This window comes from Pseudomonas sp. B19125, from assembly GCF_044218855.1.
GTDB classification, from domain to species: Bacteria; Pseudomonadota; Gammaproteobacteria; order Pseudomonadales; family Pseudomonadaceae; genus Aquipseudomonas; species Aquipseudomonas edaphica.
The window spans coordinates 5,886,638-5,942,411 of record NZ_CP162589.1; the positions used below are offsets into that span (position 1 = coordinate 5,886,638).

The following is a 55,774-nucleotide window of genomic DNA, read 5'->3' on the forward strand; positions in this document are numbered from 1 at the left end:
TTTCAGACAGCAGACGGATACCTTCGTCGGCGATCTGCATGCGCTTGCGACCTTCGAACGGGAACGGACGCGTCACGACAGCAACGGTCAGAATCCCCATTTCCTTGGCCACTTCGGCAATGATCGGAGCAGCACCGGTACCGGTACCGCCGCCCATGCCGGTGGTGATGAACACCATGTTGGTGCCTTGCAGCACTTCCGCAATACGCTCGCGGTCTTCCAGCGCGGCTTGACGGCCGACTTCCGGGTTGGCGCCAGCGCCGAGGCCCTTGGTCACGGCTGTGCCCAATTGCAGGATGGTCCGCGCGCCGATGCTTTTCAGCGCCTGGGCATCAGTGTTGGCGCAGATGAATTCAACGCCTTCAATGTTGCTCTTGACCATGTGATTGACAGCGTTGCCGCCGCCACCGCCAACACCGATTACTTTGATAACCGGGCTTGCGGGGATGTTGTCTACGAGTTCGAACATGTTCCCTCTCCTTTCGTTTTCTCTAGTTTTTTCGCCTACTACTTACTGCGGTGTTGCGGTAAATCTTTAGAAATTGCCTTTTACCCAAGCCTGCAACCGCTCGAACAACGGCGCTTTGGCTTCATCGTCGCCGCCACGGTAGCTGTCACGGATGCTCGGGCCCGACAGGGAAATGCCGTCGGTCTGCTTTTGCAGCCCGTACAACAGCAAGCCCACGCCGGTGGAATAAATCGGGTTGCGCACTACGTCGCCCAGGCCTTTGACGCCATGGGGCACGCCCAGGCGCACTGGCATATGGAAGATTTCCTCGGCCAGTTCGACCGCGCCTTCCATCTTCGAGGTGCCACCGGTCAGCACGATGCCGGCCGGGATCAAATCTTCGTAGCCGCTGCGGCGCAGCTCAGCCTGGATCAGGGTGAACAGCTCGTCGTAGCGTGGTTCGACCACTTCGGCCAGGGCCTGGCGCGACAGTTCGCGCGGTGGACGGTCGCCCACGCTCGGCACCTTGATGGTTTCACCGGCACCGGCCAGTTTGGCCAGGGCGCAGGCGTAGCGGATCTTGATTTCTTCGGCGTACTGGGTCGGTGTACGCAGCGCCATGGCGATGTCGTTGGTGACCTGGTCGCCCGCAATCGGGATCACGGCGGTGTGACGGATCGCACCTTCGGTGAAGATCGCGATGTCGGTGGTGCCACCGCCGATGTCGACCAGGCACACGCCCAGCTCTTTTTCGTCGTCGGTGAGTACTGAGTAGGCCGAGGCCAACTGCTCAAGAATGATGTCGTCGATTTCCAGGCCGCAGCGGCGCACGCATTTTTCAATGTTCTGTGCGGCGTTGACGGCACAGGTCACCACGTGAACCTTGGCTTCCAGGCGCACGCCCGACATGCCCAGCGGCTCACGCACGCCTTCCTGGTTATCGATCACGTAGTCCTGCGGCAAGGTGTGCAGCACGCGCTGGTCAGCCGGGATCGCCACGGCCTGGGCGGCGTCGAGTACGCGTTCAAGGTCGGCCGAGCTGACTTCACGATCACGGATCGCCACGATGCCGTGGGAGTTCAGGCTACGGATATGGTTGCCGGCCACGCCGACGAACGCCGAGTGAATCCGGCAACCGGCCATCAGCTGCGCTTCTTCAATGGCGCGCTGGATCGACTGCACGGTGGACTCGATGTTCACCACCACGCCCTTCTTCAGGCCCCGGGACGGATGCGTGCCGATACCGACGATTTCGATCACACCGTCTTCCCCGACCTCGCCGACCAGCGCCACCACCTTGGAGGTGCCGATATCGAGACCGACGATCATTTTTCCGCTTTGCACGTTTGCCATGGGTCCTGCCTCTTCTTAATTCTTCGCGACAGCGGGTTTGGCTGTCGTCGGCGCAGCTGGTTCACGCCAGCCGACGGCCAGGCCGTTGGCGTAACGCAGGTCGACGCTCGCAATGTTCGTAATCTGTTCTTTCAAGGTCTTGTCGTAGATGGCAATAAAGCGGCGCATCTTTTCCACCAAGCGGTCGCGTCCCAGCAACAACTCGATGCCCGGGCCGGAACTGCCTGCCCCGGTGGTCAAAAACCAGCTGCCCCGCTCACGCAATTCCAGGCGTGCGATGGAGAAACCCAGTGGCCGCAGCATCTGGCTCAGCGCCTGGTACTGCTGCATCACTTGCTGCTGCGCCCGCTGTGGCCCGAACAACTGCGGCAGGTGCTCATAGTTGGCCACCTCACGCGGCGCGAACGCCTGGCCCTGGTTGTTCAACAGTGCGCCATCGCCCCAACGGGCCACGGGCAGTTGTTCTTCCAGGCGGATCGTCACCTGGTCCGGCCATACACGGCGGACTTCGGCGTGAGCGATCCACGGCATCTGTTCCAGTTCTGCGCGCATACCGGCCAGGTCGATGGTAAAGAAGCTCGCCGCCAGGTACGGGCCGATGCGCTGCTGTACCGCTTGCTGGCTGATGTAGCTCAAGTCGCCCTGCACGCTGATCTTGGTGATCGGCCGGTCGGCATACGGCAACAGGCGTTGTGCGCCCTCGTAAGTACCGAAGCCCAACGCCACCAGCAACACCGGCCAGAACAGCGCTTTAAGAAAACCAAAGTTGGCTTTCGGCAGGCGCGCCGACATCGGCTCTTTAGCCACCATTCGGCTGGCACCTCGAGGCACCGGCTTGCGGCTGGGCACTGGAGGTTGCTGATGACGAAGCGATGCGCCGTTCATGGGGTTAGCCTCTTGGCTCAATGCTTGCGGCCAGGATCGCCAGCACTAACTGCTGGAAGTCCAGACCGGCAGCACGGGCTGCCATAGGTACCAGGCTGTGATCGGTCATGCCGGGAGCGGTGTTGACTTCAAGGAACCAGAAATTCCCTTGGTCATCCTGCATCACGTCTGCCCGCGCCCAACCGGCGATACCCAGTGCCTCACAGGCTTTCGCCGTGAGGTCCATCAATTCCTGTTCCTTGGTTGCGTCGAGGCCACACGGGATCCGGTACTGAGTATCGGAAGCCACGTACTTGGCGTCGTAGTCGTAAAAGGTGTGGGGCGTGCCCAATGCGATAGGTGGCAATACCTGGCCACGCAGGGTGGCGATGGTGTACTCGGGACCCTGGATCCACTGTTCCACCAACACTTGCGAATCATAGGTACTTGCCGCTTTCCATGCGTCGATCAATTCGGCGGCCGAGTTCACTTTGGCCATGCCGATACTTGAGCCTTCATGGGCAGGTTTGACGATCAAAGGCAGGCCCAGTTCCTTGGCTGCAGAAATACAATCGTCTTCGCTGCACAGCACGCTGTGACGTGGGGTTGGAATACCCAGGCTGTGCCACACCTGCTTGGTGCGCAACTTGTCCATGGCCAGTGCCGAAGCGAGGATTCCGCTGCCGGTGTAAGGGATGCCAGCGCACTCGAGCAAGCCTTGCATGCTGCCGTCTTCACCGCCACGGCCGTGCAGAATGATGAAGGCACGGTCGATCTTCTCGGCCTGCAAGCGGGCAAGGAAATCATCGCCCACATCGATACCGAATGCGTTTACGCCGGCGCTTTGCAGCGCTTCCAGTACGGCATTGCCGGACTTGAGCGAGACTTCGCGCTCAGCGCTCTTGCCGCCGAACAATACCGCTACGCGGCCGAAGTCGGCAGGCGTGATGGTCGAGAACAGGGTGTCGTAATGCGTGATCATTTCGACTTCCCCTTTGCAGCCGCAAACAGCGGGCTGGCGAGCAGCTTGGGCGCAAGGCCACCGATATCACCGGCGCCCTGGCACAGCAGGATGTCACCGGCACGCAGCAGCGGCTTGACGATCGGCGCCAGGTCCACACCGCGCTCGATGTAGATCGGGTCCAACTGGCCACGCTGTCGGATGCTGTTGCACAGCTTGCGGCTGTCGGCGCCCGGAATCGGCTCTTCACCGGCCGGGTAGACTTCCATCAGCAGCAGCACGTTGGCATCGGCCAATACATTCACAAAGTCGTCGTACAGGTCGCGGGTGCGGCTGTAGCGATGCGGCTGGTAAACCATCACCAGACGGCGCTCCGGCCAGCCACCGCGCACGGCTTTAATAACGGCTGCAACTTCAGTTGGGTGGTGACCGTAGTCGTCCACCAGCATCACGTCGCCGCCTTCTACCGGCAGTTGACCGTAGACCTGGAAGCGCCGGCCGACACCGGCAAAACGCGACAGGCCTTCGACGATGGCTTCATCGCTGACGCCTTCATCGGAAGCAATGCAAATGGTCGCCAGCGAGTTCAATACGTTGTGGTTGCCCGGCATGTTCACCGATACGTCCAACGGCTCGCGGTCAGGGCGCAGCACGGTGAAGAAGGTTTGCATGCCTTCCTGGCGCACATTGATCGCGCGCACGTCGGCGTCTTCGCTGAAGCCGTAGGTCACGGTTGGGCGTTTGACCGATGGCAGGATCTCACGCACCACCGGATCGTCCAGGCACACCACGGCCAAACCGTAGAACGGCAGGTTGTGCAGGAACTCGACGAAGGTTTTCTTCAACTTGTTGAAGTCACCGTCGTAGGTGGCCATGTGGTCTTCGTCGATGTTGGTCACCACAGCGACCAGCGGCTGCAGGTGCAGGAAGCTCGCATCACTTTCATCGGCTTCGGCGATCAGGTAACGGCTGGTGCCGAGCTGGGCATTGGTGCCGGCTGCATTCAGGCGGCCACCAATCACGAAGGTCGGGTCCAGGCCACCGGCGGCGAACACCGAGGCGATCAGGCTGGTGGTGGTGGTTTTGCCGTGTGTACCGGCCACGGCGATACCGTGGCGATAGCGCATCAGCTCGGCCAGCATCTCGGCGCGTGGCACCACTGGAATACGGCGCTCAAGGGCGGTGGCCACTTCCGGGTTGGAGGTGTTCACGGCGCTGGACACTACCAGCACGTCAGCCTCGGCGGCGTTCTCGGCGCGGTGGCCGATAAAGATCTGTGCGCCGAAGGTTTTCAGGCGATCGGTCACCGGCGACTCTTTCAAGTCCGAGCCGGATACCTGATAACCCAGGTTCAGCAGTACTTCGGCAATCCCGCACATGCCCACGCCGCCGATGCCGACGAAGTGGATACGACGGATGCGGCGCATTTCGGGCTGCGGCATGGCTTTCTGATTCTCAACCATGGGCCACCTCCAGGCAGATATCGACCACGGTGCGGGTTGCGTCAGGTTTAGCCAGGCGGCTTGCGGTGCTCGCCATGCTGTTGAGTCGTTCCGGTTGCATCAAAACCTCGGTCAGGCGTGCGGCCAAATCGGCGGCGCCAGTCGTTCTTTGCGGCAGCAGGAAGGCAGCGCCCTCCCCGGCCAAATATTCGGCGTTGCGGGTCTGGTGATCGTCGATGGCGTGGGGCAAAGGCACCAGCAAGGACGGCAGACCGGCGGCGGCCAGTTCACTGACGGTCAGCGCACCAGCGCGACAGACCACCAGGTCGGCCCAGCCATAGGCATGGGCCATGTCTTTGATGAAAGGCTGTACGTTCGCCTCGACACCGGCCTCGCGATAGCGGGCAGCGGTGATTTCATCGTGGTTTTTACCGGCCTGGTGGAACACTTCGGGACGCAGGTCCACGGGCAGCAGCGCCAAGGCTTCGGGCAGCAATTTGTTCAACGGCTCCGCGCCCAGGCTTCCGCCCAGGATCAGCAAGTGTGGCTTACGGCCCTCCAGCGCCTGACGGGCAATGGCCATGAACAGTTCGGTGCGCACCGGGTTGCCGGTGGTACGCAACTTGTCCGAGGCGCCAAAGGTCTTCGGGAACGCCTCGCACACTCGGCTGGCCAACGGCACCAACAGGCGGTTGGCAGTGCCGGCAACGGCGTTCTGTTCGTGCACGATCACCGGTACGCCGGCGAGCTTGGCGGCAACACCACCAGGGCCAGTCACATAACCACCAAACCCCAGCACGCACACCGGCTTCAACTCACGAATCACTTTGCGCGCCTGCCACACCGCCTTGAGCAACACGAACGGCGCCTTGAGCAGGGACAACTTGCCCTTGCCACGCAAGCCAGTGACGTTGATCAAGTGCAGCGGCAAGCCGACATTCGGGACCAATTCGTTTTCGATGCCACGTGGCGTACCGAGCCAATGCACGGTGTAGCCACGGTTCTGGAATTCGCGCGCGCAAGCCAGGGCCGGGAACACATGGCCCCCGGTGCCGCCTGCCATGATCAGCACGTTAGCGCCCATGGTCCGGCTCCTCGGCAAAATCGCTCTCGCTGAATTCCATCTCTTCGCTGCCCAGGTGGGTGCGACTCTCCCACTCGATGCGCAGCAGCAAGCCCAGGCACACGCAGCAGATAACCAACGAGCTGCCGCCGTAGCTGAGAAACGGCAGGGTCAAACCCTTGGTCGGCAAGCGACCGATGTTTACCCCGATGTTGATCAGCACCTGACCAATCCACAAAAACGCCAAGCCGTAGGCGACATAAGCTGCGAAAAACTGCTTGGCTTTCTCGGCCCAAAGACCGATGTAAAGCGCCCGTACGCAGACGAACATGAACAGTGCAACGGTGCACAGGGAACCCACGGCACCGAGTTCTTCGGCCAGCACGGAGAACACGAAGTCGGTATGCGCTTCCGGCAGGTAAAACTGCTTCTGCACGCTATTGCCCAGCCCAACACCCAGCCATCCGCCGCGACCAAAGGCGATCAGCGCCTGGGTCAACTGGTAGCCGGAGCCGAACTGATCGGACCAGGGGTCGGTAAAGGTAATCAGGCGCGCCATACGGTACGGTTGTGCTTCCACCAGCAGGTAAACCGCGACCACCGCCAGCACCACCATCATGGCGAACCGGAACAAGCCCACACCGCCGAGAAACAGCATCGCCGCCGCCGCGCCCATCATTACGACGGTGGCACCGAAGTCGGGCTCCATCAGCAACAGGCCAGCCATGGGCAGCAGCACGATGAACGGCTTGAAGAAGCCCATCCAGCTTTCGCGTACTTCTTTCTGGCGACGGACCAGGTAACCGGCGAGGTAGATCACCACGAACACCTTGGCGATTTCCGACGGCTGCACGTTAAACGCGCCGAAGCCGATCCAGCGCATCGAACCGTTCACCTCACGGCCGATGCCGGGCAGGATCACCATGATCAACAAACCAAACGCGCCGATCAGCATCAGCCAACCCAGGCGCTGCCAGGTAGCGATGGGGATCATCATGGTGACGATGCAGGCGCCGAGACCGATCACCAGGTACACCAGGTGACGGATCATCATGTACAGGGTGTTGCCCGACTGCACTGCGGCCACTTCCGAGGACGCCGAAGTGATCATGACCAACCCCAGACCCAGCAGCGCCAGGCAGCCGGCGAGCATTGGGAAGTCGAGGTCGATACCGCGACCGGTGATGATCGGCGATGGGTACGGCTTGATGATATTTCTGAAATTCATGCCAAGGCCTCCACGGCGCGAGCGAACAGCTGGCCGCGCTCTTCGTAGTTCTTGAACATGTCGAAACTGGCGCACGCCGGCGACAGCAACACCGCATCCCCCGGCTGGGCCAGGGCCTTGCATTGGGCAATCGCATCGTCCAGCGAGGTGGCGCGTACCTGCGGTACCGCGTCGCCCAACGCGGCGGCGATCAAGTCCGCGTCACGGCCGATCAGCACCACGGCGCGGCAATGTGCAGCCACCGGGCCTTTAAGGTCTTTGAAGTCGGCACCCTTGCCGTCGCCACCGGCGATCAGCACAAGCTTGCCGTCGATATCAGCGCCGAGCCCTTCGATGGCAGCCAGTGCGGCACCCACGTTGGTGGCCTTGGAATCGTTGTAGTAGCTCACGCCATTGAGGTCGCGTACCCACTGGCAGCGATGCTCGAGGCCGCCGAAGGTGCGCAGGCTCGACAGCATCGCATCAAATGGCAGGCCGACGGCGTGACCCAACGCCAGGGCCGCCAATGCATTGGATTGGTTGTGCGCGCCACGGATTTTCAATTCACGTACCGGCATCAGGTTCTGGAATTCGAAAGCCAGGTATTTCTCGCCGTTCTCTTCGCGAATGCCGAAGGCTTTGAAATCCGGTTTGCCCAGGCCAAAGGTCCAGCAGGGCATGCCTTCGCCCATCAGCGGACGGCTCAGGGCATCTTGGCGGTTGACCACAAATTGCCTGGCACCACGGAAAATCCGGTGCTTGGCCAGGTGGTACGCCGGCAGGCCGCTGTAGCGGTCCATGTGGTCTTCACTCACGTTCAACACGGTGGCGACTTCAGCCCCCAGATCGTGGGTGGTTTCGAGCTGGAAGCTCGACAGTTCCATCACGTACAACTCGATGTCGTCGCTGAGCAGGTCCAGCGCTGGCGTGCCGAGGTTACCGCCCACGGCCACGCGCTTGCCGGCCGCAGCCGCCATCTCGCCGACCAGGGTGGTCACGGTGCTTTTCGCGTTGGAGCCGCTGATGGCCACGATCGGTGCCTTCGCATAGCGCGCAAACAGGTCGATGTCGCCGGACAGCTTCACGCCACGCGCCGCTGCCGCTTGCAGGGCCGGTGTCGCCAGGGCCAGGCCGGGGCTCACGTAGAGCTCATCGGCGCGGCACAGAAACTCGACATCCAGCTCGCCACAACGCACTTCCACGTGCGGGTAGTCACGGCGCAGCGTGACCAGCTCCGGTGGATTTTCCCGCGTGTCGGCCACGGCAAACGACGTGCCCCGGTTCGCGAGGAAGCGAACCAGGGACATGCCGCTCTTGCCGAGGCCGACAACGATGCGGAAGTGGTCTGAAGCGATCAGGGACACTCGTTTCTACCTCAGTTTCAGGGTGGCAAGGCCGACCAGTACCAGAATCACGGTGATGATCCAGAAACGGACAATCACACGCGGCTCGGGCCAGCCCTTGAGTTCAAAGTGGTGATGAATCGGCGCCATGCGGAACACGCGGCGCCCGGTCAATTTGAAGGAGGCCACCTGGATGACCACCGACAGGGTTTCCATCACGAACACACCGCCCATGATGAACAACACGATTTCCTGGCGGACGATCACCGCGATGGTGCCCAAGGCTGCGCCCAGCGCCAGCGCGCCGACGTCGCCCATGAAGACTTGTGCGGGATAGGTGTTGAACCACAGGAAGCCCAGGCCGGCACCGATCAGCGCGCCGCAGAACACGATCAACTCACCTGCGCCCGGCACATACGGGATCAGCAGGTATTCAGCGAATTTCACGTTACCCGACAGGTAGCAGAAGATACCGAGCGCACCGCCGACCATCACGGTCGGCATGATTGCCAGACCGTCGAGGCCATCAGTCAGGTTCACCGCGTTGCTGGAGCCGACGATCACAAAGTAGGTCAGCACCACAAAGCCAACGCCCAGTGGAATGCTGGCGTCCTTGAGCATCGGAATGATCAAGGTGGTTTCGACGGCGCTTGGCGCGGTCATGTACAGGAAGATCGCAGCGCCAAGGCCAAACACCGACTGCCAGAAGTACTTCCAGCGGCTGGGCAAACCCTTGGAGTTTTTCTCGATCACTTTGCGGTAGTCATCGACCCAGCCGATCGCGCCGAACAACAGGGTCACCAGCAGCACCGTCCACACGTAGCGGTTATGCAGGTCGGCCCACAGCAAGGTGCTGATACCGATGGAAGACAGGATCAGCGCACCGCCCATGGTCGGGGTGCCGGATTTGGACAGGTGCGACTGCGGGCCGTCATTACGAACCGATTGACCAATTTGCAGGTTCTGCAGGGTGCGGATCATCCACGGCCCCAGGAACAGCGACAAAGACAGCGCAGTCAGCACACCCAGGATCCCGCGCAGGGTCAGGTACTGAAAGACCGCGAAGCCTTTGTGGAACTGTTGCAGATACTCAGCCAGCAGCAGCAGCATTAATGTTTCTCCGTACTTGAGCCACACAAGGCCGCGACGACGTTTTCCATCACCGCGCTGCGCGATCCCTTGATCAAAATGGTTGTGTGTTTGTCGTGTTCAGCCGCCACCAGTGCCTGGATCAGCTCGGCCTGGGTAGCGAAATGCCGCGCACCGAGGCCGAAGGCGTCAACGGCGTGGGCCATGTTCGGGCCAACGGCGTAAAGCGCGTCGACTTTACCGCTCGCGTAGGCGCCGACTTCACGGTGGGACTGCTCGGCCCAGTCGCCCAATTCGGCGATATCGCCCAGCACCAGCACCTTGCGCCCGGCGAAGCTTTTAAGCAGGTCAATAGCGGCGCAGACGGAGGACTGGTTGGCGTTGTAGGTGTCATCAATCACACGCATGCCATTGGTCGCCAGTTGTGCCACGGTGCGGCCTTTGACCGGCTGCACCGCGCCCAGGCCGGTAGCGATACCGAACAGCGATACGCCCAGGGCGGAGGCGGCAGCGGCGGCGGCCAAGGCATTGGCGACGTTATGGTTGCCCAGCAGGTTCAGTTGCACGTGCTCGCTGCCTTGCGGTGTGTGCAAGGTGAAGGACGGGCAACCACGGGCGTCGACGGTGATGTCGGCTGCGTGGAAATCAGCCGCCGCGTTGAGCACGGCAAACGTCAGCACCTTGCGACCGGCGGCGCGCACACGCCAGGTCTCGAAGGCCTTGTCGTCAAGGTTCAATACTGCGGTGCCCGAGGCATCAAGGCCTTCGAGGATTTCGCCCTTGGCTTCGACGATTTTTTCCGGGCCACCGAACTCGCCCACGTGGGCGGTGCCCGCATTGTTGATAATTGCCACGTGAGGCTTGGTCAGCGCCACGGTGTAAGCAATTTCGCCGACGCGCGAAGCGCCCAGCTCGATTACCGCCGCCGTGTGTTCCGGGGCCAGTTCGAGCAGGGTCAATGGAGCGCCGAAATCATTGTTCAGGTTGCCACGGGTGGCGAGCACCGGCCCGCGTGTGCGCAGCACGCCGGCAAGCAGTTCCTTGACCGTGGTTTTGCCGCTGGAGCCAGTGATGGCGGCAACGGGCTTATCAAATGCGGCGCGGTTCAGCGCGCCCAACAGCCCGAGGGCCAGGCGGGTATCGGCGACCAGCAATTGCGGCAGCGTCGAGTCCGTGACTTCACGCTGCACCAAGGCACCCACGGCACCTTTGGCGGCTACTTCGTTCAGGTAGTCGTGCCCATCGAAACGCGGGCCGGCCAGTGCAATAAACAGCTGCCCCGGCTTGATGTTGCGACTGTCGATACTGACGCCGTCGAAGCTGCAATCGCTCGACACTACGCGGGCCGACAAGGCCTGGGTCAGTTCGCTGAACTTCATCGCTTTAAGCATGGGCGACCTCCCAGGCAGTCAGGGCGTGATCAGCCTCGACCAGATCGGAGAAGGCATGGCGTTCGCCGTTGATTTCCTGGTAGTCCTCGTGACCTTTACCAGCCAGTACCACCACGTCCTCAGCACTGGCGCTGGCGATCAGCTGGGCAATGGCGGCGCCGCGACCGGCAACGAAGGTGGCCTTGGTGGCGTCTTTAAAGCCGACACGGATGTCGTCGAAAATCTGGTTCGGGTCTTCGCTGCGTGGGTTGTCGTCGGTCACGAGCACGCCATCGGCCAGGCGCTCGACGATTTCAGCCATCAGCGGGCGCTTGCCGCGATCACGGTCACCGCCGCAGCCGAACAGGCAGAGCAATTTGCCCTTGGCGTGTGGGCGCAGGGCTTCGAGGACTTTTTCCAGCGCGTCCGGAGTGTGGGCGTAATCGACCACCACCAGTGGCTGAGAGCCGCCACCCAAACGCTGCATACGGCCGGCCGGGCCTTCGAGTTTGGGCAGCACGCGCAGGATTTCGTCCAGGGCGTAATCCAGGCCAAGCAATGCGCCAACAGCCGCGAGCACGTTGCTCAGGTTGAAACGCCCAAGCAAGGTGCTGCGCAAGTGGTGTTCGCCCTGGGGCGTGACCAGCGTGGCGAGCACGCCTTCGTCATTAAATTGGGCTTCACGGCAATACAGATACGCGCTGGAATCTTCCAGGCTGTAGGTGATCAGGCGTGCTTCGCTGTCTTCGGCAGCCAGTTGGCGACCGAATGCGTCATCCAGGTTTACCACCCGGCACTTCAGGTCATTCCAGGCGAACAGCTTGGCCTTGGCGGCGGCGTACGCCTCCATGGTGCCGTGGTAGTCGAGGTGGTCGCGAGACAGGTTGGTCATCACCGCCACGTCAAACGCCAAGGCAGTCACACGGCCCTGGTCCAGACCGTGGGATGACACTTCCATGGCAACTGCCTTGGCACCGGCCTTTTTCAGGTCGGCCAGGGTCGCTTGCACGGCGATCGGGTTCGGCGTGGTGTGCAGGCCGCTTTGCAGCGCACCGTAAAAACCCGTGCCCAGGGTGCCGACAATGCCGCAATGCTGGCCCAGCAGGTCGAGTGCCTGCGCAACCAATTGGGTCACGCTGGTCTTGCCGTTGGTGCCAGTCACACCGATCAGGTTCAACTGACGGCTCGGGTCACCATAAAAACGCCCGGCGATGTCCGACAGTTGCGCGGCCAGGCCCTTGACCGGAATCAAGGGCACGTCGGTGATCGGCAGCACGGTGGCGCCTTCCACTTCATAAGCCACGGCGGCCGCGCCTCGTTGCAGGGCATCGGCGATATGTGCACGGCCATCGAGCTTGCCGCCGGGCACCGCCAGGAACAGATCACCGGCGCGTACATTACGGCTGTCCAGGCTCAATTCACGAATCAGCAGATCGCGTCCGGCGTGGGCAAAAATCTTGTTCAGGCTAAGAGACATCAGCCGCGCCCTCCATTGGCTTTGACAGCTGCGGCCGGTGGTCCTGCGTTCGCTTGTTGAGTCGGCGGCAGGTTGTCCGGCGTGATATTCATCAGGCGCAGGGTGCCGGACATCACTTTGCTGAATACCGGAGCCGACACCAGGCCACCGAAGTAGCCGGCCTTGCTCGGTTCATCAATCACTACGACGATGGCGTAGCGCGGATCGCTCATCGGACCGAAGCCGGCGAACAGCGAGCGGTAAGAGTTTTCGGCGTAGCCCTTGGTGCCGACCGAGGTTTTACGTGCAGTACCGGACTTGCCGGCCACGTGATAAGCCGGCACCTGTGCCCGGAACACACCGCGCGGGGCTTCGATCACTTGTTGCAGCATGCCTTGTATGGTCTTGGCGACTTTTTCCGGGATTACCTGAGTGGCTTTCGGCGCTTCGTCGACGTGGATCAAGCTCAGTGGAACCATACGGCCATTATTGGCCAATACAGAGAAAGCATGGGCCAGCTGGATCGCGGTTACCGACAGGCCGTAGCCGTAGGAGAGCGTGGCAGTCTCGGCTTTTTTCCAGTCGCGGTAGTTCGGCAGGTTGCCCACGCGCTCGCCTGGGAAATCCAGGCCGGTGGGTTGGCCCAAGCCGATTTTTTGCGCCAGGTGATAGATGGTTTCGCCGCCGATATCGAAGGCGACCTTACTCATGCCGACGTTACTGGAGTTGATCAGGATACCTGTCAAATCCAACACCGGCCCTTCGCTGCGGGACACGTCACGAATGGTGTATTTGCCCAACTGCAAGGTGCCTGGGTAAACCTCGACCTTGTCGCTCGGCTTCCAGCGCCCGGTTTCCAGTGCGGCACTCATGGAAATGGCTTTCATGGTCGAACCCGGCTCGAACACGTCGATCATGGCGCGGTTACGCATCATCGCCGGTTGCAGGTTGCGACGGTTGTTCGGGTTGTAGGTCGGCTGGTTGACCATGGCGAGGATCTCGCCGGTCTTGACGTCCATGATCACCAGGCTACCGGCCTTGGCGCCGTTCTCGATGATCGCGTTACGCAGCTCGCGGTTGGCCAGGTACTGCAGGCGCAGGTCAATCGACAACGCCAAGGGCTTACCGGCCTTGGCGTTTTTGGTCACCTGGACATCTTTAATCAGTCTGCCGCGTCGATCCTTGATGACCTGCCGTTTGCCGGGCACGCCGGCCAGCCATTCGTCGTAGGCCAGCTCCACACCTTCACGGCCGTGGTCATCAATGTCGGTAAAGCCAACCATATGCGCGGTGGTTTCACCCGCCGGGTAGAAACGACGAAACTCCTCGATGCCATAGACACCGGGGACTTTAAGGTCGAGCACTTGCTGGCCCTGCTCAGGCGTCAGCCCACGCACCAGATAGATGAATTCCTTGTTGGCCTGGGCTTCCAGACGCTCGCTCAAGGCTTTAGGGTCCTGGCCCAGCGCGGCAGCCAGCTCAGGCCATTTGTCCTTGGCGGTTTGCAGCTCCTTGGCATTGGCCCACAGGGTGGTCACCGGCGTACTCACGGCCAGAGGCTCGCCGTTACGGTCGGTGATCAGGCCGCGGTGCGCAGGAATCGGGATATGCCGCAGGCTACGGGCATTACCCTCGCCGATCAGGAAGTCGCGGTCGATCACTTGCAGGTCGATAATCCGCCATGCAATCGCGCCGGCCATCAAAGCCAAGATGCCGAGCATCAGGCGAAAGCGCCACGGGTAAAGTGCACCTTCAAGTTTCATCATGGCGCCACCATCCGCACTTCGGCCGCACCAGGAATGTGCATTTTCAGCTGTTCGGTGGCCAGCACTTCGATACGGCTATGGGCCGTCCAGGTGCTTTGCTCAAGGATCAACCGGCCCCATTCCGCCTGCGCTTTGTCACGCACGCTCAATTCCCCGTACAGGGTGTTAAGCAATTGACGGTTGTAGTGGGCGCTGTAAGACACCGCAATTGCGGACACCAGCACGCCGACAAACAACAGCAACATAAAGAAGCTGCCGCCCGGGAGGGGCTTGGCGAAAAGCTTGCTCACCGCAGCTTCTCCGCGACGCGCATAACGGCGCTACGGGAACGTGGGTTGGCCTTGAGTTCGGCTTCGGAGGCGAACTGCGCTTTGCCATGGATTTTGATTTTCGGCACAAAGGCTTCGAAACGCACCGGCAGGTTGCGCGGCAGGTTATCGGACTCGCCCTTGACCAGACGACGCATGAACAGTTTGACGATGCGGTCTTCCAGGGAGTGGAAGCTGATCACCACCAGGCGACCACCCACTTCCAAGGCATCCAGTGCGGCTTCGAGGCCGGCTTCCAGATCGCCCAGTTCGTTATTGACGTGAATGCGCAAACCCTGGAACGCACGGGTTGCCGGGTTCTTGCCCTTTTCCCACGCAGGGTTTGCGACCTTGAGCACTTCAGCCAGGTCGGCGGTGCGCTCGAACGGCTGGATTTCACGGCGCTCAACCACGGCACGGGCCATGCGGCCGGCGAAGCGTTCTTCGCCGTATTCCTTGAACACGCGGGTAATTTCTTCATGGGGCGCAGTGGCGATGAACTGCGCAGCGCTGATGCCACGAGTCGGGTCCATGCGCATGTCGAGAGGGCCGTCGTTCATGAAACTGAAGCCGCGCTCGGGGTCGTCAAGCTGTGGCGAAGATACGCCCAAGTCGAGCAAAACCCCGGCTACCTTACCTGCCATGCCGCGCTCGGCGACTTCGGCACCCAGCTCGGCAAAGCTGCGCTGCACAACGACAAAGCGGCCGTCTTCGGCCGCTAGCGCTTGCCCGGTGGCAATCGCTTGAGGGTCTTTGTCGAACCCGAGGAGTTTACCGTCGGAGCCGAGCTGGCTGAGTATCAACCGGCTGTGCCCGCCCCTGCCGAAGGTGCCATCCACATAGCAGCCATCCGCGCGTACGGCGAGAGCCTCAACGGCTTCGTCAAGCAGTACGGTGATGTGGTTAAAGCCGCTATCAATAGTCACAGGATCAAATCACGCAGTTCATCAGGCATAGCGCCCGGTTGTTGAATAGCAGCCAGGTCTGCTGCAGAAACAGCATCCCAGGCATCTTCGTCCCACAATTGGAACTTGTTCAGTTGGCCCACCAGCATTGCGCGCTTATCCAGCTTGGCGTACTCGCGCAAGCGCGGCGGCACTAGGAAACGACCACTGCCATCGAGTTCAAGGTCGACGGCATTACCGATCAGCAGACGCTGCAGGCGGCGGTTTTCTTCACGCAATGAAGGCAGAGCGCGCAACTTGGTTTCGATCAACTCCCACTCATCGAGGGGGTAAACACACAAACAAGGGTCAACGGCGTCAATCGTGATGATTAACTGGCCTGAACTTCGCGAAATGAGCTCGTCACGATACCGGCTCGGCATGGCGAGACGGCCTTTTGCATCGAGACTGATAGCGTTAGCTCCGCGAAACACAGATGCGTTTCTCCAAATTTTAGCGTTTTACGTTCAAAAAACCCACTTTGTGCCACTTTCCGCCACTTGCGCACACTATAGGAATGCGCCCACCACACCGTCAAGGCGCGGATTCAAGGAAAAGCCTTACAGAACGGAGATTTAGGAACGTAAAAGGAGGAGAAACGCGAGTTTGGCGATGTTTTTGACTCAGCAACCGCAAATAGCTCATGGAGCTACGGCTTAAAGTTAAAGTAATTTATTAAGAGTAAGATTTTTTTGGTATTACGAAGATGCATCTGCCAATGATTTGGCAGGGAGGGATTCTTGCGTTACTACCGGTTTTCTGCCCGAGATTCGGGCAGAAGGAAAAAAGGTGGAGAGTCGATCTGTAAGCCGGGTTCTGTCTTGAACAGTCATTCGTCTACGATGGCCATCACTGGACATCTTTAGCAACCTACCCGGTCCCAGCGCGGGCCACGCCTTGGGACCCTATTTGGTCTTGCTCCAAGTGGGGTTTACCTAGCCACGAACTGTTGCCAGTCGTGCGGTGCGCTCTTACCGCACCTTTTCACCCTTACCGGCACCGAAGTGCTTAGGCGGTTATTTTCTGTGGCACTTTCCGTAGGCTCACGCCTCCCAGGCATTACCTGGCACTTCGCCCTATGGAGCCCGGACTTTCCTCCCCCCCCTAATTTTCATAGAGGGCAGCGACTGTCCAATCGACTCTCCGCCGCGCAGGTTAACGGCACGACGGCTTGAGGACAAGTATTAAAAGTGCAGCAATGCCATCACGTTCGGACGGGATACCGGCGTAACCCCGGAACTATTCGGCTTTCTGCTTATCCAGCGCGACTTGATACAGCACGTTCTTACGCAAGCCGGTAATTTCAGCCGCCAGGGCTGCCGCACGCTTCAGGGGCATTTCCTTAAGCAGCAGATCCAGGATGCGCATAGCCTCGCTGCCCACCGCGTCTTCATTTTCCGGTGCGGTCCAGCCGGCCACCAGCACCACGCACTCACCGCGCTGCTGGTTGCTGTCGCCCTCAACGAACGCACGCAGCTCTTCCAACGGCAAGCCTTTGAGGGTCTCGAAGGTCTTGGTCAGCTCCCGAGCCAACAGCGCCAGGCGTTCGCCGCCGAACACCAGCTCCATGTCCTGCAAGCACTCGAGAATGCGGTGCGGCGCCTCGTAAAAGATCAACGTACGCGGCTCTTCCTTTAACGCTTGCAGTCGCGCACGGCGCCCAACCGCCTTGGCGGGCAGGAAACCTTCGAAGATAAAACGGTCCGACGGCAACCCGGCGGCCGATAATGCCGCAATCAGCGCGCACGCTCCCGGAACTGGCACTACATTGATACCAGCGGCACGCGCCTGGCGAACCAGGTGATAGCCAGGGTCGGAAATCAACGGAGTACCGGCATCCGAGATCAATGCCACATCGTCACCCGCCAGCAAGCGCGTGATAAAACGGCTGCCTTCTTCGCGCTCGTTATGCTCATGGCACGCGGCTAATGGCGTGCTGATGCCAAAATGCTGCATCAAACGCTGGGAGTGCCGCGTGTCTTCCGCCGCGATCAATTTTACGTCACGCAACACTTTCAGCGCCCGAGCACTGATGTCGTCCAGGTTGCCAATGGGCGTCGCCACGACAAAAAGCGAGCCTGCAGTGGAATTCAAAGGACCTGGAGCAGTCAAAACGCACACCTCGATGGTAAGGAAAAGTCGCATTGTAGCGCGTAGGCGCCCCGATAATATGCCCTCGAGGTCGGCCATCGATGCCGGCTCGCAACATTTACACGACCTAAATCGATGGTTTCACGCCAGTAACATCGCGCCTGGGCCAGTGCTTGGGTACAATTCCACGCTAATTTGATCGGTATCAGGAACACTTACATGATCGCTTGCCTGCGGCTGCTCTCCGCCCTCTGCCTCGCTGCCTTACTGGCCGCGTGCGCCAGCTCGCCCTCGTCCAGCCTTGGCGACCTCCCCCGGACCCCGGATGCCAGTATCGAGCAACTGCTCGAACAGGCCACCAAGGCCAGTACGCCAGAAAAGGCCGCGATGCTGCGCCTGAGTGCGGCAGACCTGGCCTACCACCAGAACAACCCTGGCCGCTCGTCGCAGATTCTTGCGCAGGTGCCCCTGGATGTCCTGAAGCCGGCCGCACAAGTCTTTGCCAGCACCCTGGCCGCGGAACTGGCCATGGCGCGCAACCAACCCAAAGCGGCTCTGGCCGCCCTGAACCACCCCAGCCTGCAAAGCCTGAAGGAGCTGCCGACTGACCAGCAGATCCGTACCGGCACCGTGCATGCTCGCGCCTATGAAGCCGATGGCCAGACTATGGCTGCCGCGCGTGAGCGGGTGGCCATGGCCCCGTTGCTGACGGGTGATGCCGCCAAGAGCAACCACGAAGCCATCTGGGCGCTGGTCGCCGCGCTGCCTGCAGAGCAACTGCAAGCCAGCGGCAACCCGACCCTCGACGGCTGGATCACCCTGGCCCAGGCAATCAAAGGCGCCGGCACCCTGGAACAACAGCAAGCCGCCATTGATACCTGGCGCGCGCAGAACCCAGGCCACCCGGCGGCAGTCAACCTGCCGACCCCGCTGACCAAGCTCAAGGAGCTGGCCAGCCAGCCGTTGACCAAAATCGCGTTGCTGCTGCCGCAGGAAGGCCCTTTGGCGGCGGTCGGCAAGGCGCTGCGCGAAGGCTTCATGGCGGCGCACTTCCAGGCTGAACAAGCCGGGCAGAAGCCGCCGGTGATCGAGTTCTATGACAGCTCGCGCCTGACCTCCCTCGACGACTTCTACGCCAAGGCCCAGGCTGCCGGCGTGCAACTGGTAGTCGGCCCGCTGGAGAAACCACTGGTCAAGCAGCTCGCCTCCCGCGGGCAATTGCCGATCACCACCCTGGGCCTGAACTACAGCGAACTTAACGAAAACCCGCCGCAACTGTTCCAGTTCGGCCTGGCCGCTGAAGACGAAGCCCGCGAAGTCTCGCGTCGCGCCCGTGCCGACGGCCTGCACCGCGCCGCCGCCATGGTGCCGCGTGGCGAATGGGGTGAGCGTGTCTATAAAGCCTTCCGTCAGGACTGGGAAGCCAACGGCGGCACCGTGGTTGGCGTTGAGTACGTCGATCAGCCGGTGGCCCTCGCCCAGCAGATTGCTGACCTGTTCCAGCTGCGTAAAAGCGAAGGCCGCGCCAAGAGCCTGCAAAGCACCGTCGGCACCGACGTCGCCGCGCAACCTTCGCGTCGCCAGGACATCGAGTTCATCTTCCTGGCTGTGACGCCGCAACTGGCCCAGCAGATCAAACCGACACTTAACTTCCAGTACGCCGGTGATGTACCTGTGTATGCGACGTCCCACGTGTTCAGCGCCAGCGGCGACAAAAACCAGTACCTGGACATGACCAACGTGATGTTCTGCGAAACCCCGTGGCTGCTCAACACCACCGACCCGCTGCGCAACCAGGTTGCCGCGCAATGGCCACAGGCCAATGGCAGCCTTGGCCGCCTGTATGCGATGGGCGTGGACGCCTACCGCCTGGCACCGCGCCTGGGCCAACTCAAGGCATTGCCGGACACTCGCGTTGACGGCCTGTCGGGCAACCTGGGTATCGGCGCCTACCAGCGTGTTGACCGCCAGATGCCATGGGCGAAGTTCGTCGGCGGCGAGATTCAACGCCTGCCGGACACCCCGCGCTGATGCTCGAGCGGTCCAGCGCTCAAAGCGGCAAGGACGCCGAACTGCAAGCTCTGAACTATCTGCAACAACAGGGTCTGCGCCTTCTGGCGCAGAACTGGTTATGTAAACGCGGTGAGCTTGATCTGGTCATGCTTGACGGCGATACAGTAGTATTCGTCGAAGTCCGCTACAGAAAACACGCACAATGGGGTGGCGCGCTCGCCAGTATCGATGGGCGCAAGCGTCAGAAGCTGATACTCGCCGCGCAGTTTTTCCTGCAAAAAGAGCATCGCTGGGCTGACAGCCCCTGCCGTTTCGATGTGGTTGCCATGGAAAGCACACCGGCAGGCCCAGCTGATTTGAACTGGCTCAAGAATGCCTTCGACAGCTGATTGCCCGGATATCTTCACCACACACTTTTGCTCTTTGCTTTGCGGGCTGCACATTTCTGTGCCAAACAGCCGCGCTACTTAAGGTCACACAGATGGACATGCAATCCCGAATTCGCCAGCTTTTCCAGGCCAGCATCGACACCAAGCAACAGGCGATGGACGTACTTGCACCGCACATCGAGCAAGCCAGTCAGGTCATGGTCAATGCCTTGCTCAACGAGGGCAAAATGCTTTCGTGCGGCAACGGCGGTTCGGCCGGTGATGCCCAGCACTTTTCCTCCGAGCTGCTCAACCGCTTCGAGCGCGAGCGCCCGAGCCTGCCGGCCATCGCGCTGACCACCGACTCGTCGACGATCACTTCGATCGCCAACGACTACAGCTACAACGAAATCTTCTCCAAGCAGATACGCGCCCTGGGCCAACCCGGCGATGTGTTGCTGGCTATTTCCACCAGCGGCAACTCGGCGAACATTATTCAAGCGATCCAGGCCGCACATGACCGCGAAATGATTGTCGTAGCCTTGACCGGGCGCGACGGCGGCGGCATGGCCTCGCTGTTATTGCCTGAGGACGTGGAGATCCGTGTCCCGGCCAACGTCACTGCACGCATTCAAGAAGTCCACCTGCTGGCGATCCACTGCCTGTGCGATCTGATCGACAGCCAACTGTTCGGGAGTGAAGAATGACCGTTAACCGCCTCAGCCTTTTGGCCATTACGCTGTGCCTCGCCATCAGCGGCTGCAGCACGGCAATCACTGCGACACGTGACACACCCATTCAGGATGACCGGGGCACACGCACTTTTGGCAGCACCATCGACGACTCGCTGATCGAAACCAAGGTCAAGGTCAACGTCGCCAAGGCCGCTACCGACCTGGGCAACGGCGCCTCGCGCATTGTGGTCACCAGCTTCAACGGCGTGGTGCTGCTGGCCGGGCAGACGCCGCGAGCTGACCTCAAGGCCCAGGCCGAACAAGCCGCCTCGACGGTTCAGCGGGTCAAGAAGGTCCACAACGAGCTGCAGGTCATGGACCCGATCACCCTGCTGGCCATCAGCAACGATGCGCTGCTGACCACCAAGATCAAGGCGCAGATGCTCACTGACAGCGGTGTACCCGGCTCGCGCATCAAGATCGTCACCGATAATGGCATCGTCTACATGATGGGCCTGCTGACCCAGGCAGAAGCCACCCGTGCCGCCAACCTGGTACAGGGCGTGTCCGGCGTGCAGAAGATCGTGAAAGTGTTCGAATACATCGACTGATGTAAATCGCCAGCCACAAAAAAGGGCGCCGTGCATTGACTGCACGGCGCCCTTTTTATTGCCCAGGGTTTACTGGTATTGCTGGTACGGGTTGCCCTGGAACTGGTTGTTCTGCTGCGGCGCCTGTTGTTGCTGCTGTTGACCAGGCTGGCCGTATTGCTGGCCGGGGATCGGGCCGAGGTTAACTTCTACACGACGGTTCTGGGCACGGCCATTCACATCGGCGTTGCTGGCAATCGGGTTATCCGGGCCGGCACCGCGGGCGCTCAGGTTGGTCGGGCTGACGCCTTGAGAGGTCAGGTAGTTGGCCACGCTCTGGGCACGACGCTGGGACAGGTCCATGTTCAACTGGCGGCTGCCCGTGCTGTCGGTGTAGCCGACAATCTGGATGGTGTTCTGGTTGAACTGCTTGAGGGAGTTGGCCAGGTTGTTGAGCGGCTGGTAAAAACTGCTGGCGATGGCGTCGGAGTTGGTCGCGAAGGTAATGTTACCCGGCATGATCAACTTGATCTGGTCACCCTGGCGCTGCACTTCAACACCGGTGTTGGCCATGCTTTCGCGCAGTTTCTTTTCCTGCTGGTCGGCGTAGTAGCCATAACCGGCGGCGCCCAGGCCTGCAATAGCACCACCGATCAGTGCGCCCTTGCCACGGTTGTTATGGTCGATGGCAGCACCCGCCAGCGCACCGGCCAGAGCACCCAGGCCGCCGTATTTGGCGGTTTTGCTGATACCCCCTTCGGAACCGTTGCTGGCCTGTCCCTGGCTGCCGCCATAAGGATTAGGTGAAGCGCAGCCGGACAACAGGGCTACGGCGGTAGCGACAACAAGCAGACGACGCGGAGTGAACATGAAGGGAGCTCCTACTTTTGCATTCTGTGGTGCAGAGGACATTGGCAATCGACCTGTGCGGAGTTTGGAACGCGACAAACGGTAAAAATTCCGTGGCCACGTCCCGAGCCAGAACAAAATACTGGCCCCTATCACCGCCAGGGAAACCGTAGCAGACGCAGGCTGAACGCGACCTGCGTTTTTTGCTACTGCGGTGCTTGAGAGAGAACAGCCCCCGCCCAGGAATTATTTCCAGGCGTCCCCTCAAGCCCGCACAAACGGGTTCTCGCGCATCTCATCACCCAAACAGGTGTCCGGCCCATGCCCTGTCACCACGGTCGCGCCCTCATCCAGGGTGTACAACCGCTGCTTGATCGAGCGCACGATAGTCGCCTGGTCGCCACCCCACAGGTCGGTACGCCCCACGCCGCGCTTGAACAAGGTATCGCCGGCGATCAGCAGCTTGGCATCGGCAAACCAGAAGCTCATCGAACCCGGTGTGTGCCCCGGCGTATGCAGCGCCACCCCACAACCACACGCCAACTCCTCGTCGTCCTCCAGCCAGCGGTCCGGCGACGGCACCGGCGTGTAGGGCACACGAAACATCTGGCATTGCATTTCCAGGTTATCCCAAAGAAATTGGTCTTCTTTGTGCAAATGCAGCGTGGCGCCGGTCTTCTCTTTCAACTGGCCGGACGCCAGGAAGTGATCCAAGTGGGCGTGGGTGTGGATAATGCTCACCACCTTGAGGCCCAGCGCATCAAGGCGCGCAAGGATCAGCTCGTGATTGCCGCCCGGGTCGACCACAATGGCTTTTTTGCTGATCGGATCGCCAATGATGGTGCAGTTGCACTGCAAAGGGCCGACGGGGAAGGTTTCGCGGATCAGCACGGGTTTTTCGATATTCATGGGCGTTCCTGCAAGCTCTATGGCACATTCCAGGCGCAGTATGGTGGAGCTTGCTGCGGATTCGAAGGGCATCAGCTGCTAAGCTACTCCAGCGCCATGGAACCCGCACCGCAGCGTCGCATTTGGAGCAAGACGTATGGCCAATCCTCGGATCATCTGCGAACACTGCGATTGCGTGTACGAAAAGGTCACGCTCGCCAAACATCAAAAAGCCCTGTGCACCCGTTGCGCGGGCGTGTTGCAGCGCTACAACGGTTTGTCGGTGCAACAGCGCCTCGCGCTCACCGTTACCGCAGCCGTGTTGTGGACCTTTGCCAATTTCTATCCGGTGATGAGCATCAGCCTCAAAGGCTTGAAAAACAGCGCGACCCTGTGGGACTCGGTGGTCGCGCTGAGCCTGGGGCCGATCACTTTTATTGCGCTGGTCGCGGCGATCTCGATCATCATCGCGCCGGTGTTTCAGTTGCTCTTGCTGATGTGGGTGCTGAGTTTCGCCCTGGCCGGCAAGCGCTCGCCAGCGTTCAAACTGTGCATGCGCTGGCTGGAAGCGCTGAGGCCGTGGAGCATGCTCGAAGTCTGCCTGCTGGGCGCCATGGTTGCGGTGTTCAAGCTGGCCGGCATGCTCGACGTGATCCCCGGCACCGGCCTGTTCGCCCTCGCCGCCCTCGCCTTGCTGCTGATCCGCATCGCCGGGCGTGACGTACGCGACTTGTGGGACGCCGTATGAACTCACCACCGACCGCCCGTGAACTCAACCTGTGCCTGTGCCACACCTGCGGCCAGCCGTGCGACATGCGCGACGAACCCAGCGAGTGCGAGCGCTGCGGCGCGCCGCTGCATCGGCGCAAACTCCACTCGCTGACCCGCACCTGGGCCTACATGCTCACGGCACTGGCGTTTTATATCCCGGCGAATTTATTGCCGGTGATGAACACCACCCTGCTTGGTTCCGGCGCCGACAGCACCATCATGAGCGGCGTGCTGGAGTTCTGGCAGCATGGTGCCTGGGACATTGCCCTGATCATTTTCATTGCCAGCATTGCGGTGCCGGGTATCAAGTTTCTCTCGCTGACCCTGCTGCTGGTCACCGTGCAGCGCAACAGCCTGTGGGCGCGCAAGGAGCGCTCGAAGCTGTTTCGGTTTGTCGAGCTGATCGGCTACTGGTCCATGCTCGATGTGATTGTGGTCGCGCTGGTGGCCGCGCTGGTCAAGTTCCAGGCGCTGGGCACCATCGAGCCGCGCCTGGGCATTTTGTTTTTTGGTCTGGTGGTGGTGTTCACCATGCTCGCGGCGATGAGTTTCGACCCACGCCTGATCTGGGAAAACCCACACAACGAGGAGATCTCGGATGAGTTCACGCAACACTGACACCCCCGCCGGCTCACCGGCGATCAAGACGCGGCGTTTCAGCGTTTCGCTGGTGTGGATCGTGCCGATCGTGGCGGTGCTGGTGGGCATCTCGCTGGTGGTACACAGCGTGCTGCAACAGGGGCCTATCATCATCCTCAACTTCAAGACCGGCAACGGCCTGGTCGCCAATAAAACCGAAGTCAAATACCGCAACGTGGTGATCGGCCAAGTCTCGGATGTGGCCTTGAGCGATGACCAGAAAAGCGTCAACGCCACCATCAAGTTGGCCAAGCAGGCGGAAAGCTTCACCCGTGAAGACTCCAAGTTCTGGGTGGTGCGCCCGCGCATCGGTGCCGGTGGCGTGTCGGGCATCGATACCCTGCTGTCCGGTGACTATATCGGTGCCGATATCGGCCAATCCGATACCCGCGCCAAACAGTTCAAGGGCCTGGAAAACCCGCCACCCATCACCTATGGCGAGCCGGGCAAACGCTTCACGTTGCATACCCAGGGCCTGGGCTCCCTGGATATCGGCTCGCCGGTGTACTACCGCAAGATCCCGGTGGGCCAGGTGGTGGCCTACGAGCTGGATGACGATGGCAAGGGCGTGAAGATCGAGGTCTTTGTGCATGCGCCCAATGATGTGTACGTCACCGAAAACACGCGATTCTGGAATGCCAGCGGCATTGACCTGAGCGTCGGCGCCAATGGTTTCGCGCTGAAAACCGAGTCATTGTCATCGATGTTGGCCGGCGGCATCGCGTTCCAGGCACCGCCCTACAGCCCCAACGACAAACCGGCCAGCGAAGATCACCCCTATGAACTGTTCGACGACCAGCAAAGCGCCCTCGCCCCGCCCAACGGTCAAGGGCAATACATGGCGCTGCGTTTTGATCAGGCATTGCGTGGGCTCAAGGTCGGCGCGCCGGTGGAATTTCTTGGTGTCGAGTTCGGCAAAGTGGTGTCGATCAACCTGGACTTCGATGCCAAAAAACGCAGTTTCCCGATCAACGTCGGCATCGTGATTTACCCGCAATTGCTCGGCGAAGCCAACACCAAGCTGCTCAAGGCCACCAACCATGACCCTAACGATGAAGCAGGCGGCGTGCGCCTGATCGGCACCTTTATCGAAAACGGCCTGCGCGCTCAGGCCCGCAGCGGCAACCTGCTGACCGGCCAGCTGTACATCGCCCTGGATTTTTTCCCGAAAGCCGACAAAGTCACGTTTGACCCGAACCTGCGCCCGGTCAACATTCCGACCATCCCCGGCAATCTGGAACAGTTGCAGGAGAAACTCGAAGGCATCGTCAACAAGGTCAACCAACTGCCGATGGAGCGCATCGCCGGCAACCTCGACGGCAGCCTGGTTGAGCTGCGCAAAAGCCTTGCCCAGTTCAACGCCAAGACCCTGCCTGGCGTGCAGAGCACCCTGGGCGACGTGAGCAAGACCTTGCAGTCGGCCAACTCAACCCTGGCCGAAGACTCGCCGCAGCGTGAACAACTGACCCAGACCCTGGATGAACTGGCGCGCATGTCGCGCTCCTTGCGCGAACTGTCGGACTACCTGGGCCGGCATCCGGAATCGCTGATTCGCGGTCGCCCTGACAACGCCGCGCCAACAGACCTGCAAGGGCCGCCGCGCAAATGACCATTGGAGCCGCCATGACCTTTCCCTTGAAACTTACCCTGGTCGCCGCGCTGGTGCTGCTCGCGGCCTGTCGCAGTGAGCCGATTGCGTTCCACACTCTCACCCCGGTGCACTGGAATAACAGCACTCAGGCACAGGCCAGCGATATCCGCATTGAAAGCATCAGCGTGCCGCCCCAGGTCGACCGCGCACAAATCGTGATTCGCCAGGGCGACAGTGGCGTGGCGATCCTCGAAACCCAATGGTGGGCCGCAACCCTGGCCGATGAGCTGAAAAGCGCGCTGGTGGATCAATTGGCCAACAGTCACGCCCCTCAGCCCCTGTCGTTGCGCGTTGAAGTGCAGCGATTCGACTCGGTGCCGGGCCAATACGCGCTGCTCGATGTGCGCTGGCGCCTGCGGTCCACAAGCGAGGGAGATGCCGCACCGCTGACTTGCCGCACCACCTTGCAGACACCCGCAGGCCCGAGCATTGATGACTTGGTGGTGGCGCATCAGAACAACCTCAAGCGCTTCGCGGCCTTGGTCAGCAAAACCGCCGACACGTCGCTGAAAGCCTGCCCGACTGCGCCGTAGCGAGACAGTCAGACCAGTGTGGGAGCTGGCTTGCCTGCGATAGCATCACCTAAGTTTGACTGATAGACCGAGGTGCCTGCATCGCAGGCAAGCCAGCTCCCACATAAGCCAGCTCCCACACACACCAGCTTCTACAGGAAAGCTGGCCCATTATCAGGCCAGCAGCCCCATCGACTTGGCACGGGCCACCGCTTGAGTCCGGCGCTCTACACCCAGCTTACTGTTGATATGGCTGGCGTGGGTTTTCACCGTGTGCAGGGAGATAAACAACTGATTGCTGATTTCCTGGTTCGAACACCCCTGGGCGATCAGTTGCAGCACCGCCAGTTCGCGGACGCTGAGGGTTTCCTGGCCGGACGGTACTTGGGCGTCAGCTACAACCGGTAACAGCGCCAACAAACTCTGGTTCAGCAAGCCATGAGCCTCCCGGCCAAGCTGCTCACGCATCCAGTCCGGATAACTCTCCAGCAGCCGCTGAAAGGGTTGCAACGCCCCACCGGCGCCCGCCTCAAGGGCGCGGGCCAATACTTGCCGGGCCTGGTCTTGCTGCCCACACTCCAGCAGCAACTGCACCTGCTGGGTCAGGGCCATTAGGGCAATCATTTGCCGCCCACTGTTATGCGCTTGCTGAGCCAGCTCCTCGAGGCGCTGCAACGCGGCGGCCGGCTGATGACGGGTGGCGTCCAGCGCAGCCTGTTGCAGCTCGATATGTTGTGGCAAGTGCGGGTGAAATTCCGGCGCTGCTGCTGCGTGTTCACCGTTGTAGGTTTGCCCCAGCCGGGTCAACCAGGCATCTGCCAAGTCAGTGCGGCCTTGAGCCAGCCACAGCTCGCATTTGATCAGGGTGATCATCGCCAGGTAGTAGATCGGCGGCACATCCCAGATGTGCATCAAGCGCTCAGCTTCGGCAAGCTCGGCAAACGCTGTGGGAAAGTCCCCACGGCGCCCTTCAAAGCTGGCAATTACACAATGCCCGATCAGCACGCTGATATCCCGGCAGGCGCGGGCTTCGTTCAGACCCGCGCGTAAACGGACAAGGCCGGCCTCGGGCTGATAGCGCACCAGCAGCAGATAGCCCTCGTACAGCGACAACCGCGCGCGCACCGCGTACAGCCGCTGCGGCGCCAAGCCATGCAGACGTTGCAGCCCCTGGCGCACTTCGTCCAGGGAACGCAGGATTTCGCCCCGCGCCTGCAACACCCGCGCGCGATCGTAATGGGCCAACGCCTCGAACAGCGGGTTACCGACGCGCTGCGCCAGCTCCAGGGATTCGCGATTCAGGCCACGGGCACGCCACAGGTCGGCATCGACGATTGCCAGGTTTGAGAGGGTCGACAGGCACATCAGGCGCTGGCCGTAACGTTTTTGGGGCAAGCTTTCCAACGCCTCGCTGCAGTAGCGCAGGGTCGACTCACGATCGCCTCGGCCTCGAGCGATAATCCCGCTCAGCGCCAGCCACTGTGCCAGCATCGACTTTTGCGCAGTGGCCGACGGTGCCGGCAGGAAGCGGCTGAGGTAGCCGGACAGTTCTTCGGCCGCATCCAGTTGGCAGGCCAGCCCCAATGCCCAGCTGTAGAGCACGATCAAACGCGGCGTGCTGATCAGCAGGCTGTCGGGCAAGTCCATCTTCCAGCGCAGCAGCATGCCGACGTTCTGTTCGGCCAGCAGTTGCTCCTCCGACAGGTTCTGCACCAGGTTCGCCGCCACATCCAGGTGGCCGGCGCGCAACGCCTGTTCCACCGCTTCATCGATCAAGCCCTGGGTGTTGAACCAGCGGCAGGCACGCAGGTGCAGGCTGGCAATCGGCACGGTGGCACTGCTGGCACGGCGGGTACGCAGCAGGTCGGAAAACAGATGGTGGTAGCGATACCAGTGGCCCTGCTCATCGAGCGGCACCAGAAACACTTGATGGGCCTGCAAATAACCGAGGATGTGCGCGCTGTCGTGGGCTTCGCGCACGGCGTCGCACAGCTCACTGCAAAAACGATCCTGAGGCGCAGTGTCGTAGAGGAAGGCTTGAACTTCTGCTGGCAGGCAATCAATGACTTCTTCGAGCAAGTAGTCGCGGATCAGCCCTTCGCCACCGTGCAAATGTTGCGGCAACGCGGCTTCATTGCCAGCTTCGGAGAGGGCCAGCAGCCAGAAGCGCAGGCCAGCCACCCAGCCCTCGCTGCGACGAATCAGGTTGTCGAGGGCTTCGCCGCGCAACGAGCTGCTGTGCCTATCGAGTACGGCCAGCGATTCGTCGTGGGTCAGGCGCAGGTCTTGTTCGTGCAGCTCCAGCAGGTGGCGCGAGAGTCGCAGCCGCGCCAAGTGCCAGTCCGGGCGCTGGCGGCTGGTGACCAAAACCAGCAGCCCATCGGGTAAATGATTGAGGAAAAATTGCAGGCAGCGATCCAGCACCGGGCCTTGGGCCAGATGGTAGTCATCCAGCACCAGCAGCAAGGGCGCATGTGTGGACAGGTGCAACGTCAGCTCGTCGAGCAAGCCGTCGAGCCATTCTTCAAAGGCAAAGGGTTGGTGACGCTGACGCATTTTCAGCAGGCCCAGGGATTGGGCGCCGAGTTGTGGGAAGTATTGCTGCAAGCCGTCGAGCAAGCGCTCAAGGAAGCGGCCGGGGTCGTTATCCCGTGGGCTCAGGCCCAGCCACAGGCTTTGCCAATGCGCCGGCAGACTCTGACAAAACTCCACCGCCAACGAACTCTTGCCGAACCCGGCCGGGGCGCTCACCAGCAACAGTCGTCCCGCAAGGCCAGCACTCAGGCGTTCGCACAGGCGAGGGCGCAGCACATAGCCGTCAGGCAGCGGTGGCCTGTAGAAACGCGCTTCCAGGGTCGGAATCACCGCGCTCGCAGGCCCTTGGATTCGGGACAGATCAGTCATCGCCGGGCTCTTGTAGAAGGCTGTTGTCGGCATTGCAGATGTCCGCAGACTAGCGGTAAAAGCGGCGGGTTTGTAGATCTTTGCGGCATTTGCCTGAAAAAGAACTGCGACAAAAAATATCCCCACATAAAAAAGCCCCGAACCAGTCGGGGCTTCACACTGAGGGTGCGGCCTCAGTTAAAGCAGCTTAGCGAACCCCATCCTGGCGCAAGGCCGCCGGGGAGAAGTCTGCGGTGGAAGCGGTGAAACCGAAGTCATAGGCCTGCTTCTCTTCGTTCTTCATGCCCAGGGCCAGGTAGCGGCCGGACTGCAGGTCGTAGAGGGTTTCGATGGCGTACCACGGCACTTGCTTGTCGTAGTAGTTCTCGGCATGGGCTTCGGCGACGCGCCACAGTTGGCCACGACCGTCATAGTGGTCGATGACCGCCGCTTGCCAGGTGTCTTCGTCGATGAAGAAATCACGCTTGGCATAGATGTGGCGCTGGCCTTCCTTCAGGGTCGCAACCACGTGCCAGACGCGGCGCAGCTCGTAGCGAGCCAGGTCCTGGTTGATATGGCCGGCCTTGATGATGTCGGCGTACTTGAGCTTCGGATCGTCGATCTTGTAGCTGTTGGAGGCAATGTAGATTTCTTTCTTGCCTTCGAGCTTCCAGTCGTAGCGATCCGGGGCACCGTTGTACATGTCGAGGTTGTCGGAGGTACGCAGGCCATCGGCGGCGGTACCTGGCCCGTCATAGGACACTTGCGGCGCCCGGCGCACACGGCGCTGGCCGGCGTTGTAGACCCACGCCGAACGCGGCTCTTTAACCTGGTCCAGGGTTTCGTGCACCAGCAGTACACCACCGGCCAGACGCGCCGGTGCAGTCACTTGCTGCTTGAAGTAGAACAGCACGTTGCCCGGGTTTTTCGGGTCGTAGTCCTTCATCTTGTCGCGGAACACGAACTGATCGCGGAAGTACACCAGGCTGAACGAGCCATTGGTTTGCGGCGTGGCCTGGGTTACCAGGCGGGTCACGCTGCCACCGCGATAGCGGGTGATGTGGTTCCAGATGACTTCCACGCCGCTCTTGGGAATCGGGAACGGAATCGCAGTTTCGAAGTTTTCCAGGCCGTTGCCGCCGGACACCAGGTTGGTGCTGGTGGCGTTCTTCTTGATCGAGGCAAACACATCGGCCGGCACGGTAGCGCCGCGATGGGTCGGGTAGACCGGCATCTTGAAAGTGTCCGGATAGCGCTTGAACATCGCGTACTGCCCCGGCGCCAGCTTGTCTTTGTACTGCTCGACGTTCTGCGCGGTGATGGTGAACTGCGGCTGTTCGCTGGCATACGGGTTGGCCAGGAAGCCACGGGCATCCACGGCGCCGGCGTTGGTAGGCAGCGGCGACCATTTAGGAATGGTGCCGGCCGCGTTACCGGCCATTTCAGCGCCCATCGGCGTCAGGGTCGTGCCCAACTTGGCGGCTTCATCCGCCGAGACTGCCGCCATGACGTTGCTCGCCAGGATCGACAGCCCAAGCACACCCACGTGCAACAGACTTTTAGTTATTTTCATGTTCTGGTTCTTCCTGAAAACAGACTGCTTAAAGAGGTTGTGCTTAGAAGTTCACGCCGGCGCTCAGCGCGATGAAGTCACGGTCATCCACGGTGGTGAACTTGCCACCAAAGAAGTTGGTGTAGTTGAGGCTGACGGTGTAGGTGTTCTGGTACTCGGCATCCACACCCAGGCTGACGGCCTTGCGACCTTCTTCAAAGTTGCCGCCAGGGCCAGGCGAATAACCTTTGACGTCATGGGACCAGGCGACGTTGGGCTTGAGGTTCACACCGGCAAACACATCCGGGTATTCCCAAATGGCCCGGGCGCGATAACCCCAGGACGTGGCGGTGGTGTAGCCGTCGTTGTTGCAATTGGTGTTCAGGCCGGACGCATTGGGCAGGCCTGCGCCGTTGGCTGTCGAATTGTTAAGCGCATTGCAGAAGCCGCCCGGCAGCGTGCCAGGGCCGAAGACCGGATCACGGCCATAACGTGCCTGGTTTTTGCTCTCCAGGCCGCCCACATGGGTCACGCCGATTTCGCCCACGGTTGTCAGGCGAGAAGCGCCCATGACCTGGTCGAAGAAGTGCGTGAAGGTGGTCTGGAACTGGGTCACTTCCTTACGGTTATAGCCGTGCAGGTCCTGGCCCGGTGTGCCCTTGAGCACCGATGCATTGCCAAAGCCCGGAATCGGCGTGACGCCCGCGTACAGGATATCGGTGGTGCTCAGTTGCACCGGCGCGTTTGGCCGGTAGCTCAATTCACCACTCCAGGCGGTGCCGGTAGGCAGCGTGGTGGAGAAGCTCAAGCCGTAGAGGCGGATATCTTCCGGGTACTCGACGAAGTACTGGGAGCTGCCTGCCACGATCAACGGACGCAAAGCCGCCAGCGGCCCCAGCGGACGGGTGTAGGCCGAGTTTGGCGCACCGGTGGCGCTGAAGATCGGCGCACGGCTGTGGTAGTTCATGAAGTACGCACCGAACTCCGTGTCCAGCGGCTCGAAGTTGTAGTGCATGGCCACGCCGAACTGGCCGCTGTCGCGTGCATCACGGTCACCGCCGCGACGTACCAGCACCCCTTCGTTGTTCACGTCCACGCCCAGGGCGTTAAGGGTGGGCAAGGCCGCGCCAGGGATGGTGGAGCGCTTGTTCAGCACCCGCAGGTTATTGCTGCAACCATCCGAGATGACGTCCGGCTGGGAGAAGAATGTGCCGCAGTTATCGGTGACGGTCTGGTCCCACTCCAGCTGATAAAACGCTTCGGCCGAGAGGTTATCGGTCAGCGTCTGCGAGACGTAGAACATGTTGACCGGAATCAAGCCTTCCTTGATCTCGGCGCCCGGACGACGGAACGCAGACACGTCGATCGGGTTAATGGAGTTGATACCGCCACCAATGAAGGTGCTTTCACCCCAGCTCACCACCTGCTTGCCAAACCGCACGTTACCCGGCTGATCGGCGATGGTGTAGTTGTGGTAGATGAAGGCATCGAGGATCTGCCCACCGGAAGACTTGGCGCCCTCTTTGCGGTTGTTGTTGCTGACGTTCTTGAAGTCCAGGTCTTCGTTTTGCAGCGCGAAGTCATACCAGTACTTGCCACGCACAAAGATGCCGGTGTCGCCATATTTCAACTCAAGGTCATGGATACCCTTGAAGATCTTCGAGAAGGAATCGCCCTTGTCGAAGTTCAAGTGGCCGTCATCGGAGGTCTGCGACAACCCCCTGCCACCGTTGTTGGCACCGATCAGGTCTTTATTGCGACCGGCAGTCGACCAGCTCGCCCCCACCGACAGGGATGAGTCGAAGCTGCCTTCGATTTCACCGATGTTGAAACTGACGCCGAATGCGGGCCCGGCGAGCGTAGAAGCGAGACTGACGGCCAGGGGCAGTCTTGCCCGGCGCCAGAACTGGTTTACTGAGGTCATCGACGCTACTCCATGTGCATTATTGTTATGGCAGTGAGTTCTTTCTTCTGGATGCATGTAACGGCCGGAATACAACGATCCCAATGCCGAACGGCAACCGGGCCCCCATGGCCCGCAGCGCAACATCCGTGAAAAACTCTGAATGGGACTATAGCCAGCAGGGGGTAGCGCTTGATCCCTCTAAAGTGTGATTTGCATCACCAACCTGTCTGCCACAACCCTTTCGCCACGCCGACGAAGGCCGGCGCGGGAAGGATGGCTGAAAATTCTGAAATCACAAGTGAAGCCGCGAGTTAGAGCATTGCCGCGCCCGAACGGGCGCGGCGAAGGGGGTCAGAGCGTGGACAGGAACGTACTGTTGTTAGCCTGCCACTCGATGATGTCAACGCGGATACGTTTTTTGTCGAGTTTGCCGACACTGGTCTTGGGAATTTCAGTAACAACGGCGATCTGGCTTGGAATCGCCCACTTGCTCAAGTGCCCCAACTCCACGAACGGCTTGAGGTGCTCCTTAAGCTCTCGAGCACCTATCACATGGCCATCACGCACCACCAGCAACGCAAACGGGCGCTCGCCCCATTGCGGGTCGGCGATGCCCACCACCGCTACTTCGCGTACCGCCGGGTGACGGCTGACCAGATCTTCGAGGGCCAATGACGAAATCCACTCGCCGCCGGTCTTGATCACGTCCTTGATGCGGTCGCGAATATCGATCACGCCAAACGCGTCCAGGGTGGCCACGTCACCGGTGTGCATCCAGCCGCCTTCCCACAGTTCGGCGCCCTTTTGCGGCTCATTGAAATAACCTTCACTGAGCCACGGCGCACGCAGCACCAGTTCACCCTGGGACTCGCCGTCGGCGGGCAAAAAGTTGCCGTCGCCGTCGATAATTGCCGCTTCCACCAACGGCCCGGGCACGCCGGCCTTGATGCGGTAGGTGGTGCGCTCGTCTTCGGTGCCGGCCATCAACTCTTCGTTGAGATGGGCGCAGGACACCAGCGGCCCGGTTTCGGACATGCCATACGCGGCCGTCAGCTGAATGCCCCGCGCCTTGGACGCTTCATACAACGTGCGGTTGAGCGCGCTGCCGCCGATGACGATTTTCCAGCCGCCAAAATCCACGTTTTGGGCGGCCTTGGCGTTGAGCACCATTTGCAGGATGGTCGGCACACAGTGGGAGAAGGTGACCTTTTCTTTGCGCCACAGCTCCACCAGGTATTCCGGGTCGTAACGGCCGGGGTAGACCTGCTTCAAACCGAGCATGGTTGCCACATACGGCAAGCCCCAGGCGTGAACGTGGAACATCGGTGTGATCGGCATGTACACGTCGTTGGTGCCCAGCAGGCGCACGCTGTCGACACTGCCCATGATGGTCGCCACGCCCATGGTGTGCAGCACCAACTGGCGATGGGTGAAGTACACACCCTTGGGGTTGCCGGTGGTGCCAGTGGTGTAGAAGGTGGTGGCGACGGAATTTTCGTCGAAGTCCTGGAAGTCGTACTTGGGGCTGGCGGCCGCCAGCAGGGTTTCGTATTCGCCGACCAGGTTCGGCAACTCGGCAGTCTTGGCGTCAGCGTCGGTGAGCAGCAAGGTCTTGTCGACGGTGGTCAGGTGCCCGGCAATCGCCTGGTAGAGCCCCACGAACTCGCTGTTGACCAGCACAAAGCGGTCCTCGGCGTGATTCATGGTGTAGAGAATCTGTTCCGGCGACAGGCGCACGTTGATGGTGTGGATCACCGCGCCGATCATCGGGATGGCGAACATGCACTCCAGGTAACGGTGGCTGTCCCAGTCCATCACTGCCACGGTGTCACCGGCCTTGACCCCGGCTTGGGTCAGCACATTGGCCAGGCGCGCGACCCGCTCGATCAGGGTTGGGTAGGTGTAACGCAGCTTGTCGCGGTAGATGATTTCCCGGGTCTTCTCGTAACGCGCCCCGGACATCAACAGGCGTTTGATCAACAACGGGTATTGGTAAGCGCCTTCGGCGGGCGGGATAACACGGGTCTGCAACATACGAATCCCTTATCTGACTGCACGGTCTTGGCTAAGACCTGCACTGTAGAGCGCTAATGTTTCAGCCAAATCAGCCAAAGGAATGATTTGCAGCGGCCAATGAATGCTAGCTTTGCGCCACTACTGGAGCCTTATAGCGATTCCCTGTGGGAGCTGGCTTGCCTGCGATAGCGTCGCCTCGGTGCAACTGATACACCGAGGCGCCTGCATCGCGGGCAAGCCCGGCTCCCACAGTGGCCGTGTGTTACCCGTGTGGCTTTATTTCATGCTGGTAAACGCCAACTTCACACCAATGGCAATCAGCACCGCGCCCATGGTCCGATCAAACCAATGCCCCATCCGCGCAAACCCGGCGCGCACGCGCTGCTGGCTGAACAGCATGGCCACCAGGCAGAACCACAACGCCGTCGCCACTGCCAGGTACACGCCATAACCGGCCTGGATCGCCAGTGGCGTGTGCGGGTTGATCACCACCGTGAACAGCGACAGGAAGAACAGCGTGGCCTTCGGGTTCAAACCATTGGTGACAAACCCTGCGGTAAACGCCCCGCGTGGGGTGCGCTCGCCGACTTCACGGTGCAACTCGCCCTCGGCGGGCGGCTTGGCCGGCTGCGCGCGCAAAGCCTTGAAGCCGATGTACAGCAGGTACGCAGCGGCGGCCCACTTCAGCGCGTTGAACAGCACAATGGACTGCGACACGATCAAGCCGATGCCGAGCAGCGAGTACCCCACGTGCAGGAAAATCGCCGAACCCACGCCCAATGCGGTCCAGGTGCCGGCGCGACGGCCATGGGTAACACTTTCACGCACCACCACGGCGAAATCCGGGCCGGGGCTGGCCACTGCCAACAAGTGAATCAGGGCTACGGTCAAAAACTCGGCGACGTACATGCTCACTCCATTAAGTAACTGATTATTTCATCTGATAGGCTCGGCAGATTACGCCTTCGAACCTCGTCGCAAAAGGTACAGTTGAGAATGAACAATCGCCGCGCCGTCTTCCTTGATCACCCGTCCCTGGACCTGGGCGACCTCGACCTCAGCGAGCTGCGCAACAGCTTCAGTGATTTGCAGCTGTTCACCGACACCACGCCACAGAATGTGCTTGAACGCGTGCAAGGCGCCCAGGTGGTGATCAGTAACAAGATCCCCCTCAACGCGCAAACCCTGGCGGCCTGCCCTGAGCTCAAGCTGATCCTGGTGTCGGCCACCGGCACCAACAACATCGACCTCGACGCCGCCCGCGCGCACGGCATCACCGTGAGTAATTGCCACGGCTACGGCACGCCATCGGTGGCGCAACACACGATCATGCTGCTGCTCAACCTGGCGACGCGTCTGAAGGACTATCAACAGGATGTAGCGGCAGGCAAATGGCAACAGGCCAAGCAGTTCTGCCTGCTGGACTACCCGATTGTCGAGCTGGAAGGCAAAACCCTCGGCCTGCTCGGCCATGGTGAACTGGGCGGCGCGGTGGCACGCCTGGCCGAAGCTTTTGGCATGCGCGTGGTGCTCGGCGCCATTCCCGGGCGCCCTGCCCGCGCCGACCGCGTGCCGCTGGATGAGCTGCTCGCACAGGTCGACGCGCTGACCTTGCACTGCCCGCTCAATGAACATACTCGCGACTTTATCGGCACCCGTGAACTGGCACTGCTCAAGCCGGGCGCGTTTATCGTCAACACCGCGCGTGGTGGTTTGATCAACGAGCAGGCGCTGGCAGATGCCTTGCGCAGCGGCCATTTGGGCGGCGCGGCCACCGACGTGCTGAGCGTGGAACCACCCGTGAATGGCAACCCGTTGCTGGCCGGCGACATTCCCCGCTTGATCGTCACCCCGCACAACGCCTGGGGCAGTCGCGAAGCGCGCCAGCGTATCGTCGGCCAACTGGCCGAAAACGCCCGAGGCTTTTTCAGCGGTGCCCCGCTGCGCGTCGTCAGTTGATAAACTGCGCCCCTTTTCAAGGAGCAGACTATGGATCCGCGCAGTGAAGTACTGCTTCGTCAGGCCGAACTTTTTCAAGGCAACCTGCTGCTGGTAGGTTTGCCCGCTGACGACTTGCTCGGCCGACTGCCCAATGCCCACGGCTGGAGCTGGCATGCCGGCGACCAGGCCGCACTGGATGCGCGCTTTCCCGAGCGCAGCCAGTTCGGCGTGAACGTGCCCGAACGCGGGTTTGATGCGGCAGTGATTTTCCTTCCAAAATCCAAAGACCTCACCGACTACCTGCTCAACGCCGTGGCCGCACGCTTGCCCGGCGCCGAGCTGTTTTTGGTCGGGGAGAAAAAGGGCGGCATCGAAAGTGCCGCCAAGCAGATGATTCCGTACGGCAAGCCGCGCAAGCTCGACAACGCGCGGCATTGCCAGCTGTGGCAAGTCACCGTGGCCAACGCCCCGCAAGCGGTCGAGCTGGAAAGCCTGGCGCAAGTCTTCGAGGTGCCGCTGGCCGAAGGGCCGCTGAAGGTGGTGAGCCTGCCCGGCGTGTTCAGCCATGGTCGCCTGGATCGCGGCACCGAGCTGCTGCTGGAGCATCTGGATAAGTTGCCGAGCGGGCATCTGCTCGACTTTGGTTGCGGCGCCGGCGTGCTCGGGGCTGCGGTCAAGCGCCGTTACCCGCATAACAGCGTGACGATGCTCGATGTGGACGCCTTCGCCGCCGCCAGCAGCCGTCTGACTCTGGCGGCCAACGGTCTGGAAGCCGAGGTGTTGACCGGTGACGGTATCGACGCCGCGCCGATGGGTTTGAACGCGATTTTAAGCAACCCGCCGTTCCATGTCGGTGTACATACGGATTATTTCGCTACGGAAAACCTGCTGCGAAAAGCGGCGAAACACCTGGCAAAAGGTGGCGAACTTCGCTTGGTCGCCAACAGTTTCCTCAAGTATCAACCGCTGATCGAAGAGCACTTGGGCGTGTGTGCGATCAAGGCCGAGGGCAATGGTTTTCGCATTTACCGTGCCAAACGCGGCTGAGGGCGATTTGAAAAAGAACGCTTGCCGAATGGGTTTTGCCTAGGCAGAATCCGCTCCGTCCTAGGGGAGTAGTCTCCCACGAGCGCCATGCTCGTCCGGCATACGTCAACATACTTGGTCAACAGACCATGGCGTATGCGACCCAGGAGTCCGCACAGACGGACCGGGGTTTGACAAGACCTATGACACGCACACCTTACCCGGGGCGGGAAGGCTGTACGTGTCATAGCCGTGTCGGCCCGCCCCTGGAAACCTACCTGATGCTGGATTCATTACTCGTTCCTACCGCAATCGTTGCCTTGGCCGAAATCGGCGACAAGACGCAACTGCTCGCGCTCATCCTTGCCGCACGCTTTCGCAAACCCTGGCCGATCATCGCCGGCATTGTCGCCGCGACCCTGGCCAACCATGCGGCCGCCGGTGCCGTGGGGGCCTGGTTCAGCAGCTTCTTCTCGGATGCGGTGTTGCACTGGATCCTCGCAGCGAGCTTCTGTGCCACCGCGCTGTGGACTTTGGTGCCGGACAAACTCGACGATGACGAAGCCAGTACCACGCGCAAGTTCGGGCCGTTCCTGACCACGCTGATTGCGTTCTTCCTCGCAGAAATCGGTGACAAGACCCAGATCGCCACGGTGATGCTGGCGGCGCAGTACCCAGAGTTGTGGCTGGTGATTATCGGCACCACGCTGGGCATGCTGATTGCCAACGTGCCGGTGGTATTGGCGGGGAATTTTGCGGCGGAAAAACTGCCGCTGACTTTGATTCGTCGACTGGCGGCTACGGCGTTTTTCGTCCTGGCGGTGGTGGCGGTGTACAAGGCCATGCAAAGCAGCGGCTGGATCTAAACTCGATGTAAACCTGTGGGAGCTGGCTTGCCTGCGATGGCATCACCTCGGTACACCTTACAAACCGAGTCGCCTGCATCGCGGGCAAGCCCGGCTCCCACACTGGACCGCGTTAACTCAGGACTTTTTGGCCTGCTGGTACAGCGGCATCACCTTCGGAATCGCCGCCTGCAACGAGGCGATTCGGCTGTCGGAGGCCGGGTGAGTGCTCATGAACTCGGGCGTCCCGCCCTGGGAAGCCTTGGCCATCTTGTTCCACAAGGTGATCGCGGCATTCGGGTTGTAGCCGGCGCGGGCCGAAAGCTCCAGGCCGATCAGGTCGGCTTCATTCTCGTTGCCGCGACTGTTGGGCAACGTCAGGCCGTATTTAACGGCAGCATCACCAATCGCCATACTGTCTTGGCCCAACCCCAACAAGGCTGAGGCGCCCTGCTTGGCCATTTCGATACCGTACGCTTTGGACATGGCCTCACGACTGTGCTCGCGCAAGGCGTGGGCGATTTCATGCCCCATCACCGCCGCCAACTCGTCATCGGTCAATTTGAGGTCGTCGATCAGCGCGCTGTATACGAATATCTTGCCGCCTGGCCCGCAGTTAGCGTTGATCTCGTCGCTTTTGATCAGGTTCACTTCCCATTGCCACTGCGCCGCGTCCGGGCGGAACGCCGGTACTTGCACGATCAAACGCTTGGCAATCGCCTGCACGCGCTTGGCGTTGGCACTCGTCTTGTCGACGACACCTTTGCTGCTCGCCTCGCCCAAGGTCTTTTGATAGGACTGGGCATACATCTGGTCGACTTCCTGACTCGACAACAGGCTGTACATATATTGCTTGCGCTCAACGCCAACGGCACCGCCACTGGTGGTGTTGACCACCTGGCAACCGGCCAGCAGCATCGCTGCACTGAGTACACTTACCACCAATGACTTTTTCATGACGCTCTCCCTGAAATCCTGGCGCGTATCCTAGGCGGTCATGTGTATCTGCGCCAGATACACACGACGTGTAACCACTAACTTTCAGATACATCCCACACACCCACAGCGGCGGCGAACTGCCCGTTTGCGACATCTCGCACTATTTCGCCCGCCAAGCCTTAAGCCTCCAGTGCCCATGGCCGATACAAAAAGGCAGCCCACCTGCCCTGCGCCTGGAGCCTCCATGAAATTCAAGTCGATTCAGTTTTCTGTCGCCGCATTGACCGGGGCCATCGTGCTGAGTGTGGTCGCAGTGCTGGTGCTCTATGCAGTGTTTGCCGGTGCCCGCACCCAGGAGCTGGTGCAGGAGCGCACCCAGGCGCAATTTGAGCAGATCATCGAGCAGCGCCTCACCGCTTTGGCGCAAACCCAGGCCACGCTGGTCCAGCGCGAACTGGAGGCACCACTGGTGACCGCCAAAGGCCTGGCCACCGCCAATGCCCTGCTGGCGATGAAAGACGCCAAGGGCGAACCCGCGCTGCAGGTCGGCCGCGAGCAATTGATCAACCTGCTGCATGAAACCGTGGTGCGCAACCCGAAAATCCTCGGCGCCTACATCGGCTGGGAGCCCAATGCCATCGACCATAACGACGCTGCCTACGTGAACACCGCGATTGTCGGCATGGGCACCGACGGCCGTTTCCTGCCGTGGTGGTACCGCAACGCCGATGGCAGCCTGGGCCTGGATAAGCTCGCTGACGTCAACGATCAGAAGATCCTGTCAACCGGCGTGCGCGCCAGTGAGTACTACCTGTGCTCCAAAGAGAGCAAGAAGCCCTGCGCCATCGACCCGGCGCCTTATAAAGTCGGGAATGCGATGGTGATGCTCGCCTCGTTTATCGAACCGATCATGGTCGACGGCACGTTCCAGGGCATCGTCGGCGCCGACCTGTCGGTGAACTTCATCCAGGACATGCTCACCCGCGCCGACCAGAACCTGTACAACGGCGCCGGCGAACTGGCGCTGATCTCCAGCAACGGTCGCCTGGTGGCCTATACCAAGGACGCCAGCAAGCTTGGCGAAAAAGCCAGCGACCTGCTCGACAGCAACGAGCTGGCCAACCTCGGCCAGTTGAAAGTCGGCGAAGTGCGCTACGACATCGACAAGGAGCACGGGCATATCGAGCTGTTCCTGCCCTTCAACATCGGCCAGGCCGAAGCGCGCTGGACCTTGATGCTGCAACTGCCGCTGAGTGCGGTAATGGCCGACTCGCAGAAGCTGCAAGGCGACCTGCAAGCCCAGCGCAAGACCGACACCTTCGGCATGGCCATGGTCGGCCTGTTGATCGCCGGTATCGGTTTGCTGGTGATCTGGCTGGTGGGCCATGGCATCGCCCGCCCGCTCAAGCAAATGGTGGCCATGCTCAACGATATCGCCCAGGGCGAAGGTGACCTTACCCGCCGCCTCACCAGTGATCGCGCCGATGAGCTGGGCGCGATTGCCAACGGCTTTAATACCTTCCTGATCAAGTTGCAGGGCATGATCACTCAGGTCGTGAGTTCGGTGCAGAAGGTCAGCGACTCGTCAGAACACACCGCCGACATCGCGATTCGCACCAACCAGGGCGTGCATAAACAGATGGTCGAGATCGACCAGGTGGCCACCGCTGTGCACGAAATGACCGCCACTGCGCAAGACGTGGCACGCAACGCCACCCAGGCCGCGCAAGCCGCCAGCCATGCCGACCAGGCCGCAAGCCAAGGCATGCGTATTGTGCGCGACACGTCCACTTCCATCGGCGCGCTGGCTGAAGAAATCGGCAAGGCGGTCGGTGTGGTGCAAACCCTGGCCAAGGACAGCGAAAATATCAACGCGATCCTCACGGCGATTCGCGGGATTGCCGAGCAGACCAACCTGCTGGCGCTCAACGCCGCCATCGAAGCGGCCCGCGCCGGTGAGCAAGGGCGTGGTTTTGCGGTGGTGGCCGATGAGGTGCGCAACCTGGCGCAGAAAACCCAAAAAGCCACTGAAGAAATCCAGACCATGATCCAACAGCTGCAACAAGGCACGCGGGATGTGGTGCGGGTGATGGAAGACAGCCAGAACCGTACCGACGAAAGCGTGCAGCACGCGGCGAAGGCGGCCGAAGCGCTGGAGACCATTACCCAGGCGGTGTCGGTGATCAACGACATGAACACGCAAATCGCCAGCGCGGCCGAAGAGCAGAGCGCCGTGGCCGAGGACATCAATCGCAATGTGATCAATATTGGCCAGGTGGCCAATGAGGTGGCGGGTGGTGCGGATGAGTCCAGCGCAGCGAGTGCGGATTTGACCAAGTTGGCGGAGCAGCAGCGGCGGTTGATCAATCAGTTCAAGGTCTGAGGCCGCTATCGCAGCGATGCGGCGACCCGACAAGCCAGCTCCCACATTTGGATTTGTGAATACACTCAACATGTGGGAGCTGGCTTGCCTGCGATGAGTCCAGCAAAGCCAACCTCAACCTGGGGTCAGACACTCCGGCCCATTCAACTTCGGATCATTGACCATATTGGCCAACACCCGCTCGCGCAACGCGGCAGGCTCGCTGGCCAACAAGCCCTGCAACACGTGCAGCGGCGTCTCAGGATTCAACCACGCCTCTTGCCCTGCCGCCTCCAGAATCAACGGCCGCCGCTGACTCTGCGCGGCCTGGGTCACCACCGCCGTACTCAGCCACACCTGCTCTTGCACCGGATACGCTTCCCAGATCGCCGCAAAAAACAGTGTCGAGCCTTCACCCGGCGTCAGCCAATACGGGCGTTTACGCTGGGTGCCGCGCCATTCGTAGAAACCGTTGGCCGGCAGCAGGCAACGGCGCTGGCGCAAGGCTTCGCGAAACATCGGTTGTTCGGCCAGGGTTTCGGCGCGCGCGTGGGCTGGCGTGCGCGAAAGGTCGGTGAGCCACGGTGGCGTGAGGCCCCAGCGCGCACGGGCCAGGGTGCGCTGGCCTTCGCTCAGGCGCTGGATCAGCACCGAATCATTCGGGGAGATGTTCCACTGGGCCTGCTGGTCGGCCGGGAAGCCCGGCAAGGCAGCAAAGGAAGGGTTCCAGCGAAACAGGGCATAACGTCCACACATGGGGCAACACGACTCTTGGGGTAAACCGACCGACAGCCTAACAGACCAACACGTCGGGGAAGCTGTCGGGTTCATCGCCGGGCATGGGTTGCGCGCCGTTATAGGCCGTAATCAATTCGCGGGCGTAGGCGGCCTGGTCGTTGTCGACTTCCAGGCCCAACAGGCCGAAGATCGGCAACTCGCCGGTCCCACCGAGCAAATGGCGCCCCACCAGGTGCGCCTCGATGCCTTCACTGGCAAGCATCTGTTGCAGCAGCTCGCCCTCCATCAGGTTTTCCGGTTCGTAGATTCGCTGCATGGGGTGTACCTGTTACTCGTTTTCGCTGCGCACGTTCAGCATCCATTCGTCATCATGCACCTGTAGCTCGAAAGTAATGGGCCGGCAGCACACCGGGCAATCCTCTATATATTGCTGATCGCCTCCCGACAGGTCCAGCAACGCCGTGACCACCTCTCCACAATAAGGACATTCGTACGACTCCTCTTCCATCGCGGTCTCCCAGGTGACTTGTGCGTATAATCGCCGGTCTATTTACAGGGCTATTCACGGCAGAGCCAATATTGCGGCCGCACCCTGATATTTCCTTTACTTACCCTAGCCGTTTCTAACAAGAGAGCATGATGGGCGAATTCGATACCATCCGACCTTACAACGACAGCGAAGTCCCGGCCGTGCTGGCGCGCCTGTTCAGTGACAAGGCCTTTCTGGACATCCTGACTCACTTTCGCTTCCCGCGCTTTGCCGGCGCCCTGGGCTGGCTGCTCAAGCCGATGATCGCCCGCAAACTGCGCCGTGAATTTGCCGGCGTCACCACCGTGGCCACGCTGCAGGACAAAGTCGAGTACTACGTCGATCACACCATAGATCGGGCGACCGACGGCGTGACTTATACCGGCGTCGAGCAGCTCAAGTCCGGCACCGCCTATCTGTTTCTGGCCAACCACCGCGATATCGTGATGGACCCGGCCTTCGTCAACTATGCCGTGTACCACGCCGGCCTGCCGACGCCACGCATCGCCATCGGCGACAACCTGCTGCAAAAGCCGTTTGTCAGCGACCTGATGCGCCTGAACAAGAGCTTTATCGTGCACCGCTCGATCACTGGGCGAAAGGAGAAGATGGCGGCGTATAACCTGCTGTCGGCCTATATCAACCATTCGATCCGCAACGACTGCCAGTCGATCTGGATCGCCCAGGCCGAAGGGCGGGCCAAGGACGGGGATGATCGCACCGAGTCGGCGATCCTCAAGATGTTCCACGTCAGCCGCAAGGACGAGCCGTTTGCAGAGGTGATCCAGTCGCTGAACCTGACGCCGGTGTCGATCAGCTATGAATACGACCCATGCGACAGCGCCAAGGCCCGCGAGCTGTACATCCGCGCCACCACCGGCACCTACAGCAAGGCGCCAGGTGAAGACGATGTGAGCATTGCGCTGGGCATTACCGGCTACAAGGGCCGCGTGCACGTGAACTTCGCACCGCCGATCACCGAACGCTTTGAAGACACCAAACTGTTGGCCGTAGAAATGGACCGCCAGATTCTCGGCGGTTATCGCCTGTTCCCGGTGCATTACCTGGCGTATGCGCAGTGGAGCGACGCCGACCCGCAATTGCAGGTGCCGGCGGCAGCCGAGGTGTTCCCGGCCGATGAGCTGGCCAAGGCCAAAGCGGAGTGGGAACGGCGCTTGAATGAATGCCCGGTGGAACACCGGCCGTACTTGGTGACGCAGTATGCGACGCCGGTGAGGAATCAATACCGGGTCAAGGCCGGGATTCCTCTGTAAATACCAAACCAAAATGTGGGAGCGGGCTTGCCCGCGATGGCGGCGTGTCAGAACCGAATCTATCGACTGGCACACTGCTATCGCGGGCAAGCCAGCTCCCACATTGGTCTTTCGGTGGTTTTAGAGGTGGGTGCTGAGCCAGGACACGGCCAGCGCCAGGCCGAGGCAGGCAAACCCGACGCGGTAAGCCAGGCGATGCGACCGTTCGGTACGCACATCCAGAAACAACATCGGTTGGTCGATCGCGCGGTCTTCGCTTTGGGCGGTCAGGTCGGCCAGCGCTCGCTGCTCGCGCAGGCGGGTAATGAACAGCAGCGCTGCACCCGGGCAGGCCACCAATAAAGCCACAGCATTGATCAGCAGTGCGGGCAGCGCCATCGCAAACCTCGGTAGACGAGTGTCTTGGTATCAATTCAGATACAAACCTGAATGATATTGGCCTCCTGCCGCTGAAACGTTCCGTCCCCCATGTACGGTTAATGTATCCAGTAATTTACAGCGTCACCTGAACGTCACCTTAACAAGCCACTCTGTTGCCCTTCGAACGCTTGGGAGCTTGTCATGCTGCACGCACAAAACCAGGATCGGCTGTACCTGATGGCCCAGAACGATGAACAGGAAGCGCTGGTCGGCGGCCTCGCATTCAACGTCCAGGACCGCCACTGGCTGGTGTATTGCGCGCTCGGCGGGCACCAGCATGCCGACCTGCCGGAGCTGGACCTGCTCACTGGCGTGAGTGTGCTGGACTTTTATGTCGAAACGGCTGCATGAAGGCTACAGGCATAAAAAAACCGGGCTCATTGCTGAGCCCGGCGATGGGGGCGTTGCGCGCCCGCCTGACGGTTACTGCGCGTTGAGAAGCGAACCGATGCTCGGGTCTTTGAACAAGCGCGTCAGGGCATCACTCAACACGTCGCTGACCAGCTTGGTGTTGGTTTCCTGGTTCGGCGACATACCGAAGCGCTGGTTCAGGGACGCGCCGTAGCGGCCACTGTAGCGGCGTGTGCCGGCGCTGACGTCGGACTTGAAGGTCGCGCCGATGGAGGCTTCCGTCACATACAGGCCTTCTTTGGGCGACTGGTACTTCAGCTCAGCCAGGGTGATGGTCAACTGCGGCGCGCCCGGCGAGTTGGCCGGGGTGAAGCCCAGCAGGCGCACGGCGGCTTCAGCCTGGGCTTGCAGCTTGGGCAGCACGTCCTGGCCTTGTACCGAAATCAGCGCGGTCTCAGGGTACAGACCACCACGGGAACCCAGGGTTGGCGAAGGACGACCATCTACCACGCGCACCGATACCGGCTGGCCGTGGCCGACAGGCGCCAGTTGCGCCGTGACTTTAGGTTGCGGGCTGAGTTGTTGCGGGCTGTTGGCGCAGCCAACCAGGGTCAAACTGGTCACAGTGATCAAACCGAACAACAGGCGTTGCAACATACTCATTTCTCCAGGACTAGGTGCAAACAGGCCGCCAGTATAACGGCGCATGTGGGCCACTCACCAGCCATCCTGAACGGCAGCTGAAGGCGGGCTGAAATTACAATTTCGCATAATTTCGTCACTCCACTGTCATGGCACACTGGCAACCTTCAAGCATGTAACGTAACAGGTACAAAGCCATGCGCCTTCTTAAATCATTGTTCATGTCCCACCCCCGCCATCGCCACTACGCACGGCTCGATGCCAATGGCCATTGCGTGGCGTTCAAGCAGTGCAGCCTGCCACCCGTGGGCGAGGGCTGGGTGGAAGTCACGGAGACACATCTGGGCTGGATGCACCGCCCACTGCCAATGAACGCCCGAATCAGCCCACGGGTTGCCCACACGCACTCGCGGCACGCACTGGCTTCCTGAACGCCCTAATAAAAGTCACAAAACACGCCCATTTCCCTGGCGTTCTTCGCTACAATCTCCCCCCGATTATAAGGACGTCTCCTGATCGGGCCTCGCAGCATCGTTAATGCCTCGGTATTAACCCCCCAATCGCCCACAGAGAGCCGCCCACACAGATCGAGTGAAGCTGGCGCGCTTGCTGTTTTCTTTGCAAACCACCCCTCTTTACCGAATCTGCCAGAGCTGCCATTGCGCTCGGCCACTTGAGTTGTTTGCCCGTCTTGCCGCGTGTCGGCAGGGGTTTACGGGCCAGGTGCCAGGCTGGGGCAGCCCTTTTTTGAGGTTCACGTCTTCAAAAGAGCGTGAAAAAAACGGGTTTTCACAACTTCACAAGAGTGTGGCGAGCAAATGAATAGTTTGGCGTTTGTACAAGCACCATCAGCGTCTGGAACAGCCCAACCACACAGGACCGAGTACTCCTCAAACACCGGAGCTTGAGCCTGTCCGCTACGGTTTGATTGCACAAATCGCACGCTTTGACCATAAGTCGAATTGCCACAGGCGCCCATGAATGCGTTCATAGGCAGATTAGCCTGGCAGGAAGCGTGTGCTGAAGTTGCAAAGAATTGCGAAACGGACATGGCGATCCTGGCCATGGGTAACCTGGGGCAACACGTGAACCGCCCCGTCACTCCTGGCAGCCATGCCGTCAATTTGGTGCTGCAGATTTTGGAGACGCGTTAAATGGCGCATAACGAAGCAGTCGACGTAGTACTGGTAGGGGCCGGCATCATGAGTGCCACCCTGGCCGTATTGCTCAAAGAGCTCGACCCCGGCCTCAAGCTGGAAGTCGTTGAGCTGATGGATTCGGGTGCCGCGGAGAGTTCCAACCCGTGGAACAACGCCGGCACCGGCCACGCCGGGCTGTGTGAGCTGAACTACACGCCGCAGGCTGGCGACGGCTCCATCGATATCAAGAAAGCCGTGCACATCAACACCCAGTTCGAGGTGTCGAAGCAGTTCTGGGCTTACCTGACCAAAAAGGGCACCTTTGGCTCGTCCAAGTCCTTTATCAGCCCGGTGCCGCACCTGAGCTTCGTGCAAGGCGACAAAGGCGTGTCTTTCCTCAAGAAACGCTTTGAAACCCTCAGCCAGCACCATGCGTTCTCGGACATGCATTACACCGAAGACCGCAATGAGATGGCCGAGTGGATGCCGCTGATGATGCCGGGCCGCCCGCTCGACGAAAAAATCGCGGCCACCCGCGTGATGAACGGCACCGACGTCAATTTCGGCGCCCTGACCAACCAACTGCTGTCGCACCTGACCAGCGCACCGGATGCCCAGGTCAAGTACAGCAAGCGCGTTACCGGCCTCAAGCGCAATGGCGCGGGCTGGACCGTGAGCATCAAGGACGTCAATAGCGGCAACACCCGCGAAGTCGACGCCAAGTTCGTGTTCCTCGGCGCCGGTGGCGCGGCCCTGCCGCTGCTGCAAGCTTCGGGCATCGAAGAAAGCAAAGGCTTCGGCGGCTTCCCGGTCAGTGGCCAGTGGCTGCGTTGCGACAACCCGGAAGTGGTCAAGCACCACCAGGCCAAGGTCTACAGCCAGGCCGCCGTGGGCTCGCCGCCGATGTCCGTGCCGCACCTGGACACCCGCGTGGTCGATGGCCAGAAATCCCTGCTGTTCGGGCCATACGCCGGCTTCACCACCAAGTTCCTCAAGCACGGCTCGTTCCTCGACCTGCCGCTGTCGGTTCGCGCCGGCAATATCGGCCCGATGCTGGCGGTCGCTCGCGACAACATGGACCTGACCAAATACCTGGTCAGCGAAGTGATGCAGTCCATGGAGCAGCGCCTGGAATCACTGCGTCGCTTCTACCCGCAAGCCAAAGCCGAAGACTGGCGCCTGGAAGTGGCCGGACAACGGGTGCAGATCATCAAGAAAGACCCGAAAAAAGGCGGCGTGCTGCAATTTGGCACCGAGCTGGTCGCGGCCAAAGACGGCTCGCTGGCGGCCCTGCTGGGTGCGTCCCCAGGCGCTTCGGTGACGGTTTCGATCATGCTGGAACTGATCGAGCGCTGCTTCCCGGCCAAGGCTGCTGGTGAGTGGGCGGCCAAGCTGCACGAGATCTTCCCGGCGAGGGAAAAAGTGCTGGAGACGGACGCTGAGCTGTATCGCAAGATCAATGCGCAGAACAACATCAGCCTGGAGCTGGTTGCGCAAAGCAACGAGGCTGAAAGCTTCGCTTGAGGTCTTGACGCGGAGCGTCAGTGGAGGCATTCCCACGCGGAGCGTGGGAACGATCAAACGCCCTTCGGGGCGTTTTTTTGTGGCCGGGATAATCAGCCGCGAGCGTTTTCGATCAGCTCGATGTACTCAGGCGCGTTGCGCTGGTCCTTGATCAGCTCGACGAAGGTCTTGCCGTGCTCGTCCTTACCATCCAGGTCCAGGCCAGCTTCCTTGAAAAAGCCCAGGAAGCGCTCGAAGTCGTCGATACGCAGGCCACGGTAGGCCTTGATCAGCTTGTGCAGGGACGGTGAAGTCGCGTCGACTGGCTCAAAATCCAGGAACAACTTGATCTGGTCGTCGCCGATCTCGTCACCAATCACCTGTTTCTTATCTTTACGCATTACCGACTCCAGCCTGCAGACATTTACACGGGATTGGGAGTCTACCTGCCAGACACCACCTTCGAAAACAACCAAACACTCATGTGGGAGCCGGCTTGCCTGCGATAGCGGTGCATCAGTGACAGTTGGGCCAACTGACCCGCCGCCATCGCAGGCAAGCCAGCTCCCACATTGACTGCATTCGGCTTAATTACTTTGCGCGTACGGCCCCTGTGTGCAGATCCGCCCAGATATGCCCATTGGTATAACTGAGGAACTGCACATACACCGTGTCATTGCGCAGCAGGTCGACAATCACTCGATATTGCGCCATTGGGTAAGACAGGGTCAGGGTTTTGCTGGCGTCATCGAACATCGGCTTTTTCAGGCTTTTGCTTTCGGCATCAAAATTGAGCACCACCTGACTGATCGTCGCGCCCTTGTTCAGGGATTTCCCCTTGAGGCGGATCATCAACGGCGAGGTCACCGGAATTGGCTGTTGCGTCGACTGCCGCTGGTTACCCACCACCACCGCATACTCGGTAACTTGCAGCAGTTGCTGCTGGTCGGGCGTTTGCGCACGCAGGGTCAGGTCATCGGGCGGCAGGAACTGGCTGTGCATCGGCGCGGGCGCGGCAGCCAGTGGCAAACTGAGAGTCAACGCCAGGGCGGCGCAGGTGCGTGTCAACAGGCTCATGGGCCGCTCCGTAGAAGAAGGCCGAGCACTGTAGCTCAATCGAACTGGGCGAGCATCCAGCGTTGATACTCGGCCACACCGGAATCGCCTTCGCGGGGCGCCCAGTCGGGTGACTCGCCCTCGCCTATCGGGCGATACGGCCCGGCCTTGCATTCAAACATCACACTGTCAGGCTCCAGAACCACCAGGCCATGAAACACGCCTGGCGGCAGATCGACGCCTGCACACTCACCGCCCGCCTGCAGAATGCGCTTGGCAATCACCTCGCCGGTATCGCTGAACACCAGTAAGCCGAGGCTGCCCTTGAGCACCAACAGGGTTTCCGCCTTGTCGGCACGCAGGTGCCGATGCGGCGGCACATAGGTGTCGGGTTGCAGGCCAACGGCCAGGCGATGGCAGGGTTCTTCCATCTGATGGAAGTTGTGATGGTGCCGGCCGCGAGGGCTGGCGGCGGCTTTCTCGGCCAATTGCGCGAACAGCGTCTGATCAAGAAAGCGCACCATGGTTTACATCCCTTTAACCGCGTAGATGCCATTGGCGTTACGCCAGTAGCCTTTGTAGTCCATGCCGTAGCCGAAGATGTAGCGGTCAATGCACGGCAGGCCGACGTAATCGGCTTTGAGGTCCGGACGGGCTTTGCGGTCGTGGTCTTTGTCGATCAGTACGGCGGTGTGCACTTTGCGCGCGCCGGCATGTTTGCAGAAGTCGATGATCGCGCCCAGGGTGTGACCTTCATCGAGGATGTCGTCGATGATCAGCACGTCGCGGTCGATGAACGACACTTCCGGCTTGGCTTTCCAGAACAGGTCGCCGCCGCTGGTCTCGTTGCGATAACGGGTGGCGTGCAGGTAGGAGGCTTCCAGCGGGAATTGCAGATGAGTCAGCAATTTGCCGGCGAAAATCAGGCCGCCGTTCATCACGCAGAAGACCACCGGGTTGGTGTCGGCCATTTCGCGGCTGATGTGTGCGCCGACCTTGGCGATCGCTTCTTCGACTTGCGCTTCGGTGTACAGGCAGTCAGCCTCGCGCATGATTTGACGGATATGCTCGAGATCAGCGGACATGGCGCTCTCCAAGGGGGTGCTGTGGCAAGAAAAGCGGGCAAAGGTACGCATGTGAGGCGCAACGATCAAGCCTTAATGGACTAACGTACTAGATGTCTATAGGACAACACCCTCGGATAGATTAATCTAGGCCGGTTTTTTTGCCCGCCGCCGGAGCCTTTCCCATGCCCACTCGCGAGATCCGCCACCCGCTGATCCGACACAAACTCGGCCTTATGCGCCGTGCCGACATTAGCACGAAGAATTTCCGTGAGCTTGCTCAGGAAGTCGGAGCGCTGCTGACTTATGAAGCGACCAAGGATTTGCCGCTGGAAACCTACGAGATCCCCGGTTGGGCCGGTCCCGTACAAGTAGAGAAAATCGCCGGTAAGAAAATCACCGTAGTGCCTATCCTGCGCGCCGGTATCGGCATGCTCGAAGGCGTGCTCAGCCTGATCCCGGGCGCCAAAGTCAGCGCCGTGGGCGTGGCTCGTAATGAAGAAACCTTGCAGGCGCACACCTACCTGGAAAAACTCGTCCCGGAAATCAACGAACGCCTGGCAATGATCATCGACCCGATGCTCGCCACCGGCAGCTCCATGGTTGCCACCATCGACCTGCTGAAAAAAGCTGGCTGCAAGGACATCCGCGCCATGGTGCTGGTAGCTGCCCCCGAAGGCATCGCTGCCGTCGAAAAGGCTCACCCGGACGTGCAGATCTACACCGCCTCCATCGACGAGCGCTTGAACGAACACGGCTACATCATCCCAGGCCTGGGCGATGCCGGTGACAAGATCTTCGGCACCAAGCAGAAGGACGCGTGAGCATGCAGGATGAATTCAACGACCCGCTTTGGCGCCAGATCCTGTCTGGCGCACAAATGCTGTTTGTAGCATTTGGCGCGCTGGTGTTGATGCCACTGATCACAGGTCTTGATCCAAACGTCGCACTGTTCACCGCAGGCCTGGGCACGCTGCTGTTCCAGGTGGTGACAGGGCGGCAGGTGCCGGTATTCCTGGCATCGAGCTTTGCGTTTATCACCCCGATAATTCTCGCCAAAGGCCAGTTCGGCCTCGCGGCGACCATGGGCGGGGTGATGGCGGCCGGTTTCGTTTATACCTTTTTGGGCCTGGCCGTTAAGGTCAAAGGCACGGGCTTCATCGACCGCCTGCTGCCGCCTGTGGTGATTGGCCCGGTGATCATTTCCATCGGTCTGGCCATGGCGCCGATTGCCGCCAATATGGCAATGGGCAAAGCCGGCGATGGCAGCGAGCTGATCCATTACCAGACGGCGATGCTGATTTCGATGCCGGCGCTGCTGACCACCTTGATCGTCGCGGTATTCGGCAAAGGCATTTTCCGCCTGGTGCCGATTATCTCCGGCGTGCTGGTCGGCTTTGCCATGTCGTTCTACTTTGGTGTGGTCGACACCGCGAAAATCGCCGCCGCGCCGTGGTTCGCCCTGCCCCACTTCACCGCGCCGGAGTTCAACTGGCAGGCCATCCTGTTTATCGTCCCGGTGGCCCTGGCCCCGGCGATCGAGCATATCGGCGGTGTGATTGCGGTGGGCAGCGTGACCGGTCGCGATTACCTGAAGAAGCCCGGCCTGCACCGCACCCTGCTGGGTGACGGGATTGCCACCACCGCTGCCGGCCTGTTCGGCGGCCCGCCAAACACCACCTACGCTGAAGTGACTGGCGCGGTGATGCTGACCAAGAACTACAACCCGAAAATCATGACCTGGGCGGCCGTGTTTGCCATCAGCCTGGCGTTTATCGGCAAGTTCGGCGCGTTGCTGCAAAGCATCCCGGTACCGGTGATGGGCGGGATTCTGTGCCTGCTGTTCGGCTCGATTGCGGCGGTTGGCATGAACACGTTGATCCGCCACAAGATCGACCTGGGTGAGGCGCGCAATCTGGTGATTGTGTCGGTGACTTTGGTGTTCGGGATTGGCGGCGTGCTGGTCGGCACCGGCACTGGCCCGGATGATTTCGGCCTCAAGGGCATCGCCCTGTGTGCGGTGGTAGCGATTGGTTTGAACCTGCTGCTGCCGGGCAATGATGGCTGGAAGAACAAGAAGCCGGATGAGCCGTTGATCTAACTGGCTCAACGCAAAAAAAATGTGGGAGCTGCCTTGCCAGCTCCCACATTTTTTGCTCTTCAGTGTGGCTTAAAGCTCGCCGAGGCCATCGATCAGCGCCTGGTTCTGCTCCGGCGTACCGATGCTGATCCGCAGGAACTGGGCAATCCGCTCCTGCTTGAAGTGCCGCACGATCACGCCTTGCTCACGCAGCTTTGCGGCCAAACCCGCGGCGTCGTGCCGTGGGTGACGGGCAAAGATGAAGTTGGCCGCTGAAGGCAACACTTCAAAGCCCTTGCCTTGCAACTGCGCGACCACCGTGTTGCGGCTGTCGATCACCCGCTTGCACGTTTTCTCGAAGTACTCACGGTCCTCAAAAGCCGCCGCCGCGCCGACAATCGCCAGGCGATCCAGCGGGTAGGAGTTGAAGCTGTTCTTGACCCGCTCCAGCGCCTCGATCAGGTCCGGGTGGCCCACGGCCAGGCCTACACGCAAACCGGCCAGTGAGCGCGATTTGGACAGGGTCTGGGTCACCAGCAGGTTCGGGTAGCGATCCACCAGGCTGATGGCGGTTTCGCCGCCGAAGTCGATATAGGCTTCATCGACCACCACCACCGAATCCGGGCTGGCCTTGAGGATCTGCTCCACTGCATCCAGCGCCAGCACGCAGCCAGTCGGCGCGTTCGGGTTGGGGAAGATGATCCCGCCGTTGGGCTTGGCGTAGTCGGCCACGCGGATCTGGAATTGCTCGTCCAGCGGCACCGGGGCGGACTTGATGCCATACAGGCCGCAGTACACCGGGTAGAAGCTGTAGCTGATGTCCGGGAACAGCAGCGGCAAGTCGTGCTGGAACAGGCCGTGGAAGATGTGCGCCAGCACTTCGTCGGAACCGTTGCCGAGGAACACCTTGCTGGCGTCGACCGCGTAATACTTGGCCACGGCCTGCTTGAGCAGGTCGCTGTTGGGGTCCGGGTACAGGCGCAAATTGTCGTTCAACTCGGCCTGCATCGCGGCCAGCGCCTTGGGCGAAGGGCCGTAGGGGTTTTCATTGGTGTTGAGCTTGACCAGCTTGGTCAGCTTCGGTTGTTCGCCGGGTACGTAAGGCACGAGGTCCTTGACGAAGGGGCTCCAGAATTTGCTCATGCCTCATTTCCCCTCTTCAAGGATGCGATATTCGGCGCTACGCGCGTGAGCGCTCAGCGATTCACCACGGGCCAGCACCGAGGCAGTCTTGCCCAGTTCGGAGGCGCCTTGTGGCGAGCAGAAGATAATCGACGAGCGCTTCTGGAAGTCATACACCCCCAGCGGCGACGAGAACCGCGCGGTGCCGGACGTCGGCAGCACGTGGTTGGGGCCGGCGCAGTAGTCGCCCAGGGCTTCGCTGGTGTGACGGCCCATGAAGATCGCACCGGCGTGGCGGATCAACGGCAGCCAGGCCTGTGGGTCGGCTACGGACAACTCCAAGTGCTCTGGCGCAATGCGGTTGGCCACTTCGATGGCCTGTTCCATGTCACGCACCAGAATCAGCGCACCACGGCCATTGATCGACTTCTCGATGATCTCGGCGCGCTCCATGGTCGGCAGCAGCTTATTGATACTGGCGGCGACTTTGTCGAGGAACTCGGCGTCCGGGCTGACCAGAATCGCCTGGGCGTCTTCGTCGTGCTCGGCCTGGGAAAACAGGTCCATGGCGATCCAGTCCGGGTCGGTCTGGCCATCACACACCACGAGAATTTCCGAAGGGCCGGCGATCATGTCGATACCGACCTGGCCAAATACGTGGCGCTTGGCGGTGGCGACATAGATGTTGCCGGGGCCAACCACCTTGTCGACCTTCGGCACGCTTTCGGTGCCGTAGGCCAGGGCTGCAACGGCTTGCGCACCACCAATGGTGAACACGCGGTCGACACCGGCGATGCAGGCAGCGGCCAGCACCAGCTCGTTGATTTCACCACGCGGGGTCGGCACCACCATGACCACTTCGGTCACGCCCGCCACTTTGGCCGGAATCGCGTTCATGAGTACCGATGACGGGTACGAGGCCTTGCCGCCGGGCACGTACAGACCGGCGCGGTCCAGCGGCGTGACTTTTTGGCCCAGCACGGTTCCGTCGGCTTCGGTGTAGCTCCAGGAATCCTGTTTCTGTTTTTCGTGGTAGCTGCGCACCCGCGCCGCCGCCACTTCCAGGGCTTCGCGCTGGGGTGCAGTGATGCGTGTCAGCGCCAGCTCCAGGCGTTCACGGGGCAGGATCAGGTCGGCCATGGACTTCACGTCCAGGCCATCGAACTGACGGGTGAAATCCACCAGCGCCGCATCACCGCGCTCGCGCACGGCCTTGATGATGTCGAGCACTCGCTGGTTGACCGAGTCGTCAGACACGCTTTCCCAGCTCAGCAGATGATCCAGATGATGGGCGAAATCCGGGTCGGCAGCGTTGAGTCGGGCAATTGCAGTGGACGTGGTCATAGCGAGGGCCTCAATAGAATTGGCAAAAACTCAGGCGCCCTAAACTAGCAGTCATTTCCGCTTGGGCACCTGAGAATTCTGGCTATGAGGCGGATAGACGGGCGCGGCCTAAGGCCGCGCGGGTGAGTCAACCGCGGTGTCGAGACTCCACTGCCTTGCGCAGGGTGTCGATCAACGCCTGGATACGGGCATGTTGCATCTTCATCGAAGCTTTGTTGACGATCAGGCGGGAGCTGATGTCGGCAATGAAGTCCTGGGGTTCGAGGCCGTTGGCGCGCAGGGTGTTGCCGGTGTCGACCACGTCGATGATCTTGTCAGCCAGGCCGATCAGCGGCGCCAGCTCCATCGAGCCGTAGAGCTTGATAATGTCGACCTGACGGCC

At 60.8% G+C, this 55,774-nt stretch carries 54 protein-coding genes, 1 other RNA gene, 1 pseudogene and 1 riboswitch (2 of these 57 cut by a window edge); of the genes and pseudogenes, 19 read left to right on the forward strand and 37 right to left on the reverse strand.

The window, feature by feature from the left end; translation table 11 throughout:
- From ftsZ to rsmI, 17 genes are all read right to left on the reverse strand, one after another.
- Positions 1-469: the 5' end (the start) of a cell division protein FtsZ gene (gene ftsZ, locus AB4P96_RS26885; protein WP_017138180.1), read on the reverse strand. It extends 737 nt beyond the left edge of the window; only the first 469 of its 1,206 coding nucleotides appear in the window; its start codon is at positions 467-469; its stop codon lies off the left edge, out of view.
- A gap of 66 nt (positions 470-535) precedes the next feature.
- Positions 536-1,801 carry a cell division protein FtsA gene (ftsA, locus tag AB4P96_RS26890; RefSeq protein WP_017138181.1) on the reverse strand — a complete coding sequence of 422 codons (1,266 nt, stop codon included), beginning with the start codon at positions 1,799-1,801 and terminating at the stop codon, positions 536-538.
- A gap of 15 nt (positions 1,802-1,816) precedes the next feature.
- The gene (locus AB4P96_RS26895; protein WP_017138182.1) at positions 1,817-2,686 is read right to left on the reverse strand and encodes a cell division protein FtsQ/DivIB; all 870 of its coding nucleotides are present in this window, start codon (positions 2,684-2,686) and stop codon (positions 1,817-1,819) included.
- Positions 2,687-2,690: 4 nt separating this feature from the next.
- Positions 2,691-3,647: a D-alanine--D-alanine ligase gene (locus AB4P96_RS26900; RefSeq protein ID WP_017138183.1), complete on the reverse strand. Its 957-nt coding sequence runs from the start codon at positions 3,645-3,647 to the stop codon at positions 2,691-2,693.
- Entirely contained in the window at positions 3,644-5,089 is a 1,446-nt protein-coding gene (gene murC, locus AB4P96_RS26905) for a UDP-N-acetylmuramate--L-alanine ligase (RefSeq protein WP_017138184.1), read from the reverse strand. The genes AB4P96_RS26900 and murC overlap by 4 nt, the downstream gene beginning before the upstream one ends.
- The gene (gene murG / locus AB4P96_RS26910; RefSeq protein WP_395600306.1) at positions 5,082-6,152 is read right to left on the reverse strand and encodes an undecaprenyldiphospho-muramoylpentapeptide beta-N-acetylglucosaminyltransferase; all 1,071 of its coding nucleotides are present in this window, start codon (positions 6,150-6,152) and stop codon (positions 5,082-5,084) included. Before murG ends, murC begins: the two co-directional genes overlap by 8 nt.
- On the reverse strand, positions 6,142-7,359 hold the full coding sequence (gene ftsW, locus AB4P96_RS26915; protein ID WP_020372698.1) for a putative lipid II flippase FtsW: 1,218 nt from the start codon (positions 7,357-7,359) through the stop codon (positions 6,142-6,144). Before ftsW ends, murG begins: the two co-directional genes overlap by 11 nt.
- Positions 7,356-8,702: a UDP-N-acetylmuramoyl-L-alanine--D-glutamate ligase gene (gene murD / locus AB4P96_RS26920; protein WP_017138187.1), complete on the reverse strand. Its 1,347-nt coding sequence runs from the start codon at positions 8,700-8,702 to the stop codon at positions 7,356-7,358. The genes ftsW and murD overlap by 4 nt, the downstream gene beginning before the upstream one ends.
- A 6-nt stretch (positions 8,703-8,708) precedes the next feature.
- Positions 8,709-9,791, reverse strand: a complete 1,083-nt coding sequence (gene mraY / locus AB4P96_RS26925) for a phospho-N-acetylmuramoyl-pentapeptide-transferase (protein ID WP_017138188.1) — start codon at positions 9,789-9,791, stop codon at positions 8,709-8,711.
- Positions 9,791-11,161 (reverse strand): UDP-N-acetylmuramoyl-tripeptide--D-alanyl-D-alanine ligase, encoded by a 1,371-nt coding sequence (gene murF, locus AB4P96_RS26930; protein ID WP_017138189.1) that lies wholly within the window; start codon positions 11,159-11,161, stop codon positions 9,791-9,793. Before murF ends, mraY begins: the two co-directional genes overlap by 1 nt.
- Positions 11,154-12,617 (reverse strand): UDP-N-acetylmuramoyl-L-alanyl-D-glutamate--2,6-diaminopimelate ligase, encoded by a 1,464-nt coding sequence (locus AB4P96_RS26935; RefSeq protein ID WP_017138190.1) that lies wholly within the window; start codon positions 12,615-12,617, stop codon positions 11,154-11,156. The genes murF and AB4P96_RS26935 overlap by 8 nt, the downstream gene beginning before the upstream one ends.
- Positions 12,617-14,359, reverse strand: coding sequence for a penicillin-binding protein 2 (locus tag AB4P96_RS26940; RefSeq protein WP_169986985.1), 1,743 nt, complete (start codon positions 14,357-14,359; stop codon positions 12,617-12,619). The genes AB4P96_RS26935 and AB4P96_RS26940 overlap by 1 nt, the downstream gene beginning before the upstream one ends.
- Positions 14,359-14,652: a cell division protein FtsL gene (gene ftsL / locus AB4P96_RS26945; RefSeq protein ID WP_003216203.1), complete on the reverse strand. Its 294-nt coding sequence runs from the start codon at positions 14,650-14,652 to the stop codon at positions 14,359-14,361. The genes AB4P96_RS26940 and ftsL overlap by 1 nt, the downstream gene beginning before the upstream one ends.
- Positions 14,649-15,596, reverse strand: coding sequence for a 16S rRNA (cytosine(1402)-N(4))-methyltransferase RsmH (gene rsmH / locus AB4P96_RS26950; RefSeq protein ID WP_017138192.1), 948 nt, complete (start codon positions 15,594-15,596; stop codon positions 14,649-14,651). Before rsmH ends, ftsL begins: the two co-directional genes overlap by 4 nt.
- Positions 15,593-16,048: a division/cell wall cluster transcriptional repressor MraZ gene (mraZ, locus tag AB4P96_RS26955; RefSeq protein ID WP_003171868.1), complete on the reverse strand. Its 456-nt coding sequence runs from the start codon at positions 16,046-16,048 to the stop codon at positions 15,593-15,595. The genes rsmH and mraZ overlap by 4 nt, the downstream gene beginning before the upstream one ends.
- Positions 16,049-16,403: 355 nt before the next feature.
- An RNA gene (gene rnpB / locus AB4P96_RS26960) (RNase P RNA component class A) lies at positions 16,404-16,757 on the reverse strand.
- Between the two features lie 96 nt (positions 16,758-16,853).
- Positions 16,854-17,759 carry a 16S rRNA (cytidine(1402)-2'-O)-methyltransferase gene (gene rsmI, locus AB4P96_RS26965; protein WP_017138193.1) on the reverse strand — a complete coding sequence of 302 codons (906 nt, stop codon included), beginning with the start codon at positions 17,757-17,759 and terminating at the stop codon, positions 16,854-16,856.
- Between the two features lie 165 nt (positions 17,760-17,924).
- Between rsmI and AB4P96_RS26970 the strand changes: the two genes are divergently transcribed.
- The 4 genes from AB4P96_RS26970 to AB4P96_RS26985 all read left to right on the forward strand — a co-directional run bounded on the left by AB4P96_RS26970 (position 17,925) and on the right by AB4P96_RS26985 (position 21,371).
- The gene (locus AB4P96_RS26970) at positions 17,925-19,736 is read left to right on the forward strand and encodes a penicillin-binding protein activator (RefSeq protein ID WP_017138194.1); all 1,812 of its coding nucleotides are present in this window, start codon (positions 17,925-17,927) and stop codon (positions 19,734-19,736) included.
- Entirely contained in the window at positions 19,736-20,107 is a 372-nt protein-coding gene (locus tag AB4P96_RS26975; RefSeq protein WP_017138195.1) for a YraN family protein, read from the forward strand. Before AB4P96_RS26970 ends, AB4P96_RS26975 begins: the two co-directional genes overlap by 1 nt.
- 92 nt (positions 20,108-20,199) lie before the next feature.
- The gene (locus AB4P96_RS26980) at positions 20,200-20,793 is read left to right on the forward strand and encodes a phosphoheptose isomerase (RefSeq protein WP_007904374.1); all 594 of its coding nucleotides are present in this window, start codon (positions 20,200-20,202) and stop codon (positions 20,791-20,793) included.
- Positions 20,790-21,371: a BON domain-containing protein gene (locus tag AB4P96_RS26985; protein WP_017138196.1), complete on the forward strand. Its 582-nt coding sequence runs from the start codon at positions 20,790-20,792 to the stop codon at positions 21,369-21,371. The genes AB4P96_RS26980 and AB4P96_RS26985 overlap by 4 nt, the downstream gene beginning before the upstream one ends.
- Before the next feature lie 69 nt (positions 21,372-21,440).
- Here the strand turns inward: AB4P96_RS26985 and AB4P96_RS26990 are convergent, their stop codons facing one another.
- Positions 21,441-22,220, reverse strand: a complete 780-nt coding sequence (locus AB4P96_RS26990) for an OmpA family protein (RefSeq protein ID WP_017138197.1) — start codon at positions 22,218-22,220, stop codon at positions 21,441-21,443.
- Positions 22,221-22,463: 243 nt separating this feature from the next.
- Positions 22,464-23,108 (reverse strand): MBL fold metallo-hydrolase, encoded by a 645-nt coding sequence (locus tag AB4P96_RS26995; RefSeq protein WP_017138198.1) that lies wholly within the window; start codon positions 23,106-23,108, stop codon positions 22,464-22,466.
- Between the two features lie 136 nt (positions 23,109-23,244).
- On the opposite strand from AB4P96_RS26995, the gene AB4P96_RS27000 reads away from it, so the two are divergent.
- From AB4P96_RS27000 to AB4P96_RS27015, 4 genes are read left to right on the forward strand one after another with little or no spacing between them, the layout of a single operon-like run.
- The gene (locus AB4P96_RS27000; RefSeq protein ID WP_017138199.1) at positions 23,245-23,835 is read left to right on the forward strand and encodes a paraquat-inducible protein A; all 591 of its coding nucleotides are present in this window, start codon (positions 23,245-23,247) and stop codon (positions 23,833-23,835) included.
- Positions 23,832-24,476, forward strand: a complete 645-nt coding sequence (locus AB4P96_RS27005; protein WP_017138200.1) for a paraquat-inducible protein A — start codon at positions 23,832-23,834, stop codon at positions 24,474-24,476. Before AB4P96_RS27000 ends, AB4P96_RS27005 begins: the two co-directional genes overlap by 4 nt.
- Positions 24,457-26,106, forward strand: coding sequence for an intermembrane transport protein PqiB (locus tag AB4P96_RS27010; RefSeq protein ID WP_395600307.1), 1,650 nt, complete (start codon positions 24,457-24,459; stop codon positions 26,104-26,106). Before AB4P96_RS27005 ends, AB4P96_RS27010 begins: the two co-directional genes overlap by 20 nt.
- 14 nt (positions 26,107-26,120) lie before the next feature.
- Entirely contained in the window at positions 26,121-26,681 is a 561-nt protein-coding gene (locus tag AB4P96_RS27015; protein ID WP_395600308.1) for a membrane integrity-associated transporter subunit PqiC, read from the forward strand.
- Positions 26,682-26,834: 153 nt separating this feature from the next.
- Here AB4P96_RS27015 and AB4P96_RS27020 read toward each other — a convergent pair whose 3' ends face one another.
- The 5 genes from AB4P96_RS27020 to AB4P96_RS27040 form a co-directional block, all read right to left on the reverse strand.
- Complete coding sequence (locus tag AB4P96_RS27020; RefSeq protein ID WP_017138203.1) at positions 26,835-29,564, reverse strand: LuxR C-terminal-related transcriptional regulator; 2,730 nt, start codon at positions 29,562-29,564, stop codon at positions 26,835-26,837.
- 187 nt (positions 29,565-29,751) lie between these two features.
- Positions 29,752-31,116 (reverse strand): DUF1329 domain-containing protein, encoded by a 1,365-nt coding sequence (locus AB4P96_RS27025; RefSeq protein WP_017138204.1) that lies wholly within the window; start codon positions 31,114-31,116, stop codon positions 29,752-29,754.
- 43 nt (positions 31,117-31,159) lie between these two features.
- Positions 31,160-33,019, reverse strand: a complete 1,860-nt coding sequence (locus AB4P96_RS27030; protein ID WP_017138205.1) for a DUF1302 domain-containing protein — start codon at positions 33,017-33,019, stop codon at positions 31,160-31,162.
- Between the two features lie 333 nt (positions 33,020-33,352).
- On the reverse strand, positions 33,353-35,035 hold the full coding sequence (locus tag AB4P96_RS27035; protein ID WP_017138206.1) for a fatty acid--CoA ligase: 1,683 nt from the start codon (positions 35,033-35,035) through the stop codon (positions 33,353-33,355).
- 258 nt (positions 35,036-35,293) lie between these two features.
- The gene (locus AB4P96_RS27040; RefSeq protein ID WP_056859000.1) at positions 35,294-35,926 is read right to left on the reverse strand and encodes a LysE family translocator; all 633 of its coding nucleotides are present in this window, start codon (positions 35,924-35,926) and stop codon (positions 35,294-35,296) included.
- Positions 35,927-36,013: 87 nt separating this feature from the next.
- Between AB4P96_RS27040 and AB4P96_RS27045 the strand changes: the two genes are divergently transcribed.
- The 3 genes from AB4P96_RS27045 (at position 36,014) to AB4P96_RS27055 (ending at position 38,850) form a co-directional block, all read left to right on the forward strand.
- Complete coding sequence (locus tag AB4P96_RS27045; RefSeq protein WP_395600309.1) at positions 36,014-36,976, forward strand: 2-hydroxyacid dehydrogenase; 963 nt, start codon at positions 36,014-36,016, stop codon at positions 36,974-36,976.
- A 30-nt stretch (positions 36,977-37,006) separates the two neighbouring features.
- On the forward strand, positions 37,007-38,005 hold the full coding sequence (locus tag AB4P96_RS27050; protein WP_017138209.1) for a class I SAM-dependent methyltransferase: 999 nt from the start codon (positions 37,007-37,009) through the stop codon (positions 38,003-38,005).
- Positions 38,006-38,056: 51 nt separating this feature from the next.
- Positions 38,057-38,176: riboswitch (yybP-ykoY riboswitch) on the forward strand.
- Positions 38,177-38,265: 89 nt separating this feature from the next.
- The gene (locus tag AB4P96_RS27055) at positions 38,266-38,850 is read left to right on the forward strand and encodes a TMEM165/GDT1 family protein (RefSeq protein ID WP_395601002.1); all 585 of its coding nucleotides are present in this window, start codon (positions 38,266-38,268) and stop codon (positions 38,848-38,850) included.
- 117 nt (positions 38,851-38,967) lie between these two features.
- Here the strand turns inward: AB4P96_RS27055 and AB4P96_RS27060 are convergent, their stop codons facing one another.
- Complete coding sequence (locus AB4P96_RS27060; protein WP_017138210.1) at positions 38,968-39,786, reverse strand: M48 family metallopeptidase; 819 nt, start codon at positions 39,784-39,786, stop codon at positions 38,968-38,970.
- Positions 39,787-41,188: 1,402 nt separating this feature from the next.
- Here AB4P96_RS27060 and AB4P96_RS27065 point away from each other — a divergent pair.
- Together AB4P96_RS27065 and AB4P96_RS27070 are read left to right on the forward strand one after the other, a co-directional pair.
- A pseudogene (locus AB4P96_RS27065) lies at positions 41,189-41,245 on the forward strand (hypothetical protein); the annotation flags it as partial.
- A 201-nt stretch (positions 41,246-41,446) separates the two neighbouring features.
- Positions 41,447-42,151, forward strand: coding sequence for a methyl-accepting chemotaxis protein (locus AB4P96_RS27070; RefSeq protein WP_395601003.1), 705 nt, complete (start codon positions 41,447-41,449; stop codon positions 42,149-42,151).
- 114 nt (positions 42,152-42,265) lie between these two features.
- Here the strand turns inward: AB4P96_RS27070 and AB4P96_RS27075 are convergent, their stop codons facing one another.
- The 3 genes from AB4P96_RS27075 to AB4P96_RS27085 are packed head-to-tail and all read right to left on the reverse strand — an operon-like array spanning position 42,266 to position 43,376.
- Complete coding sequence (locus AB4P96_RS27075) at positions 42,266-42,886, reverse strand: SOS response-associated peptidase (protein ID WP_176991350.1); 621 nt, start codon at positions 42,884-42,886, stop codon at positions 42,266-42,268.
- Positions 42,887-42,923: 37 nt separating this feature from the next.
- Positions 42,924-43,184 carry a putative signal transducing protein gene (locus AB4P96_RS27080; protein WP_017138212.1) on the reverse strand — a complete coding sequence of 87 codons (261 nt, stop codon included), beginning with the start codon at positions 43,182-43,184 and terminating at the stop codon, positions 42,924-42,926.
- Positions 43,185-43,196: 12 nt separating this feature from the next.
- Positions 43,197-43,376, reverse strand: coding sequence for a CPXCG motif-containing cysteine-rich protein (locus AB4P96_RS27085; protein WP_017138213.1), 180 nt, complete (start codon positions 43,374-43,376; stop codon positions 43,197-43,199).
- Between the two features lie 131 nt (positions 43,377-43,507).
- On the opposite strand from AB4P96_RS27085, the gene AB4P96_RS27090 reads away from it, so the two are divergent.
- A complete protein-coding gene (locus AB4P96_RS27090) occupies positions 43,508-44,671 on the forward strand; it encodes a 1-acyl-sn-glycerol-3-phosphate acyltransferase (protein ID WP_026013785.1) in 1,164 nt (387 codons plus the stop codon).
- Between the two features lie 120 nt (positions 44,672-44,791).
- Here the strand turns inward: AB4P96_RS27090 and AB4P96_RS27095 are convergent, their stop codons facing one another.
- Positions 44,792-45,049 carry a hypothetical protein gene (locus AB4P96_RS27095; protein ID WP_017138215.1) on the reverse strand — a complete coding sequence of 86 codons (258 nt, stop codon included), beginning with the start codon at positions 45,047-45,049 and terminating at the stop codon, positions 44,792-44,794.
- 183 nt (positions 45,050-45,232) lie between these two features.
- On the opposite strand from AB4P96_RS27095, the gene AB4P96_RS27100 reads away from it, so the two are divergent.
- The gene (locus AB4P96_RS27100) at positions 45,233-45,442 is read left to right on the forward strand and encodes a hypothetical protein (protein ID WP_056859008.1); all 210 of its coding nucleotides are present in this window, start codon (positions 45,233-45,235) and stop codon (positions 45,440-45,442) included.
- 72 nt (positions 45,443-45,514) lie between these two features.
- On the opposite strand, the gene AB4P96_RS27105 is transcribed toward AB4P96_RS27100, so the two are convergent.
- Positions 45,515-46,099, reverse strand: coding sequence for a YajG family lipoprotein (locus tag AB4P96_RS27105; protein ID WP_017138217.1), 585 nt, complete (start codon positions 46,097-46,099; stop codon positions 45,515-45,517).
- Positions 46,100-46,281: 182 nt separating this feature from the next.
- Here AB4P96_RS27105 and AB4P96_RS27110 point away from each other — a divergent pair, with 182 nt between their 5' ends.
- Both AB4P96_RS27110 and mqo read left to right on the forward strand, forming a co-directional pair.
- A complete protein-coding gene (locus tag AB4P96_RS27110; RefSeq protein ID WP_017138218.1) occupies positions 46,282-46,515 on the forward strand; it encodes a hypothetical protein in 234 nt (77 codons plus the stop codon).
- 723 nt (positions 46,516-47,238) lie between these two features.
- The gene (gene mqo, locus AB4P96_RS27115; RefSeq protein ID WP_138451634.1) at positions 47,239-48,747 is read left to right on the forward strand and encodes a malate dehydrogenase (quinone); all 1,509 of its coding nucleotides are present in this window, start codon (positions 47,239-47,241) and stop codon (positions 48,745-48,747) included.
- Positions 48,748-48,839: 92 nt separating this feature from the next.
- Here mqo and AB4P96_RS27120 read toward each other — a convergent pair whose 3' ends face one another.
- The 4 genes from AB4P96_RS27120 to AB4P96_RS27135 all read right to left on the reverse strand — a co-directional run bounded on the left by AB4P96_RS27120 (position 48,840) and on the right by AB4P96_RS27135 (position 50,867).
- Positions 48,840-49,127, reverse strand: coding sequence for a PA4642 family protein (locus AB4P96_RS27120; protein ID WP_017138220.1), 288 nt, complete (start codon positions 49,125-49,127; stop codon positions 48,840-48,842).
- Between the two features lie 190 nt (positions 49,128-49,317).
- Positions 49,318-49,803 carry a hypothetical protein gene (locus tag AB4P96_RS27125; protein WP_017138221.1) on the reverse strand — a complete coding sequence of 162 codons (486 nt, stop codon included), beginning with the start codon at positions 49,801-49,803 and terminating at the stop codon, positions 49,318-49,320.
- Positions 49,804-49,838: 35 nt separating this feature from the next.
- Positions 49,839-50,306 carry a WbuC family cupin fold metalloprotein gene (locus tag AB4P96_RS27130; RefSeq protein ID WP_017138222.1) on the reverse strand — a complete coding sequence of 156 codons (468 nt, stop codon included), beginning with the start codon at positions 50,304-50,306 and terminating at the stop codon, positions 49,839-49,841.
- Positions 50,307-50,309: 3 nt separating this feature from the next.
- Positions 50,310-50,867, reverse strand: a complete 558-nt coding sequence (locus AB4P96_RS27135; RefSeq protein ID WP_003216150.1) for a hypoxanthine-guanine phosphoribosyltransferase — start codon at positions 50,865-50,867, stop codon at positions 50,310-50,312.
- A gap of 164 nt (positions 50,868-51,031) precedes the next feature.
- Here AB4P96_RS27135 and upp point away from each other — a divergent pair, with 164 nt between their 5' ends.
- Together upp and AB4P96_RS27145 are read left to right on the forward strand one after the other, a co-directional pair.
- Positions 51,032-51,670 carry a uracil phosphoribosyltransferase gene (upp, locus tag AB4P96_RS27140; RefSeq protein WP_017138223.1) on the forward strand — a complete coding sequence of 213 codons (639 nt, stop codon included), beginning with the start codon at positions 51,032-51,034 and terminating at the stop codon, positions 51,668-51,670.
- 2 nt (positions 51,671-51,672) lie between these two features.
- Complete coding sequence (locus AB4P96_RS27145; RefSeq protein ID WP_017138224.1) at positions 51,673-52,947, forward strand: uracil-xanthine permease family protein; 1,275 nt, start codon at positions 51,673-51,675, stop codon at positions 52,945-52,947.
- Positions 52,948-53,016: 69 nt separating this feature from the next.
- On the opposite strand, the gene hisC is transcribed toward AB4P96_RS27145, so the two are convergent.
- From hisC to hisG, 3 genes are all read right to left on the reverse strand, one after another.
- The gene (gene hisC, locus AB4P96_RS27150) at positions 53,017-54,069 is read right to left on the reverse strand and encodes a histidinol-phosphate transaminase (RefSeq protein WP_170036275.1); all 1,053 of its coding nucleotides are present in this window, start codon (positions 54,067-54,069) and stop codon (positions 53,017-53,019) included.
- Positions 54,070-54,072: 3 nt separating this feature from the next.
- Positions 54,073-55,392: a histidinol dehydrogenase gene (gene hisD / locus AB4P96_RS27155; protein WP_017138226.1), complete on the reverse strand. Its 1,320-nt coding sequence runs from the start codon at positions 55,390-55,392 to the stop codon at positions 54,073-54,075.
- Between the two features lie 127 nt (positions 55,393-55,519).
- Positions 55,520-55,774: the 3' end of an ATP phosphoribosyltransferase gene (gene hisG, locus AB4P96_RS27160; RefSeq protein WP_003188599.1), read on the reverse strand. Its footprint extends 381 nt past the window's final position; only the last 255 of its 636 coding nucleotides appear in the window; its start codon lies beyond the right edge, outside the window — the gene reads right to left on this strand; it ends in the stop codon at positions 55,520-55,522.

Coding starts and splice junctions, on each gene's coding strand:
- AB4P96_RS27145 (WP_017138224.1), top strand. CDS start 51,673: ATGCAGGATGAATTCAACGACCCGCTTTGGCGCCAGATCCTGTCTGGC.
- AB4P96_RS27085 (WP_017138213.1), bottom strand. CDS start 43,376: ATGGAAGAGGAGTCGTACGAATGTCCTTATTGTGGAGAGGTGGTCACG.
- AB4P96_RS27130 (WP_017138222.1), bottom strand. CDS start 50,306: ATGGTGCGCTTTCTTGATCAGACGCTGTTCGCGCAATTGGCCGAGAAA.
- AB4P96_RS27050 (WP_017138209.1), top strand. CDS start 37,007: ATGGATCCGCGCAGTGAAGTACTGCTTCGTCAGGCCGAACTTTTTCAA.
- AB4P96_RS27105 (WP_017138217.1), bottom strand. CDS start 46,099: ATGTTGCAACGCCTGTTGTTCGGTTTGATCACTGTGACCAGTTTGACC.
- AB4P96_RS27055 (WP_395601002.1), top strand. CDS start 38,266: ATGCTGGATTCATTACTCGTTCCTACCGCAATCGTTGCCTTGGCCGAA.
- upp (WP_017138223.1), top strand. CDS start 51,032: ATGCCCACTCGCGAGATCCGCCACCCGCTGATCCGACACAAACTCGGC.
- mraY (WP_017138188.1), bottom strand. CDS start 9,791: ATGCTGCTGCTGCTGGCTGAGTATCTGCAACAGTTCCACAAAGGCTTC.
- AB4P96_RS26980 (WP_007904374.1), top strand. CDS start 20,200: ATGGACATGCAATCCCGAATTCGCCAGCTTTTCCAGGCCAGCATCGAC.
- AB4P96_RS27000 (WP_017138199.1), top strand. CDS start 23,245: ATGGCCAATCCTCGGATCATCTGCGAACACTGCGATTGCGTGTACGAA.
- AB4P96_RS27100 (WP_056859008.1), top strand. CDS start 45,233: ATGCTGCACGCACAAAACCAGGATCGGCTGTACCTGATGGCCCAGAAC.
- AB4P96_RS26935 (WP_017138190.1), bottom strand. CDS start 12,617: ATGTCTCTTAGCCTGAACAAGATTTTTGCCCACGCCGGACGCGATCTG.
- rsmI (WP_017138193.1), bottom strand. CDS start 17,759: ATGCGACTTTTCCTTACCATCGAGGTGTGCGTTTTGACTGCTCCAGGT.
- AB4P96_RS27040 (WP_056859000.1), bottom strand. CDS start 35,926: ATGTACGTCGCCGAGTTTTTGACCGTAGCCCTGATTCACTTGTTGGCA.
- AB4P96_RS27090 (WP_026013785.1), top strand. CDS start 43,508: ATGGGCGAATTCGATACCATCCGACCTTACAACGACAGCGAAGTCCCG.
- AB4P96_RS26990 (WP_017138197.1), bottom strand. CDS start 22,220: ATGTTCACTCCGCGTCGTCTGCTTGTTGTCGCTACCGCCGTAGCCCTG.
- AB4P96_RS26900 (WP_017138183.1), bottom strand. CDS start 3,647: ATGATCACGCATTACGACACCCTGTTCTCGACCATCACGCCTGCCGAC.
- AB4P96_RS26975 (WP_017138195.1), top strand. CDS start 19,736: ATGCTCGAGCGGTCCAGCGCTCAAAGCGGCAAGGACGCCGAACTGCAA.
- AB4P96_RS27095 (WP_017138215.1), bottom strand. CDS start 45,049: ATGGCGCTGCCCGCACTGCTGATCAATGCTGTGGCTTTATTGGTGGCC.
- AB4P96_RS27125 (WP_017138221.1), bottom strand. CDS start 49,803: ATGAGCCTGTTGACACGCACCTGCGCCGCCCTGGCGTTGACTCTCAGT.
- AB4P96_RS27135 (WP_003216150.1), bottom strand. CDS start 50,867: ATGTCCGCTGATCTCGAGCATATCCGTCAAATCATGCGCGAGGCTGAC.
- hisD (WP_017138226.1), bottom strand. CDS start 55,392: ATGACCACGTCCACTGCAATTGCCCGACTCAACGCTGCCGACCCGGAT.
- mqo (WP_138451634.1), top strand. CDS start 47,239: ATGGCGCATAACGAAGCAGTCGACGTAGTACTGGTAGGGGCCGGCATC.
- murG (WP_395600306.1), bottom strand. CDS start 6,152: ATGGGCGCTAACGTGCTGATCATGGCAGGCGGCACCGGGGGCCATGTG.
- ftsW (WP_020372698.1), bottom strand. CDS start 7,359: ATGAATTTCAGAAATATCATCAAGCCGTACCCATCGCCGATCATCACC.
- AB4P96_RS27015 (WP_395600308.1), top strand. CDS start 26,121: ATGACCTTTCCCTTGAAACTTACCCTGGTCGCCGCGCTGGTGCTGCTC.
- AB4P96_RS27110 (WP_017138218.1), top strand. CDS start 46,282: ATGCGCCTTCTTAAATCATTGTTCATGTCCCACCCCCGCCATCGCCAC.
- AB4P96_RS27005 (WP_017138200.1), top strand. CDS start 23,832: ATGAACTCACCACCGACCGCCCGTGAACTCAACCTGTGCCTGTGCCAC.
- AB4P96_RS26895 (WP_017138182.1), bottom strand. CDS start 2,686: ATGAACGGCGCATCGCTTCGTCATCAGCAACCTCCAGTGCCCAGCCGC.
- AB4P96_RS27030 (WP_017138205.1), bottom strand. CDS start 33,019: ATGACCTCAGTAAACCAGTTCTGGCGCCGGGCAAGACTGCCCCTGGCC.
- AB4P96_RS27035 (WP_017138206.1), bottom strand. CDS start 35,035: ATGTTGCAGACCCGTGTTATCCCGCCCGCCGAAGGCGCTTACCAATAC.
- AB4P96_RS27075 (WP_176991350.1), bottom strand. CDS start 42,886: ATGTGTGGACGTTATGCCCTGTTTCGCTGGAACCCTTCCTTTGCTGCC.
- AB4P96_RS27025 (WP_017138204.1), bottom strand. CDS start 31,116: ATGAAAATAACTAAAAGTCTGTTGCACGTGGGTGTGCTTGGGCTGTCG.
- ftsA (WP_017138181.1), bottom strand. CDS start 1,801: ATGGCAAACGTGCAAAGCGGAAAAATGATCGTCGGTCTCGATATCGGC.
- murC (WP_017138184.1), bottom strand. CDS start 5,089: ATGGTTGAGAATCAGAAAGCCATGCCGCAGCCCGAAATGCGCCGCATC.
- murF (WP_017138189.1), bottom strand. CDS start 11,161: ATGCTTAAAGCGATGAAGTTCAGCGAACTGACCCAGGCCTTGTCGGCC.
- AB4P96_RS27080 (WP_017138212.1), bottom strand. CDS start 43,184: ATGCAGCGAATCTACGAACCGGAAAACCTGATGGAGGGCGAGCTGCTG.
- AB4P96_RS26940 (WP_169986985.1), bottom strand. CDS start 14,359: ATGAAACTTGAAGGTGCACTTTACCCGTGGCGCTTTCGCCTGATGCTC.
- hisC (WP_170036275.1), bottom strand. CDS start 54,069: ATGAGCAAATTCTGGAGCCCCTTCGTCAAGGACCTCGTGCCTTACGTA.
- AB4P96_RS27020 (WP_017138203.1), bottom strand. CDS start 29,564: ATGACTGATCTGTCCCGAATCCAAGGGCCTGCGAGCGCGGTGATTCCG.
- AB4P96_RS27060 (WP_017138210.1), bottom strand. CDS start 39,786: ATGAAAAAGTCATTGGTGGTAAGTGTACTCAGTGCAGCGATGCTGCTG.
- AB4P96_RS27045 (WP_395600309.1), top strand. CDS start 36,014: ATGAACAATCGCCGCGCCGTCTTCCTTGATCACCCGTCCCTGGACCTG.
- AB4P96_RS27010 (WP_395600307.1), top strand. CDS start 24,457: ATGAGTTCACGCAACACTGACACCCCCGCCGGCTCACCGGCGATCAAG.
- AB4P96_RS27070 (WP_395601003.1), top strand. CDS start 41,447: ATGACCGCCACTGCGCAAGACGTGGCACGCAACGCCACCCAGGCCGCG.
- AB4P96_RS27120 (WP_017138220.1), bottom strand. CDS start 49,127: ATGCGTAAAGATAAGAAACAGGTGATTGGTGACGAGATCGGCGACGAC.
- AB4P96_RS26995 (WP_017138198.1), bottom strand. CDS start 23,108: ATGAATATCGAAAAACCCGTGCTGATCCGCGAAACCTTCCCCGTCGGC.
- AB4P96_RS26970 (WP_017138194.1), top strand. CDS start 17,925: ATGATCGCTTGCCTGCGGCTGCTCTCCGCCCTCTGCCTCGCTGCCTTA.
- AB4P96_RS26985 (WP_017138196.1), top strand. CDS start 20,790: ATGACCGTTAACCGCCTCAGCCTTTTGGCCATTACGCTGTGCCTCGCC.